The 57671-nt window shown below is 39.2% G+C and carries 52 protein-coding genes (2 of these 52 cut by a window edge); 23 read left to right on the top strand and 29 right to left on the bottom strand.

The annotated features are described in order from the left end of the window. Positions 1–1019, bottom strand: the 5' portion of a protein-coding gene (locus BT797_RS18945) for a lipoprotein-releasing ABC transporter permease subunit (RefSeq protein WP_075473161.1). It extends 208 nt beyond the left edge of the window; only the first 1019 of its 1227 coding nucleotides appear in the window; it begins with the start codon at positions 1017–1019; its stop codon lies beyond the left edge, outside the window. Between the two features lie 218 nt (positions 1020–1237). Here BT797_RS18945 and BT797_RS18940 point away from each other — a divergent pair, with 218 nt between their 5' ends. The 3 genes from BT797_RS18940 to BT797_RS18930 are packed head-to-tail and all read left to right on the top strand — an operon-like array spanning position 1238 to position 6650. Then, a complete protein-coding gene (locus tag BT797_RS18940) occupies positions 1238–1816 on the top strand; it encodes a hypothetical protein (protein WP_045110523.1) in 579 nt (192 codons plus the stop codon). A 50-nt stretch (positions 1817–1866) separates the two neighbouring features. Beyond that, complete coding sequence (gene mfd, locus BT797_RS18935; protein WP_075473160.1) at positions 1867–5343, top strand: transcription-repair coupling factor; 3477 nt, start codon at positions 1867–1869, stop codon at positions 5341–5343. Further along, positions 5340–6650, top strand: coding sequence for a CsiV family protein (locus BT797_RS18930; RefSeq protein ID WP_075473159.1), 1311 nt, complete (start codon positions 5340–5342; stop codon positions 6648–6650). The genes mfd and BT797_RS18930 overlap by 4 nt, the downstream gene beginning before the upstream one ends. Before the next feature lie 11 nt (positions 6651–6661). On the opposite strand, the gene BT797_RS18925 is transcribed toward BT797_RS18930, so the two are convergent. The 6 genes from BT797_RS18925 to BT797_RS24375 are packed head-to-tail and all read right to left on the bottom strand — an operon-like array spanning position 6662 to position 13427. After that, on the bottom strand, positions 6662–8518 hold the full coding sequence (locus tag BT797_RS18925) for a sugar transferase (protein WP_045110526.1): 1857 nt from the start codon (positions 8516–8518) through the stop codon (positions 6662–6664). Between the two features lie 2 nt (positions 8519–8520). Next, entirely contained in the window at positions 8521–9582 is a 1062-nt protein-coding gene (locus tag BT797_RS18920) for a glycosyltransferase (protein WP_045110527.1), read from the bottom strand. Further along, positions 9566–11035: a GumC family protein gene (locus BT797_RS18915; RefSeq protein ID WP_075473158.1), complete on the bottom strand. Its 1470-nt coding sequence runs from the start codon at positions 11033–11035 to the stop codon at positions 9566–9568. Before BT797_RS18915 ends, BT797_RS18920 begins: the two co-directional genes overlap by 17 nt. Positions 11036–11037: 2 nt before the next feature. After that, the gene (locus BT797_RS18910) at positions 11038–11511 is read right to left on the bottom strand and encodes a hypothetical protein (protein ID WP_045110529.1); all 474 of its coding nucleotides are present in this window, start codon (positions 11509–11511) and stop codon (positions 11038–11040) included. Between the two features lie 21 nt (positions 11512–11532). Continuing rightward, a complete protein-coding gene (locus BT797_RS18905; RefSeq protein WP_045110530.1) occupies positions 11533–12726 on the bottom strand; it encodes a glycosyltransferase family protein in 1194 nt (397 codons plus the stop codon). After that, positions 12723–13427: an acyltransferase gene (locus BT797_RS24375; RefSeq protein ID WP_075473157.1), complete on the bottom strand. Its 705-nt coding sequence runs from the start codon at positions 13425–13427 to the stop codon at positions 12723–12725. Before BT797_RS24375 ends, BT797_RS18905 begins: the two co-directional genes overlap by 4 nt. A gap of 195 nt (positions 13428–13622) precedes the next feature. Between BT797_RS24375 and BT797_RS18895 the strand changes: the two genes are divergently transcribed. After that, a complete protein-coding gene (locus tag BT797_RS18895) occupies positions 13623–14573 on the top strand; it encodes a glycosyltransferase family 2 protein (RefSeq protein ID WP_075473156.1) in 951 nt (316 codons plus the stop codon). 61 nt (positions 14574–14634) lie between these two features. Here the strand turns inward: BT797_RS18895 and BT797_RS18890 are convergent, their stop codons facing one another. Then, complete coding sequence (locus BT797_RS18890; RefSeq protein ID WP_075473155.1) at positions 14635–15396, bottom strand: Nif3-like dinuclear metal center hexameric protein; 762 nt, start codon at positions 15394–15396, stop codon at positions 14635–14637. Between the two features lie 76 nt (positions 15397–15472). Between BT797_RS18890 and BT797_RS18885 the strand changes: the two genes are divergently transcribed. Continuing rightward, complete coding sequence (locus tag BT797_RS18885; RefSeq protein WP_075473154.1) at positions 15473–15718, top strand: hypothetical protein; 246 nt, start codon at positions 15473–15475, stop codon at positions 15716–15718. Here the strand turns inward: BT797_RS18885 and fabV are convergent. Continuing rightward, complete coding sequence (gene fabV, locus BT797_RS18880) at positions 15705–16910, bottom strand: enoyl-ACP reductase FabV (protein WP_075473208.1); 1206 nt, start codon at positions 16908–16910, stop codon at positions 15705–15707. The two genes, BT797_RS18885 and fabV, sit on opposite strands and share 14 nt — an antisense overlap. Positions 16911–17176: 266 nt before the next feature. Between fabV and BT797_RS18875 the strand changes: the two genes are divergently transcribed. The 4 genes from BT797_RS18875 to BT797_RS18860 all read left to right on the top strand — a co-directional run bounded on the left by BT797_RS18875 (position 17177) and on the right by BT797_RS18860 (position 21490). Next, positions 17177–17833 (top strand): pyrimidine 5'-nucleotidase, encoded by a 657-nt coding sequence (locus BT797_RS18875; protein ID WP_075473153.1) that lies wholly within the window; start codon positions 17177–17179, stop codon positions 17831–17833. Positions 17834–17988: 155 nt separating this feature from the next. Next, positions 17989–20421, top strand: coding sequence for a YgiQ family radical SAM protein (locus BT797_RS18870; RefSeq protein ID WP_075473152.1), 2433 nt, complete (start codon positions 17989–17991; stop codon positions 20419–20421). Between the two features lie 223 nt (positions 20422–20644). Continuing rightward, positions 20645–21163 carry an aminoacyl-tRNA deacylase gene (locus tag BT797_RS18865; protein WP_244534244.1) on the top strand — a complete coding sequence of 173 codons (519 nt, stop codon included), beginning with the start codon at positions 20645–20647 and terminating at the stop codon, positions 21161–21163. A 45-nt stretch (positions 21164–21208) separates the two neighbouring features. Then, the gene (locus BT797_RS18860; protein ID WP_075473151.1) at positions 21209–21490 is read left to right on the top strand and encodes a hypothetical protein; all 282 of its coding nucleotides are present in this window, start codon (positions 21209–21211) and stop codon (positions 21488–21490) included. A 7-nt stretch (positions 21491–21497) separates the two neighbouring features. Here the strand turns inward: BT797_RS18860 and BT797_RS18855 are convergent, their stop codons facing one another. The 4 genes from BT797_RS18855 to BT797_RS18840 all read right to left on the bottom strand — a co-directional run bounded on the left by BT797_RS18855 (position 21498) and on the right by BT797_RS18840 (position 25627). Next, a complete protein-coding gene (locus tag BT797_RS18855; RefSeq protein ID WP_075473150.1) occupies positions 21498–21806 on the bottom strand; it encodes a carboxymuconolactone decarboxylase family protein in 309 nt (102 codons plus the stop codon). Between the two features lie 184 nt (positions 21807–21990). Continuing rightward, positions 21991–22524, bottom strand: coding sequence for a molybdopterin adenylyltransferase (mog, locus tag BT797_RS18850; RefSeq protein ID WP_075473149.1), 534 nt, complete (start codon positions 22522–22524; stop codon positions 21991–21993). A gap of 198 nt (positions 22525–22722) precedes the next feature. Beyond that, the gene (gene alr, locus BT797_RS18845) at positions 22723–23949 is read right to left on the bottom strand and encodes an alanine racemase (RefSeq protein ID WP_045110540.1); all 1227 of its coding nucleotides are present in this window, start codon (positions 23947–23949) and stop codon (positions 22723–22725) included. A 49-nt stretch (positions 23950–23998) separates the two neighbouring features. After that, the gene (locus BT797_RS18840) at positions 23999–25627 is read right to left on the bottom strand and encodes a methyl-accepting chemotaxis protein (protein ID WP_075473148.1); all 1629 of its coding nucleotides are present in this window, start codon (positions 25625–25627) and stop codon (positions 23999–24001) included. A gap of 496 nt (positions 25628–26123) precedes the next feature. On the opposite strand from BT797_RS18840, the gene dcuC reads away from it, so the two are divergent. Then, positions 26124–27491, top strand: coding sequence for an anaerobic C4-dicarboxylate transporter DcuC (gene dcuC / locus BT797_RS18835; protein ID WP_075473147.1), 1368 nt, complete (start codon positions 26124–26126; stop codon positions 27489–27491). Positions 27492–27559: 68 nt separating this feature from the next. On the opposite strand, the gene BT797_RS18830 is transcribed toward dcuC, so the two are convergent. Next, the gene (locus BT797_RS18830) at positions 27560–27979 is read right to left on the bottom strand and encodes a cupin domain-containing protein (RefSeq protein ID WP_045110543.1); all 420 of its coding nucleotides are present in this window, start codon (positions 27977–27979) and stop codon (positions 27560–27562) included. Between the two features lie 207 nt (positions 27980–28186). Between BT797_RS18830 and BT797_RS18825 the strand changes: the two genes are divergently transcribed. Beyond that, entirely contained in the window at positions 28187–28858 is a 672-nt protein-coding gene (locus tag BT797_RS18825) for an HAD family hydrolase (RefSeq protein ID WP_045110544.1), read from the top strand. A gap of 88 nt (positions 28859–28946) precedes the next feature. Then, a complete protein-coding gene (locus tag BT797_RS23900; RefSeq protein WP_170860791.1) occupies positions 28947–29111 on the top strand; it encodes a hypothetical protein in 165 nt (54 codons plus the stop codon). Positions 29112–29136: 25 nt separating this feature from the next. Here the strand turns inward: BT797_RS23900 and BT797_RS18820 are convergent, their stop codons facing one another. From BT797_RS18820 to BT797_RS18810, 3 genes are all read right to left on the bottom strand, one after another. Next, the gene (locus tag BT797_RS18820; RefSeq protein WP_045110545.1) at positions 29137–29430 is read right to left on the bottom strand and encodes a hypothetical protein; all 294 of its coding nucleotides are present in this window, start codon (positions 29428–29430) and stop codon (positions 29137–29139) included. Between the two features lie 223 nt (positions 29431–29653). Then, on the bottom strand, positions 29654–30811 hold the full coding sequence (locus BT797_RS18815; RefSeq protein ID WP_045110546.1) for an iron-containing alcohol dehydrogenase: 1158 nt from the start codon (positions 30809–30811) through the stop codon (positions 29654–29656). Positions 30812–30826: 15 nt separating this feature from the next. Beyond that, complete coding sequence (locus tag BT797_RS18810; protein WP_045110547.1) at positions 30827–31507, bottom strand: type 1 glutamine amidotransferase domain-containing protein; 681 nt, start codon at positions 31505–31507, stop codon at positions 30827–30829. A gap of 195 nt (positions 31508–31702) precedes the next feature. Here BT797_RS18810 and BT797_RS18805 point away from each other — a divergent pair, with 195 nt between their 5' ends. Together BT797_RS18805 and BT797_RS18800 are read left to right on the top strand one after the other, a co-directional pair. Then, a complete protein-coding gene (locus BT797_RS18805) occupies positions 31703–32632 on the top strand; it encodes a LysR family transcriptional regulator (protein WP_045110548.1) in 930 nt (309 codons plus the stop codon). 83 nt (positions 32633–32715) lie between these two features. Beyond that, the gene (locus tag BT797_RS18800; protein WP_045110549.1) at positions 32716–33099 is read left to right on the top strand and encodes a hypothetical protein; all 384 of its coding nucleotides are present in this window, start codon (positions 32716–32718) and stop codon (positions 33097–33099) included. 93 nt (positions 33100–33192) lie between these two features. Here BT797_RS18800 and BT797_RS18795 read toward each other — a convergent pair whose 3' ends face one another. The 5 genes from BT797_RS18795 to BT797_RS18775 all read right to left on the bottom strand — a co-directional run bounded on the left by BT797_RS18795 (position 33193) and on the right by BT797_RS18775 (position 39852). Further along, complete coding sequence (locus BT797_RS18795; protein ID WP_045110550.1) at positions 33193–34053, bottom strand: PA4780 family RIO1-like protein kinase; 861 nt, start codon at positions 34051–34053, stop codon at positions 33193–33195. 242 nt (positions 34054–34295) lie between these two features. Then, positions 34296–36398: a 3-hydroxyacyl-CoA dehydrogenase NAD-binding domain-containing protein gene (locus tag BT797_RS18790; protein WP_075473146.1), complete on the bottom strand. Its 2103-nt coding sequence runs from the start codon at positions 36396–36398 to the stop codon at positions 34296–34298. Positions 36399–36401: 3 nt separating this feature from the next. After that, positions 36402–37616 (bottom strand): acetyl-CoA C-acetyltransferase, encoded by a 1215-nt coding sequence (locus tag BT797_RS18785; protein WP_075473145.1) that lies wholly within the window; start codon positions 37614–37616, stop codon positions 36402–36404. A gap of 108 nt (positions 37617–37724) precedes the next feature. Next, the gene (locus BT797_RS18780; protein ID WP_244534243.1) at positions 37725–38270 is read right to left on the bottom strand and encodes an ankyrin repeat domain-containing protein; all 546 of its coding nucleotides are present in this window, start codon (positions 38268–38270) and stop codon (positions 37725–37727) included. A gap of 67 nt (positions 38271–38337) precedes the next feature. Further along, on the bottom strand, positions 38338–39852 hold the full coding sequence (locus BT797_RS18775; RefSeq protein ID WP_045110554.1) for a catalase: 1515 nt from the start codon (positions 39850–39852) through the stop codon (positions 38338–38340). 235 nt (positions 39853–40087) lie between these two features. On the opposite strand from BT797_RS18775, the gene radD reads away from it, so the two are divergent. From radD to mobB, 4 genes are all read left to right on the top strand, one after another. Further along, positions 40088–41803: a DNA repair helicase RadD gene (radD, locus tag BT797_RS18770; protein WP_075473143.1), complete on the top strand. Its 1716-nt coding sequence runs from the start codon at positions 40088–40090 to the stop codon at positions 41801–41803. A 297-nt stretch (positions 41804–42100) separates the two neighbouring features. Next, on the top strand, positions 42101–43210 hold the full coding sequence (locus BT797_RS18765) for an efflux RND transporter periplasmic adaptor subunit (protein WP_045110556.1): 1110 nt from the start codon (positions 42101–42103) through the stop codon (positions 43208–43210). Positions 43211–43221: 11 nt separating this feature from the next. Beyond that, complete coding sequence (locus BT797_RS18760; RefSeq protein WP_075473142.1) at positions 43222–46350, top strand: multidrug efflux RND transporter permease subunit; 3129 nt, start codon at positions 43222–43224, stop codon at positions 46348–46350. Positions 46351–46479: 129 nt separating this feature from the next. Then, positions 46480–47019: a molybdopterin-guanine dinucleotide biosynthesis protein B gene (gene mobB / locus BT797_RS18755; RefSeq protein ID WP_045110558.1), complete on the top strand. Its 540-nt coding sequence runs from the start codon at positions 46480–46482 to the stop codon at positions 47017–47019. A gap of 70 nt (positions 47020–47089) precedes the next feature. Here the strand turns inward: mobB and BT797_RS18750 are convergent, their stop codons facing one another. Then, positions 47090–47527 (bottom strand): MerR family transcriptional regulator, encoded by a 438-nt coding sequence (locus BT797_RS18750; protein WP_045110559.1) that lies wholly within the window; start codon positions 47525–47527, stop codon positions 47090–47092. Between the two features lie 125 nt (positions 47528–47652). Between BT797_RS18750 and BT797_RS18745 the strand changes: the two genes are divergently transcribed. Continuing rightward, positions 47653–48180: a carboxymuconolactone decarboxylase family protein gene (locus tag BT797_RS18745; protein WP_075473141.1), complete on the top strand. Its 528-nt coding sequence runs from the start codon at positions 47653–47655 to the stop codon at positions 48178–48180. A 126-nt stretch (positions 48181–48306) separates the two neighbouring features. Here the strand turns inward: BT797_RS18745 and BT797_RS18740 are convergent, their stop codons facing one another. From BT797_RS18740 to queE, 4 genes are all read right to left on the bottom strand, one after another. Beyond that, on the bottom strand, positions 48307–49683 hold the full coding sequence (locus BT797_RS18740) for a DUF1329 domain-containing protein (RefSeq protein WP_075473140.1): 1377 nt from the start codon (positions 49681–49683) through the stop codon (positions 48307–48309). A gap of 78 nt (positions 49684–49761) precedes the next feature. Further along, on the bottom strand, positions 49762–51615 hold the full coding sequence (locus BT797_RS18735; protein ID WP_075473206.1) for a DUF1302 domain-containing protein: 1854 nt from the start codon (positions 51613–51615) through the stop codon (positions 49762–49764). 281 nt (positions 51616–51896) lie between these two features. Beyond that, positions 51897–52280 carry a nuclear transport factor 2 family protein gene (locus BT797_RS18730; RefSeq protein WP_075473139.1) on the bottom strand — a complete coding sequence of 128 codons (384 nt, stop codon included), beginning with the start codon at positions 52278–52280 and terminating at the stop codon, positions 51897–51899. 155 nt (positions 52281–52435) lie between these two features. Then, positions 52436–53104 (bottom strand): 7-carboxy-7-deazaguanine synthase QueE, encoded by a 669-nt coding sequence (gene queE / locus BT797_RS18725; protein WP_045110563.1) that lies wholly within the window; start codon positions 53102–53104, stop codon positions 52436–52438. A gap of 132 nt (positions 53105–53236) precedes the next feature. Between queE and BT797_RS18720 the strand changes: the two genes are divergently transcribed. The 3 genes from BT797_RS18720 to BT797_RS18710 all read left to right on the top strand — a co-directional run bounded on the left by BT797_RS18720 (position 53237) and on the right by BT797_RS18710 (position 54679). Continuing rightward, positions 53237–53632 carry a CidA/LrgA family protein gene (locus tag BT797_RS18720; RefSeq protein ID WP_045110564.1) on the top strand — a complete coding sequence of 132 codons (396 nt, stop codon included), beginning with the start codon at positions 53237–53239 and terminating at the stop codon, positions 53630–53632. Next, positions 53629–54318, top strand: coding sequence for an LrgB family protein (locus tag BT797_RS18715; protein ID WP_045110565.1), 690 nt, complete (start codon positions 53629–53631; stop codon positions 54316–54318). Before BT797_RS18720 ends, BT797_RS18715 begins: the two co-directional genes overlap by 4 nt. 157 nt (positions 54319–54475) lie before the next feature. Continuing rightward, positions 54476–54679, top strand: coding sequence for a CPXCG motif-containing cysteine-rich protein (locus BT797_RS18710; RefSeq protein ID WP_045110566.1), 204 nt, complete (start codon positions 54476–54478; stop codon positions 54677–54679). A gap of 156 nt (positions 54680–54835) precedes the next feature. Here the strand turns inward: BT797_RS18710 and BT797_RS18705 are convergent, their stop codons facing one another. Then, entirely contained in the window at positions 54836–55441 is a 606-nt protein-coding gene (locus BT797_RS18705; RefSeq protein WP_045110567.1) for a riboflavin synthase, read from the bottom strand. A 271-nt stretch (positions 55442–55712) separates the two neighbouring features. Between BT797_RS18705 and BT797_RS18700 the strand changes: the two genes are divergently transcribed. Further along, positions 55713–57089 (top strand): MATE family efflux transporter, encoded by a 1377-nt coding sequence (locus tag BT797_RS18700; RefSeq protein WP_045110568.1) that lies wholly within the window; start codon positions 55713–55715, stop codon positions 57087–57089. A gap of 158 nt (positions 57090–57247) precedes the next feature. Here the strand turns inward: BT797_RS18700 and norR are convergent, their stop codons facing one another. After that, a protein-coding gene (gene norR, locus BT797_RS18695) for a nitric oxide reductase transcriptional regulator NorR (protein ID WP_075473138.1) crosses the window boundary here: on the bottom strand, positions 57248–57671 show its 3' end. It continues 1196 nt past the right edge of the window; only the last 424 of its 1620 coding nucleotides appear in the window; its start codon lies beyond the right edge, outside the window — the gene reads right to left on this strand; the stop codon is at positions 57248–57250.

Raw genomic sequence — 57671 nt, 5'->3', positions numbered from 1 at the left:
GCTAATGCGATACCCATTATGCCACCCGCAATTGCCCCCAGAACACCGGTCCAAGCACCTTGGGTAACAAATATTTGGACAATAGTGGGTCTATTCATACCCAAAGTTTTCATGATAGCAACGTCCGTTTCTTTCTCTGTGACCAACATAACTAAGGATGACAAGATGTTAAAGACGGCAACGGTAATGATTAAGAACAGCAATAAACCAATCATGTTCTTCTCCATTTTTACGGCTTGAAATAACTCGCCACGCGCAGTCTGCCAATCCAGTGAATCAAAATCGCTGAAGAAGTCACGACTAGCTAATTCATTTACAGAAAACGGATCATGAACAAACACACGGTGTTGCATCTGACTCGAGGGTTTTAAGCGCGCCAATTTACCCGCATCGGTAATATTAACCAATACCTGTGTGGCTTCGACATCCGAACCAACAGAATAAATCCCCACCACCGTAAATTTACGTTGGCTCGGCACACGCCCCATCGGCGTAAAGACACTGCCTTTAGTCGAAATAAGTCTAATTTTATCACCGAGATTAACATTTAAAGATCTTGCCATGCTGCGCCCAATAATAATGTTGTACTTACCCGGTTGCAGTAATGAAATATCACCAATGAGCATATTCTGGCGGATAACATCCCACTCAGGATACGTCGAGGGGTCGATGCCCTGTAACTGCGCACCTTGAATCTGGCTTTTACTTTGCACCATAGCATCGGCTTGTAAGAAAGGCGTGACAGCAGCAACTAACGGATCATCAGTCAATGCAGACAAACTTTTATCTACATCCTTAGTCTCTGCTTTAGGCGTGACAATTACATGAGGAACCGCACCAAGGATACGGACTTTCAAATCCTGCTCAAAACCATTCATTACCGATAAAACAGTGATTAATGCTAATACACCAATAGTGATACCAGCCGTCGAAAATAAGGTAATAAATGATACAAATCGATTGTTGCGCTTCGAGCGAGTATAACGCAAGCCGATGAATAAACTTAATGGGTAATACATAAATATGATTAAGAAGACCTTGCTAAAAACGACTGTTCATTCTAGAGACATGCCCACTAATGAGCAAGTAAAATCACGTCTCCATACCAACTTGTGAGCGATTAGTTATTCAGGTTTAAAACAGCGTCTTAAAAGCTCAATACAATAAACTAAACAAGATAAATACAAATAAATATGCCACAATGACAGGTTAGTAATCTCGAAAAGGATGACAGCAAGTGACTCAACAATATTTTTCTATAAAACACAGTTTATCTGTCAATATTGAACCTGTTTCTATTGATCAAGTCCCAACGTCCCGATTGGCACTCGAAAACGAAATGCCAATTCCATTTAAAATGGCTAATGACGTGGCAGAAATCGATAGTAATGCCTTACGCTCAATTCGAAACATCGGCGAACAAGCTGACGCACTTGCTGATTTTTTACAGATGCAAAATAATAAAATCAATTTGATCATGGGTTATGTTCTCGCACAACAAGATCATCCCGAATCACGTTTTAACTCAACTATATTTGGTGCCGGCGAAGTCAAATTCTTAGCTAATAGTGATTTTAAATTAGAAGAAGCCGTACGCATTAAAATATTCTTACCCAATGACTCTTCGGCTATCTATTGCTATGGCACTATCTCTGCTCGTGAAGAACAAGAAGCAGATGACACGCTCATTGAATACACGGCATCGTATACGCGGATCCGCGATATTGATCGCGAAATATTAATTCGTGCAACGTTGCGAATCCAACAGCAACAGCTTAAACAACGAGCCGAGCAACGCCAAGAGAATGGTCTATAAATAGACCAACGACACTATCCTCAACAATTACGATTAGATTACTGAAAACTATGAAATCAACAGCTATTCTTTCTCTACCGTTACCGAAAAAGCAAGGCGATAAGATCGCCTACGGTAACCTTGTTGGCAGTAGCCTCGCATTCACACTTGCAGAGCTGTGTTCACAAACAAATTCCCCTATCCTTGCGGTTGTTGCAGATACCCCAAGTGCCTTAAAACTTGAACAAGAAGTACGTCATTTTTTAGCGGATGATAAACCCTTAGTAACCTTCCCTGATTGGGAAACATTGCCCTATGATAACTTCTCGCCACACCAAGATATTATCTCGCAACGTATTCATGCCCTGCACCGTTTTCAGCAGACGACTAGCGGGCTGATTATTGTATCGGTCAATACTTTGATGCAACGTATCGCGCCGGTAAGTTTTCTAGCCCAGCATAGCTTGATCGTCAAAACAGGCGATAAAATTGATATGCATGCAATGCGCCAACGTTTAGAAACCAGTGGTTACAATGCTGTAGACCAAGTATTAGAGCACGGTGAATTTTCTGCTCGCGGTTCAATTCTAGATCTGTATCCAATGGGCAGTAATTCACCGTTTCGAATCGATTTCTTTGATGACGAAGTAGAAGAAATTCGCGGTTTTAACACCGAGACTCAGCGCTCTGAGGGTACCCTTAAAGCCATTAATTTATTACCTGCGCACGAATTTCCAACAGATGATAAAGCGATTGAATTATTCCGTCAGCAGTTTAGAGCATTGTTTACGCCATCGCGTGAAGCTGAATCCATTTATCAGCAAGTAAGCAAAGGTTTCTTACCAACAGGTATTGAGTATTATCACCCGTTATTCTTAACTGAAACTGCCACGTTATTTGATTATTTACCGAAGCAATTAATTATTGCTCAAGTGGGTGAATTACATCAGGCATCACAAGTGTTTTTTCAAGATATTGAAAAGCGCTACGAAGACCGACGTCATGATATTCAACGTCCATTGCTTACACCGAGTTCACTTTACTTACCTGTTGCAGAACTATTCCAAGCACTTGGCCAGTACACGAAAGTAAGCCTAAGCAATGAAAGATTGAATGAAAAATCAGGTAATACCAACTTAAGCTTTAGTTCTTTACCTGAAATATCAGTTAACCATCAGAAAAAAGCCCCGCTTGCACCCTTGCTTGAATTTATCGAAGGGTTTGACGGCAAGATTATTTTTAGTGTTGAATCTGAAGGTCGCCGCGAAACATTATTAGAGTTACTTGAGAAAACCAAGTTAAAACCAAAAGCAATAACCAGTATTGCTAAATTTCTAAAAGCTAAGCCTACTATTGGTATTTGGGTTAGTCAGTGTGAAAACAGTTTTATTATTGACGATCTTAATGTCGCTATCATTTGTGAAAATGAACTGCTTGGTCACAAGATCATCCAGCGCCGCCGTACCGATAAAAAAATACAAGCAAACAATGATGCGCTAGTACGAAACCTCACAGAGTTAAGTATCGGTCAACCGGTTGTACATATCGAGCATGGCGTCGGTCGTTTTCTCGGCCTACAGATTATTGCCAACGCAGGGATGGAAACCGAGTTTTTAACTCTTGAATATGCCAATGCAGCCAAGCTCTATGTACCCGTTTCAGCATTACACCTTATCAGTCGTTATAGCGGTGCAGGTGAAGCATCAGCTCCCCTACATAAACTAGGCAGTGATAGTTGGGTAAAATCCAAAACTAAAGCAATGGAACGTGTTCGAGATGTTGCTGCTGAATTATTAGATATCTATGCACAACGCGCAGCCAAAAGTGGTTTTCAATATAAATGCGACAAAGAATCGTATGTAGCTTTTGCTGATGGTTTCCCATTTGAAGAAACAGATGATCAGAAAACGGCAATTCAAGCCGTACTAGATGATATGCGCCAAGACAAAACCATGGATCGTCTCGTATGTGGTGACGTGGGCTTTGGCAAAACAGAAGTAGCAATGCGTGCAGCCTTCATGGCAATGATGAACGACAAACAAGTCGCCGTGCTGGTACCGACCACCTTACTTGCTCAGCAGCATTTCGAAAATTTCAAAGATCGTTTTGCTAACTGGCCTGTACGTGTCGAAGTGATCTCTCGCTTTAAAACAGCCAAAGAACAAAAACTTATTTTGGCTGATGTAAAAGCGGGTAAAGTTGATTTACTGATCGGAACACATAAATTACTCAGTAATAAAATTGAGTTTGCCGATCTTGGTTTACTTATTATTGACGAAGAACATCGTTTTGGTGTCCGTCAAAAAGAAAAAGTCAAAGCGCTACGTGCCGACATTGATATTTTAACACTAACAGCAACGCCAATTCCAAGAACGCTGAATATGGCCATGAATGGCATGCGTGATTTATCAATCATAGCAACCCCACCAGCAAAACGTTTAGCCGTTAAGACATTTATCCGTCAATACGAGGACAATGTAGTAAAAGAAGCAATCATGCGTGAGATCATGCGTGGTGGTCAGGTTTATTTCTTACATAACAATGTCGACTCGATAGATAAAACAGCAGAAGCACTGTCATTACTCCTACCTGAAGCACGTATTGTTACGGCCCACGGACAAATGGCAGAACGTGAATTAGAATCCGTTATGGCTGATTTCTATCATCAACGTTTCAATGTACTGGTATGTACAACCATTATCGAAACGGGTATCGACATCCCGACTGCCAATACAATTATTATGGATCGTGCAGATCATCTCGGTTTAGCACAACTTCATCAATTACGTGGTCGTGTTGGTCGTTCTCATCACCAAGCCTATGCCTACTTATTAACGCCACACCCTAAACGCATCACCAGCGACGCTAAAAAACGTCTTGAGGCTATTGCATCATTAGAAGATCTTGGCGCAGGTTTCACCTTAGCAACACACGATCTTGAGATCCGTGGTGCAGGTGAACTATTAGGTGATGAACAAAGCGGTCAAATAACCTCTGTTGGTTTCTCCTTGTATATGGAAATGCTCGACCAGGCAGTGAAAAGCATCAAAGAAGGTAAATCAGTTTCGCTTGAAGAAGCACTTAAAAATCAAACTGAAATTGAACTGCGTGTGCCCGCACTATTACCAGATGATTACATTCATGACGTTAATATACGTTTATCCCTGTATAAACGTATCGCAAGTTGTCAAAATGAAGAACAGTTACGTGAAGTTCAAGTTGAACTTATTGACCGTTTTGGATTATTACCTGACAATGCTAAAAACTTGATCCGTCAAACCGAGTTAAAATTACAAGCTGAGCCTTTAGGTATTAAACGACTTGAAATAGGTCCCGCTGGTGGCTATATTAGCTTTGGTGAAGATAACCAGGTTGATATAGGTTATCTTATCCGTCTAATCCAGCAACAACCTCGTGTGTATAGCATGGATGGACCATCAAAATTGAAGTTTGCAATCAAATCACCGGATGCAAAAGATCGTGTTAAATTAGTAGAAGCAATGCTAGTTGAATTTGCAAAAAATAAGATTGCAGGAGTTAAACGTTGAAAAAATCGTTAATCAGTTTATTAGTCGGTTTATCTGTTAGTAGTTCATTCGCAGTAAATGCCGCTGAAGAAGAGCGTTGGTTTGAAGTCGAAGTTATTTTATTCGAACGTAATATCAATCCAGCTAAAGTGATTGAACATTGGGATCAAGCCGTATATCCAACTTATTCAAAAAAAAATAAAGACCCGATGTCATTATTCATTAACAATGACAATCTGCTCACACCAAACGGTGATGATAATACCAATGCGCACGCTTTTGCTAACGATACGATAACAACAGGCTTACAACCTACGCTTATCGACGATAGCGATACGTTACCTATATACGGTGAAGATGACAGCCTACAGGCTGTCACTAAAACAGATATAAACAGCGATATAATTAAATCAACGCATGTTGTCATTGATGGTGCAAATTTAAAAGATAACGCCAAAGACCCTACCCTACAAATTGTGCCAGCAAATGAGTTACAACTGAATCAGCAATTTTCAGCACTAAACGATCATGCCAACTACAATGTTGTTTTACATTCTGCATGGCGCATGCAGCCTAAAACACGACATGACGCCATACCAATTCGTCTGTTCGCGGGTCAAAATTACCAACAGCAATATCAGTTGAATGGTGATGTAATAATCAAGAAAGCCGCACAGACTGAATCACCTCAAATAGCGACAGCCATGACTAGTAATGCTAGTTCGATGACAAATGAATCAAATGTAATCGATTTAGATAATGCAGCAACCATCGATGATGGTGTTATTGTTCAAGCAAGCGATGTTGCATCGATTTCAGAACCGACAGCTGCAGTTTGGAAAATTGATGGTGAATTAACGATATACCTAGAGCATTATCTTTACGCAAAGACAAATTTATTTGTACGTAAAGAAGGCACTAAAGTTATTCCTGCAACTCAAATTGATGGTGTAGTTACGGCTAAAGACGCTGTAACAACAAATGCTGAAAATATAGATTTGTTGAAACTGCTCGGTATTCATTTAGAACCTAAACAAGCAGAGCACAATGAAATAGCGTTGGCCGATAAACAAGTCAAACTCAATGCTAAAGCAAAATATCTTAAGGTTGGTGAAGCCACCGAAAATGATGCTCAACTTAACGAATCTGTTAATAATGCACAACTGAATGATAAAACCGTCCCCTTCTTAAATAGCTATCCAATGCAGCAATTACGCGTGATCCGCAGTGGCGAAATCCACTATCTTGATCACCCTATGTTTGGCATGCTAATTCAAATAAGAAAGTATGAGCCGCCTGTACCAAAAGAAATTGAGGCAACCCAATAAACGTAAAATTATTAATAGCCTTTGAACATAATCATCGTTAAAAAGGTTTTAAATATAATAATGACATCTGCTTTAAGCCATCGAGTAAAACTCGTTAGGTTTAAAGCATATGTATGATCCCAATAGAGTTTATTTTGAACATCTTCAATGCAAGTATCTGCACCTTGAGATATTTGTGCTAACCCCGTTATACCAGGCCTAACACCGTGAGTACGTTCTAAATAATACGGGATTTTCTCTTCTAATTTTCCACAAAAAAGAGGCCGTTCAGGTCTTGGCCCTACAATAGCCATGTCGCCAAGCAACACATTAACCAGTTGTGGTAACTCATCTATCCTCGACTTTCGCAAAAATCGACCTACAGACGTAGCTCTCCCATCTTGTTTTTCTGCCCAAACAGGACCTGATTTCGACTCTGATTCTAGCCCCATTGTTCTAAACTTAATGAGCATAAAAACTTCCACGTATTCATGACGGATTACACCGACACGTAATTGACGATAAAAAACAGGCCCTTTAGAATTCAATTTAATCGCGAGTGCGATAAATGGTACAAAAGGGGCAATAATACACAATGTCACTATCGATATGATAATGTCAGAAATTCGTTTAGGAATAACGACGCTTTTTTTCTGAAAATCGTTCGTATTTTCTCGCTCACTATTAATTTTAATCCAAGCCCCCCGCTCTAAACCAAAAAGATAACGAATTCCACCATAAAAACTAGCCATATAACCAACTGCTATATAATAAAGTGATGCCCAGGGTTGACGAACGGGCGCTAAATCAAACAATAACCCCACAGCCGAGCCACCATACAAACAGCATTGACTAATCCATAAGAACCAAGCTAGATTAGCAATAATTGTAGATTCACTGTTTGTTAGAAAAAATGTGAACACAAATAAAACCAATAAATTAAATGGCATTAATGTCCGTAAGAATTTACCACTAAAAAAATTAAACCCAGTCAGTCCATGCCGCGATGACAATAAATTCCTAAGCCGCAGCACCTGTTGAACATTACCAGCGCCAATGCGGGTACGTCGTGAAAAATCATCAGACTCACTAGTTGCCTCCATTTCAATAATCGAAATTCGTTCATCTAAAACAGCCCTATATCCACGGCTGACTAATAACATAGGAAATACAAAGTCATCATTAATGGTATCAAACGGGATTTCTTCAAATAATGCAGCTTTAATTGCATATAAAGCCCCCGGAGGTCCAATAATTGACCCCGTGACACTTTCTGCTTTACGAATATTTCGTTGGTACTTCCAATAATGAGCTTCACCTTTCGACCCATCTTCATATAGCTGATAGTCACCCGTTACAATACCTATATCATCCTCAGACATCCTATAAGCAAATATCTGCATAGCATCAATGGAAATCAACGCACTGACATCACTTAAAACTAAAATATCGGACTTTTCTTTATATCGTCTTAGTAGTTTATTAATGACATGAACCTTACCATGATTTTCTTTGTTCACATCTAATTCAATATGCATGCTATGCAATTCAAACTGCGCTAAGTATTGCTCTGCGACTTCAACTGAGTTATCTGAACAACCATCAAACCCGAGCACAACATTCAATTTATCAACCGGATAATCGAGCATTAGTAGATTTGTCAGCTTATCCCCTAAGTACTTGGCTTCGTTATAGACAGGCATGACAATTGTTATTATAGGGAGCCCATCATCAACATCATTTGATACATATTTTCGTGATTTAAATGTATCATTTTTTTTCTCTTTCACTTTACAATTTGCATATAATTGCAAAATTTTGGGGTAAGCCCAATGATGATAAATGAATAAGTTAATCGATAATATCGCCCCAAACAGAAGCCAATCCATAGCTACTCCTCAACAAGCTTGTTATAAGCTTTAATCATCTTTTTAATATCAAAATTCTGCTTAATGAAATCACGAGGATGATACTTACTACACAGTTTCATCTGTGCTTTAATTGCAATATGAAATTCATTCACAGTATGACGTTTAATTAATCGACCCGTTTGTTTACACACTCCCTCATGTACACCGCCAACATCACTACAAACGACAGGAACGTTACAAGACTGAGCTTCTAATATTGACAAAGGAAGTCCCTCATTTGATGAAGTCAGAACAAATAGGTCTAGTTGATGATAAAAACCAACCATATCATCTGTGTAACCAATGAATTTAACTTTAGTTGATAGGTCTAGTTCCTGCACTAAATTAACAAGGTTATGTTTTTCTGGGCCATCACCAGCAATATATAGTTCGGCATTAGGAATGTCTGCGATCGCTTGAATTAATACGTCCAACGATTTTTCAGTGACAAGTCTTGCTGCGCAACCGATTTTAAAAACACGGGCGTTATTTTTATAGGGTTTATGATTTAGACTCGGTAAAAACTTTTCCGTATCAATGCCGTTTAAGATTGTGATAGGGTCAATATTACAGCCAAGCATACCGGATAGTTGTGCACCAACCGTTGACGCGTCGGCGACTAACGTTATTCTACCCAACCGCAACATTAACTTTGTCATCTGTAACTGTTTATGATCCAATAAATGCCAAGCATCATGTTCAGTATGAATATGCTGTATGTTGGTTGACTTTAATATTGCCATACAACCATAAAGCAAAGGACCAATATGGTGAGTATGTATAACATCAGCCTCTAACTTTCTTAAGACTTTACGTAGCCGCCTTACTGTCGAAAGTTTAAATCCCGGTTTTTTTTCTAAAAAAACTAATCGTTCTTGATACCGTTTCAGCGCTGGCCAGTGAGCTAAACAAGCCGACTTTTCCCCCTCTAAAGCAACGATGTAAACCCTGATATCAGAATCTTGTAATCGCATGATATCAATGACTAACTTTTCAATGCCACCCGGTTTTAGATGCTGAATAATTTCAACCATGATTTTCATTTTCAACATCCTTTTCATAATCAATCGCAGGTAATCGTACGATAATATCAATGTCATCAAACAGGCTTATTTTTTTTATGTGCCATAGCGTATCGTCTAATAATTCGACTATCACCGCCAAACCAATACCACTACCTACGCCAGTAAATAAGCCAATAATGATGTATATGAAAATAGATAAATTGGAGGGATAACCTGGCGTAAAAGGCCTATCAATTACTTTGATTTTTTCAGGTTCTTCATGACGGCCTAACTCACCAGTCACTTTCGCCATCTCATGGCGGTTTAACAAATCATGATACAATTTCGTGTTAACCGTTAAATCACGCTTCAGAGCACTCAGCTCTTTCGCTACATCCGCTTCCATCGCGACGTTACTTGTTAAATGCTCCGATTGCTGTCGTAACATTGCAACTTCATTTTCTAGTTGTATAACGCGCGATTGAGCTGATTGTAGATTCTCTAACTGAGATAATAACAATGATGGGACTTTACTTTCACCATTCCCGTTATCAACAACAGAAGCCAAATTCCATAGCTGCTTTAACTGTTCATCTGTTAATGCCACATTTTTACTGAGTAATTTTTTTTGCTCATTTTTTAAATTATTTAACTGCAATTCGACAGATTGAACTTTAGAGTGGCTACGGGTATAACTTGCTTTTAATAGTGACAGTTTTGCTTCTGCAGCTACGATTTGCTCTTCAACTACACCGATCACGGGATTTGTTTGCGCCAATTTAAGCTTTAAGCTATTCAACTGACCATAAGCACCTGATAATTCGATATCTTTATCTCTTATCTCACTATAAATTGAAAATAAAGTCTGGTTATTTTGAATAAATAATTCAGGTAAAACCCCAAGATGTTTACGCCGAAAAGAGGCCATTTTTTCCTCCGCTACGACTAATTTATTACGTCTTAACTCTAGCTGTGCAAGTAGAAACTCCTCAGATGAAATAATCGACGCTCGACTTGGGGCCATTAAACTATCAATAAACAATTGACTAACAGAGCTCAAGATCGATTCCATTTTATTTGGATCATCCCAACTCAAAGAGATAATCACGAGATCTGCGCCAGATAGCGTTAATATGATCGCATCTGAAAGTTGTTCAACAATTAAGTCTCTTTCTCGATAACTGCTGTTTGTATCGATTAACTCATTTTGATTAGCAACGGTTAATAATATGTGCCGGCTATGTACCAGCACGCGTAAAGCCACGATCCTCTGTTCAAGATTAAATGATACTGATAAGTCTTCTAAAAATGGGTTCAGCAGTGCACTTTCCTGAACTAATATCGATGTGTGCGCATCGTATCGCTTATCCGTGAAAAGACTAATTAATGATGTACTCAACATCGCGATTACAACAGATATACCAAGGTAATAACGTCGGCGCCACATTATCTCGATAAATCGATAAATATTACCCCATATAATAATACCCATATTTACAGCCTAGATTTCTCAACTAAATTCGTTGTTTTATCAGTAGCTATAATAACCTTTTCTTCAATCACCACAGAATCTGCAGCCAATGTTGGGTCATAATTAACCTGAAGAACTTCTTGATTTTTAGCTAAAGCTTGGCTAACAGCTTGTACACGTTTATGCCCTATGGACAAACCTGTATAGTCATTTTCAGCTTTTGCTTTACCGTAGCTAATGATCGCACCATGCTGCCAGTCATAGAGGTAAAGCAAACGATTACGCTGCTCTCTGTTCAACTCTATTTGTTTGTATTCAAAAGTGAAATTTAGCTTTCTCGGTTCTATTCTCTTCGATTTATCAGGTTGTGATACCGATACTATCCCAGCCATTGCCATTGGAATAACTGTTGGTGAGTTCGCACACCCGTACTGCGATATTAACGTGGCTAACAGTAATGTTGTTCTGATATATTTATTCTGGATAAGTCCTTTCATTATCTACTCCCAAAACCATTGTTAATTACATACAATGCTGTCTTTATCTTTTAGTTTCTTAACTAATAACGTCGAAACATAATCACATCTCGCTTCCCAAGTTGAGCTTTCAACCATTTTCTGTGATTCGTCTTTAAGTTGCTTAAGCTCGATCTTCGATAAAGTTAATGCTGAATTTAACTGCTCAAGCATTTGCTGTTGATTGTCTGCAATATAAATGCATTCTGAAAATGCCATAACAGCTGGGTATTTAGTGCTTAAAATGGGCTGGCCAATGGCTAAATACTCTCTTAATTTTAGAGGGTTACATGCTTTAATCTGTTCATTATCAACAAATGGAATTAATGATACTTGCCAATTAGCTGCATACTGAATCAATTTTCCATGAGGCATATCTGCCAAATGGACGATATTGTCATACTCAAAAATGGAACAATCGTCGATATCAATTTTACCAATAAATAAAAATGTAATATCAGGCCTCGCACGCGCAAGAAAACTAATTAATTTAAAATCTAACCAACGGGTAATACTGCCATAATAGCCAACAACAAGATCTGAGTCAGGATAATGACTCGGACGTTCACATACTGATGAAAAGTGTTTTAAGTCTACGCCATGTGGTAACAAGTAAGTTTTATTTTGAGGAAATTGACGGGCAATATTGTCACTTGCAGCAAAGATAATATCAGCACGTTTTACAAGTTCACTTTCTTCGAAATTAACTTGTTTATGATCAACACCATGTAACGCACTAAAATCATCACCGGCATAATAAACAACGACATCTTCTTCTAATGCATCGATAACACAACGCCCCGTCGGTAATGATAACCATAGAATACGCGGTAAGCTCTTATCTGCTACATGCCTAGCCAACAGTGCACGAGTTTGGTACGTTAATAACAAACGATTAATCACATAAGCAACATAATTTCCAGGCCAAGGGAATGCGATTGGAGCAAGGATCTCAAGCGGTTTCACCTCTGCATCTGAAAGCGTGTGATTCTGGTTAAAATTGTTCGCAGTAGCATTCTTTAGTTGTTTAAATTTTTCAATGATACGTTTACCATCCGTCAACTTCGGACGTCTCAAACCTATGGAGTTAACCCAGTATACCTGATGCCTACTTATCATCGATTTCATCAAATGCTGCGTACTGCTTGGATGGCGTCCCCAGTCTTCACCAAATACAATCCATTGCCAGTTATTCATAATGATTTGATCACCTTAGCTGGTATACCACCAGCAAGTACACCCGGAGGTAAATCACTCGTGACGATACTCCCCGTGGCAACGATTGTACCTTCACCGATAGTAACGCCAGCCATCACTCTGACGCCAGTCGCTAGCCAAACATCACGCTTTAAAATAATATCGCCGACTTGATGTTCATGATCTGGAAGTCCCGCAGCGCGCTCTTTTGCATCAACAGGATGCCCAGGGTAACCAGCAAGAAATACCTGCCCAGCAAGCCGTACATTGTCTTCAATCACTATATTGCCTCCAACCGCAATATTGTTTTGCCAATTTATATCGACATTATCTCCAATTATTAGACGAGATGGCTGCCCGTTCATACTTCGACCACTTAGCGTAGTGATACCAGAAATACGACAATTATTACCGAGTTCAATAGTTAAATATCCTAATATCAATGGCATACCAGAGTATAGATATAAATTACTTGGTTTCGTGAGCAGTCGACTCTTGAATAAAGGAGTCCAATATAAAATGCGTAACATATTTTCGAATAAGTGGGTAATAAGGAGGTGTATTCGAAGCATACAAGGATGAATAAAAGGGATGACAGGTATAGTAAAATTCATAAGTTTACGAATACTACGATGGCACATTTTAGCTATCGCACTATCGTCATTTTTTAGCCATAGCTTTATTGATCCAAGCATATCCATTTAAGAGCTTCCTTGTAACCGCTAACTATGTATCAAGACTAGACTATATAAAAACAATAGATTAAATATGCTTAAAAAATAATTTATATTAAAAGTGAGTACAATTGAAATACAGGCCCGTCGAAATTAATAAAATCGACTAAGCTATCTATTAATGCAAAGGATTTGTAATTGATAGATAAATAGGGGGCGAATATGAAACCAACAGTGAGTGTCATTATTCCAAGTAAAAATTGTCTTCCCTCTCTGCCTCAAGCAATCGAGAGTATTTGGCGGCAAAATATAGACAATATAGAAGTCATCATTGTTGACGATGGTTCAACCGATGGTAGCTGGGAATGGATTTGCCAACTCTGCCGAAAACACAATAACATTATAGCTTTAAAGTTAAATAGTGAAGGTACTTCTACAGCGAGAAATCATGCGGTTCGGGTCGCGAGTGGAACATATGTAGCCTTTCTTGATGCCGATAAATTCTGGTATAAAGACAAACTACAACAGCAAATTAAGTTTATGAAAGCAAATCCACAACTTGGTATTTGCTTTACTAATTGTGAATTAATGAATGATAAAAATGAAGTAACTCATGATAGTTTTACACATAGTGATTATTTTAAACAACAAGTACTCCAACATAGTCCCGATGCATTTGTCATCCCGAAAGGTGCTGCAGCCATTTTCTCCGAAAACATAATTGGTACATCGACAGTACTTGTTCGACGGGATTTATATTTAGCACTAGACGGTTTTGATCATAATATAAATCTGGTATCGGATTGGGACTTGTGGCTAAAAATTGCATTACACACTGCGATCGGTTGTATTAAAAAGCCATTAGCAGCTTGCCTACGTAAGAAGACAATTATAACAAATCGAGTTAAACAATTAAAAGCGATTGAACAAGTCATCAGACGCTACGAAAACAAAATTAAAACAATAGATCCTTATGCTGTACGCTCTGCTCATGCTCATTTGTCTGAATCATACGCCGAATATTACCGCCAAGTAGCATGTCCAACTCAAGCACTGGCCTGTGATATCAAGGCATTGTGTGAACAACCTGCATCACGCCGTTTTTGGAATATCCTCACCGATTTAAAACTGACTATCCATATGACCACTTATAGCAAGAATCTTAATATATAGTTCATACATTGAACCAAAGGCTTACTCATCAACATTTTTATTAATGAGTTAGCCTTTTCAATTACACCGGATTATCAATATCAATAAAGGTTACGTCCAAGCCTTTTTCTTCTGCTAACCATTCACCTAACGCTTTAATCCCATAACGTTCAGTAGCGTGATGACCCGCTGCAAAAAAGCTCATACCTGCTTCACGTGCCAAATGAATGGTTTGTTCGGACGCTTCACCACTGATGAATGCATCAATTCCCTGTTCAATTGCCAATTCAATATAACTTTGACCACCACCAGTACACCAAGCCACCGATTTAATGGGCTTACCCGCATCAACAACCAACGGAGAACGGTTAAGTTGAGTTTCAATACGTTGAGTGAGTTCTTCAGTTGAGATCTCATCTTCGAATTTACCGACTAAAGCAACACTCGCTTTATCCCACGGTTCCAGACCACGACGAACCGTAATACCTAATAGCTTAGCTAATTCAACATTGTTACCCAATTCAGGGTGTATATCTAGCGGCAGGTGATAAGCATACAAGTTAATATCATGCTTGATCAGCGTTTTAATGCGATTATATTTAATCCCCGTAATCGCTGGTGATTCATTTTTCCAAAAATAGCCATGATGCACTAAAATTGCATCTGCTTGCTGCTCTACTGCAGCGTCAATTAATGCTTGAGATGCTGTGACACCCGTGACCACTTTCGTCACAATGTCTTTGCCCTGAACCTGCATACCGTTAACGGTAAAATCACGAACACGATGTGGCTGCATAAAGTCAGTTAAAATATTTTCAAGTTTTTTATTATTGAGTGAGGCCATGCCCGCTCCTCGTTAATTGTTAAATCCTAATCTAAGGTTATATGTATACGTTAAGTTGGAGCTTGAAGCAAATAACATGCCGATTGAAAGCACTTTAGACACACATAACTATAATTTCAGCCATGGAATAGTCCGTGACCTCGCATCGTCAAAGGCAGAAATTGATATTTATAAGCATCAAAAAATCGGCGAAAAAAAACCGCTACAGCTCCTTAGATATAATAATCAAAAAGAAGCAGAGCGGTTAATACTTGTTCCCGATGAATGGCTAGCTAAAATTAAGCTAGACAGTTCAAAACAGGCTAAGATTAGTCAAGTGTAATTGGAGCAAAATCAACAATCGGATTAACGTCAGCATCATAATCAACGCCTTCGATACCAAAGCCAAACAATGCTAAAAATTCATCTTTGTAATACTGATAATCAGTCGTTTCAAACAAGTTCTCATCGGTCACTTCGTCCCATAGCTTCACGCAAGTAGCTTGAATGTCTTCACGAAGTTCCCAATCATCCATGCGTAAACGATTTTCCTCGTCTAATTTAGCGTTGCTAAGACCTTGTGGGTAAAGTGAACCACGGAATAGACGTGAAATTTGCTCTAAACAACCTTCATGTAAACCGTGTTCTTTCATCACACGGAATGCCATCGCGATATAAAGCGGCATAACAGGAATTGCAGCGCTTGCTTGTGTGACAACACTCTTAAGTACAGCTACGTTTGCACTGCCACCTTTTACTTTTAGGCCAGCATCGATCGCATGAGCAGCACGATCAAGATCTTGCTTTGCCTTGCCTAAGGCACCATCCCAATAGATAGGCCATGTAATTTCTGTACCGATATAGCTATAAGCAACGGTTTTACATCCGTCAGCTAATACACCGGCATTAGATAATGCAGACATCCATAGTTCCCAATCTTCACCACCCATTACGGTAATGGTATCTTTGATCTCTTGCTCTGTTGCAGGTTCAACACTTGCTTCAAATATTTTATTTTTATTGGTATCAACCGCTTTCGCTGTATACGTTTCACCAATAGGTTTCAAGCAAGAACGTACAACTTCACCAGTGCTTGGTAACTTACGTACTGGTGATGCCAATGAATAAACAACGAGGTCAATTTGACCTAGATCTTCTTTAATTAGGTTAATTGCTGTTTGTTTTGCTTTGTCAGAGAATGCATCGCCATTAATGCTCTTTGCATATAGGCCTTCTTCTGCTGCATATTTTTCAAATGAAGCACTGTTATACCAACCTGCTGTACCCGGCTTTCTCTCTGTTGCCGGTTTCTCGAAAAACACACCAATAGTTGAAGCGCCACCACCGAATGCAGCAGTAATACGAGACGAAAGCCCGTAACCACTTGATGAGCCGACTACCAGAACACGTTTTGGTGCATTTTCAATAGCACCTTGCTCTTTATTATACTGTATCTGTTCTTTAACATTAAAATCACAACCAGTAGGATGAGTTGTGGTACAGATGAAACCGCGAGTTTTTGGTTTAATTATCATATTATCTTCACAATGTTGAGACACAGTAGATAGGATAAAAGTTTCTGAAAAATTAAGCACCTATTTTTTAACGTTTTTCATCTGGTTGGAGTTCTAACAACAAAAAGAAGACGCTATTTAAGCAAACAAAATAGGATACATTTGCATTATTGTACTTTTACACTAATATTGCAGCCTTATAACGCGTACTGCTCATTCAGATTTATCATCAACACACAAAATCCACGATTAATGCATTGAGCAGCGTAAAATTTGAGAAGAGTCATATGCAGAAAATTAACCAAGCCAATACTTACTTGTTCGATCTTGATGACACGCTTTATTGCCCTTCGTTAGGTATATTAAAGCAGGTCGAATCACGAATGCACCGGTTTATAGCTGACGCACTGTCTCTACCACTTCCTGAGGCCACACTTTTATCTAACCAATATTACAGACAATATGGCGGTACAGTAAAAGGGCTAATCAAACACCACCATGTGAATCGTGATGATTTCATCCATTATTGCCACGACATTAATATGGCGACGCTGAAAGCACAGCCCAATTTAGGATTACAGATCGACCAACTGGCTGGCCGTAAAATAATTTATACGAACTCACCAAAACATTACGCGACTAAAATTCTAAAAGAATTAGCGTTAATCGACTGCTTTGATGATATTTTTTCATTAGAAGATGCAAATTATGAGCTAAAACCACACAATTCAAGCTATCAAACACTTTGTGATAAACACGCGATTGATCGCTACAACACGGTATTCTTTGATGACCAACTTCGCAACCTCAAACCGGCCAAAACCCTTGGTATGACTACGGTTTGGCTGTCCGGTTCAGAACAAGTTGTGACAAATCTAAACTATAAAGCCGATTATGAAGCAAATAATTTAACTCAGTTTTTCAACCTGTTACAAGCAAGCTAAATATATATTGCCGCTTTTAATCGCAAAAGACGTTGTAAGTGGCTATAATCCGCCCTCAGTAACGGCTGGCTTTCTCTTTTTTGTATTTATTCCAGCCGTGAAAATAGCCTTCGCAATTAATTTTGCGCACTAAAATTAATACCCAAGAGTACTTTATGCAAACTGCCAAAGATCTTTTTTCATATCCAAAATTTCAGAATCGGGTGACAAAACCCGCTCCATTTTTGCCAATGACACGTGCAGAGATGGACAAGCTCGGTTGGGATAGCTGTGACGTTATTGTTGTTACAGGTGACGCATATATCGATCACCCAAGTTTTGGTATGGCTATTATCGGCAGAACCTTAGAAGCACAAGGCTTTCGTGTCGGCATTATCTCTCAACCCGACTGGGAAAGTGCAGAACCGTTTAAAGAGCTAGGTCGCCCGAATCTATTTTTCGGCGTAACTTCCGGTAACATGGATTCGATGATTAACCGTTATACCTCGGATCTCAAATTACGTCATGATGATGCTTATACACCAGGTGACATCGGCGGAAAACGTCCTGACCGTGCAGTATTAGTTTACACTCAACGCTGTAAGCAAGCATTTAAAGATGTACCTGTCGTTATTGGTGGTATTGAAGCCAGTTTACGCCGTATTGCGCACTATGATTATTGGTCAGATAAAGTACGTGGTTCAGTGCTACCTGACTCAAAAGCCGATATGCTGATTTACGGTAATGCAGAACGCCCATTAATCCAAGTAGCACATCGTCTTGCAAGTGGCGAATCAATTAAAGACATTCAAGATGTTCGTGGTACAGGCGTGATGCTAAAAGAACCACTACCAACTTGGAAAGGTATTGACTCACGAACACTCGATACTCCAGGCAAGATTGAACCAATTATCAGCCCTTACACTGAAATTGATGAAACCTGTTCTAAACAAGATAATGAACAAGTGATTGATAATTCTGATGCAGATGTGGCGAAACCTATAGTAATGCAGGCGCCTAAGCAGATGCCTTGGCACGAAACTTATATTCGCCTGCCTGACATGGAAACAGTGAAAAAAGACAAAATGTTATACGCACATACCTCACGTGTATTCCATCAAGAAACAAACCCTGTTTCATCTCGTGCCTTGATCCAAAAACACGGTGCGCGTGAAGTATGGTTAAATCCACCAGCAACTCCACTAGCAGAAGGTGAGATGGATGGTGTATTCGATTTAGAATACGCGCGTCTGCCACATCCAAGTTATGGTGATGAGAAGATCCCTGCATACGATATGATCAAAACATCGATCAATATTATGCGTGGCTGTTTTGGCGGTTGCTCTTTCTGCTCAATTACCGAACATGAAGGACGTGTAATTCAAAGTCGTTCGGAAGACTCTATTGTCAAAGAAATGGAAGCAATCCGCGATAAAGTGCCTGGTTTTACCGGTGTTATTTCCGATCTTGGTGGACCTACAGCAAACATGTATAAGCTGGGCTGTATGAGTGCAAAAGCGGAAGCAACTTGTCGCCGCCTTTCGTGTATCTTCCCAGCAATTTGTACGCACATGGACACAGACCATACACCTACAATCGATCTCTACCGTCGCGCACGTAAAGTTCCGGGTATTAAAAAGATCTTGATTGCATCAGGTGTACGTTATGATTTAGCGATTGAAGATCCTCGTTACGTGAAAGAATTAGTAGAACATCACGTCGGCGGTTACTTGAAAATTGCGCCTGAGCATACCGAAAAGTCACCACTTGATATCATGATGAAGCCAGGTATGGGCACGTACGATAAGTTTAAAGAAATGTTTGATCGTTTCTCTGCTGAAGCTGGCAAGAAACAATACCTCATTCCTTACTTTATCTCTGCACACCCAGGGACGAATGACAAAGACATGCTGACGTTAGCCTTATGGTTAAAACAGTATAAGTTTAAGCTTGATCAAGTACAAAACTTCTACCCTTCACCACTTGCTAATGCAACAGCCGTGTATCACACAGAGCTTAACTCATTACATAAAGTACGTGAAACAGATGAAAAAGTCGTTGTGCCTAAAGGTGCCCGTCAACGTCGTCTGCACAAAGCGCTTTTACGCTATCACGATCCAGCTAACTGGCCACAAATTCGCGAGTACCTGCTTAAAACAGGTAACCGTCATCTGATTGGTCGCGGTCCAAAACACTTGGTACCACCAGAAAGCTTAGCTGAAAAACAAGCAATACAAGCGAAGGCGAAACCACACTTAGGTAAAGGTGGTGCTAACAGTAAGAGCAAGCCGAGTACCAGTAATAAAGGTGTTAAGCAACAACGTGCAGAACCAGGTACTAAGCAGTTCACTAATGCGTTAACTAAACACACAGGTCTTGCTCCACAAGAAGGTGTTGGCATTAACGAGAACGGTAATAAAGGCGGTAACAAGCCTAACCGTAAAAAACCCACTGTAGGTGGCAATAACAGCACCAACGGTAGTAAAAATGCGAATGGTAGTGTTAAAGGCGGTGGATTCAAGAAGCCATCAGGCAGCCGTCCAAGCGCTAACAAGTCAGCAAATAAAGGTCGTCAAGGGCAGCAAGCTAAACGCAGTAACAAACGTTAAGCATTAACGCACTTATTGCCTAAGTTAAATATGTAAATACTAAAGGGTAAAATGTTTATACATTTTACCCTTTTTCTATTCACCACCCACCGGCCAAAACGTCATGATTTCTTTTACTGAGCTTATCTCGTAACCCGTCATTAAAATAATTAACAACTATAATTAAAGCTCCTAAACATTATTAATAAATGTATTAGCGCATTAACCGCTAGGGAGGTTGATTATGCTTATGCGAAAAATCACCCACTATTTAGATCAGGCTTATATAAACTACCAAAGCGATCATCACCCACCCGGTTATACTGCGCAGCATGTGGCTGAATTAAGTAAAACCAATGGTATGTCTTTTGCCAAAACTGTCATTATTACCGCAGATACAAGACTCGTTATGATTGTGATGCCCGCACCCTACACCATTGATTTTGATAATATTGCTTTATCTATTGGCGCCCGTTATGTCAATTTAGCTTATGAACATCAGTTCAGTAGCATGTTTCCAGATTGCGAAACAGGTGCAATGCCACCTTTTGGTCATTTGTTCAGTATGCCGGTTTATATTTCAGAGACATTAATAAAACAAGACGAGATCAGTTTTAACGCAGGTGATCATTCTGAAACCATTAAAATGAAAACAACAGATCTAATTGACTTAGTACAGCCAATAATCATTAGCTGTGGGTTTAGCAAAGCAGGTAGTGGTTATCATCATGAACATGCTAGGCAAGGTAAATTAAGGCATTAAAAACACGTTAAGTATTCCCATTAAACACCAGAGGAACTCTAAGTTATGAGAATTAGCGGCGCGTTATTAGCAAGTTCAGAAAGTACATTGGCTAAAATAAAAGGCCAATCCGATTGGCGACAAGAAGTGGATGCTCTTGAGTCAAACTCTGATGAGAAAGCAATTATAGATATTATCACCGCCAATATAGTGCTCACGATTCAATGCGGCGGTATCACAATGATTGGCGAGCTATACAAAAACATCAACGCCTATGCTCAAGACGCATCACAACACATTAGCATTGATGTGGACAATGTCATTTACCAGGTGATGCGCAATCTATAGGCTTAAACTATAGCTTTTCATCAGCCCAACTCAACGCAGCCATAACACAGGGAAAACCCAACGTGCAGGTTAGCAACAGTAATGCATGGCGAATCTCATCAATGCTCGCCCCGGCTTCTAGCGCTCTTTTGGCATGGCTATGAACAGCACCTTCTGAACGAATGGCTGCGGCGGCAGCTAATTGGATTAACTGTGCGGTTTTTTCATCTATTGGTCCTGACTGTTTAGCCTCTTTACCAAGTGATTCGACAGCATTAATCAACTGTGGGTGTCTTTTTTTTATTTTCACGTATTGAGCGGACGGATCTGTAGCCATAAATTAATCCTATATTTAGCCAGAGAATAATCATGTGTTTATTATGATTGGTATCACTACTAAATTAGTTCAAAATGCAAAAAAAGCTAAACCCTTTATACTTAAAAAGTATTACAGTAGATTAGCTTATAGCTTAGCGGCCGCTAATTATGGACTTTCATTGGGAGAATAAATAAATGGTCTATTATTTCGATTTTGGGCGAAACGGTTTAATCACCGATTCATCACACTCAAGAAAAGGACCTTCCATCAAATCAATACAATAAGGGATAGCTGGAAATACAGCATCTAAACATTCACGGATTGATTTTGGTTTGCCCGGCAAGTTAACGATTAATGAATCTGCACGCAAACCCGCAGTTTGACGAGAAAGAATTGCCGTTGGAACAAACTTGAGCGATTCTGCACGCATTAGCTCACCAAATCCTGGCATCATACGGTCGCAAACAGCTTCTGTCGCTTCTGGCGTTACGTCACGCTTAGCGGGGCCTGTGCCTCCCGTAGTCACAATCAAACTACAGTTTTTCTCATCGGCCATTTTGATCAATGTTGCTTCAATTATATCTTGCTCATCAGGAATAACTTCATAAACAGGCTCCCACTCGGAAGTCAGGTACTCATTCAATACAGAGATAATGGCTTTGCCGGAAAGATCTTCATAAATGCCAGCACTGGCTCTATCACTTACTGTCACAATACCTATTTTAGCTTTAGTCATGTTTCTTCCATATGCATATTTAACATCTAATTTAATAAACTAATATTAACCTAAACAAGCGATTGTGTAAAACCAAGCACTTGATCTACCGCAAGCTATAGTAGGCTCACAGGTAAGACTGTATTGTCGCCAGATTCACTTAGCCACAATACAGATTATCACGAGGTATTAGTCAACAAATTTGACTTGTTAGGATTTTTACTTAACGTAAAAACGCGGATTAGCTGAACCCCATAATGTATAAAGTTCTGGGAAGATTAGGTCCGCATTTTTTTCCATTTCAGAAATCGTAATTCGTTCTTTGTTGTCAGCACCAAAAAGCGTTACTTCTTGCCCAGGAAAAACACCTTGAATATCTGTAACATCGACCATAGTTGTATTCATTGATGTCATACCAACAACTTTCGCTCGTTGGCCATTAATAATCACTTCACTTTTATTACCCATCTTACGAGGATAACCATCAGAGTAGCCAACAGGTAAGTTTGCTAGGATACTTGCACGTTTAACGGTATAAGTACTGTCATAACCAACTGTTTGACCTTCAGGCAGGTGATGAATCGACGCTATACGTGTTTTAAACGACACAATTGAAGGGTATTCTAGATTAGTTGGTAAATCACCATAAAAAACGCCACCAGGTCTTACCATGTCAAGCTGTGCTTCTTTCACATTAAGCGCTGTATAAGAGTTTGCAGCATGCAAAAGAATATCATCTCGATTTAGCGATGCATTCTGTATTAACCAAGCACTATGCTGCTTAAATCCCACCAACTTATCACGGATATATTCCGCATCGTAATTAGGAAAATGAGTCATAATTCCAACTACTTCAATACCTTTTGATGTGGCGATAGCTACGGCCTCCTGCTTACCTGCTGCAGATGACATATCAATACCGTTTCTTCCCATACCACCATCATTTAATGCGATATGAATCTTAGTCGATTTACCTGTTTTTTCATAAAGTGCTGCCAATTGTGCCGCTTGATTTTCACTACCAATTAACTCTTCAATATTCAGTTCTAAACTCTGTTTAATTTCATCTATACTCGCAGAACGGACACGCATAAGCTGACCATCAAAACCACTTGATCGAACCAATCGAGCTTCAGCATTACTCGTAATAGCAATGCATGGTATCTCCTGAGCGATAACCGTTGGCATCAGACCACGGATCCCATTTCCATATGCATCTGCCTTCATAACAGCACAAATCTTAGTACCGGGTTTAATATGCTTTTTAAACTGTTGAATATTTTGTTCAAACTGGCCTAAATTTATCTCTAACCAAGAATTAGATTGCTGGATCTCTTGTCGAGACGGAATAGGATCATCTAATAATAATGGGGCTGAGGTGGTTAAAAACGACGGAAACAAAAGAGAAGCGATTGATAAAGATAGTAATGATTTTTTAAACGTCACAAGGAGTCCTATATAAATAAGGCCCTCAGGAACGAGGGCATAAAGTTAACTAAAGTTTGAAACGTCCCATTGCATCTTGTAATGTTAGAGATAACTGGCTGAGTTCTCGACATGACTCTGCCATTTTTTCTGCGCCATTAGCTGCATCCTGAGAAGTAACATGAATATTTTCTACGTTTCTACTTAGCTCATCAGCAACACAGTCTTGCTCACTACATGCACTCGCAATTTGCGCACCCATATCAGCTATATTTGCAATGGATTCTTCGATTGATAACATCAATTGTTGCGAATTCACACCTTGATCAACACATGTTTCGATACTAGCACGAGAACGAGCAGTCGCATCACTGGCATCTTTAGACATTAGCTGTAGTTTTTCAATAATGACCGTGATTTCTCCGGTTGAAGCTTGTGTACGTCCAGCAAGAGTTCGCACTTCATCAGCGACAACAGCAAAACCTCGACCTGATTCACCGGCTCGTGCAGCTTCAATCGCAGCATTCAACGCCAATAAATTAGTCTGTTCAGCTATATCTCGAATAACGTCTACTACAACATTAATTTGTCTAGACTGCTGCTCTAATTCAGAAACAGAATCACCGGCTAAACCAACAAGATTAGCCACTTCTTGAATGGAATTAACCATATCTTCATTATTACGCGCACCTGTTTTTGATTTATCATTCGCGCTAGATGCCTGAGAAGCTGATTGCTCAGTATTATTTGCCACCTCTGCCACAGCCGCTTTCATTTCTGTCATTGCTGTTGCGACTTGGGTGATTTGACATTGCTGATCTTTCATTCCATCCGAAGATGAATTGGAAACAAGGCTAATATCTCCAACCGCATTACTCAATTTAGTCACTGCAGAGATAATCTCATGAATCAGTTGACGTAGATTACTTTGCATTTTAAGTGATGCATCGGCCAAAGTACCTAATTCATCATTACCAATACATTCTCGATCTAGCTTTTGTGCTAAATTACCATTTGCAATTGCGTTGGCTTGCTCAACGACTAATTTAAGAGGGCCACAAATGAGTCGTGTCAACATCATCGTCATCACAACCATAAGCACCAAAATCGTGATATTACCGATAATAGATGTAGTGTTTAAACTCATCACCGAATTCAAAATTGAATCACGATTCAGATCCATTGCTTCTTTTAGGATCTCTAGAATTTTATTAATATCTGATTCAATACTTTCAAATTGAGCAAGAGATTGTGTCAATATTGGATATGCGGCAGTATTCTCCATCGCAAGCATTTTATTGTTAAACTGGTCCATACGTGAAACATACTGATTCCAATTATTCATCAACCGGTTGAATGTTCTAGCCTCTTCACCCGGCCACACTGTTTTACCATAAGCAGCCAAGCCTACTTCGATTGTTTTAAGAACCTGTTTATTACGTTGGATAGACTGTTCTATCTTGATTTTATCTTGAAGAGGAATCATAGCAAATTGACTACGACGCAGAAGAGACATTTTATCGCGTATTTCATCCACTTCAAATACAGCGGGTAAAGTATCATCGGTGTAGTTCAGCAGCTCACCCTTGATCTTTCCTAGCTCAGTAATAAGGAATAGGCCTAGCGCCAAATTGATCATTGCAATAATCGTAAAAGCAAGGGCGATTTTCTTGCCTATCGAAAGGTTTTTAGCAAACATAAGTGAATTACCTTAAATATACATTTCTATAACCAACAATATTTTATATGTATGAAGGATGAGAAATTGTATGTCGAAAACAGTGCAAGCTACCACCTAGATAAACGGTTAACAATAGCAACGCTTACATTTCTTTACACAATACAAAAACCGATCAGATAGCAGCCATCTTCAGTATCAATTTTCAGCACAAACATCTGGGAATACTCCAATTTATGATATCTATACGATAGTTTATATATTTATAAAACTAACTGATTGACAAAAACAAAATACTGAAAGAAACATGATGTTCACATCGCCCCCCCACGAAAACACCAATATAACAACACCTCGTTAACACGAAAATAAAACCCTGTTTTAGATCATTAATTATGTTGTTAGCAATCGTCTTAACCACCCTTTTTAGGTACCTTGTCGATTGTGATATCTAAAGATTATCTTAAATATCAAACAATTTATTACTCACTCTTAACACAATAAAAAGGGTATTTTCATGTTGGAATTATTTGTTGGCCTAGCTGTAACGATCGCAGTAGGCTATTTCATCGTCAAAGAATACAAAGCCGCAGGTGTGTTACTCACCGCAGGTATTACACTACTCATTATAACGGGCTTACTTGGCAAGCAAATTCTCCCCTCAAGCATAGCAAGCACAGGGAATACCATTACAGACTCATTAGAATTTGTTAAATACATGCTTCAATATCGAGGTGGCGGCTTAGGCATGCAAATTATGCTGTTATGTGGTTTTGCAGCTTACATGACTAAGATTGATGCGAACAATGTTGTTGTTAAACAATTTTCAAAACCATTATCATTTATCAAATCACCTTATACCCTACTTGTCGCGGCCTATATTGTTGCTTGCTTAATGTCACTAGCCGTAAGCTCTGCAACTGGTCTTGGCGTGTTACTCATGGCAACCTTATTCCCAATGATGACAGCAATGGGGATATCTCGACCAGCCGCCGTTGCTGTTTGTGCATCACCTGCTGCTATTATTTTGTCACCAACGTCTGGCGATGTTGTTGTCGCAGCCGAAAAATCTGGATTACCACTGCATGTATTTTCTGTGGAAACCGTATTACCCGTATCAATCTGTGCCATTATTGTGATGGCCGCTGCGGCATTTTTCTGGAATCGTTATTTAGACAAAAAAGAAAATACGCCAATGGAAAAAACAGACATATCAGAAATAACAGTAACTGCACCAAGTTATTATTCCATCCTGCCATTTCTGCCTATTGTCGGTGTCTTTGTATTTAACGGTTCAACAGTTAAAGGACTAGAGCTTGATATCTACACAATCGTAGTATTATCAATTTTCATTAGTGCAGTTATCGATTTTATTACTAAACGATTAGATGGGAAGGCTACTTTAGAGGACTTGGAGTCTTGCTATGAAGGTATGGCGGATGCTTTTAAAGGTGTCGTCATGCTATTAGTTGCTGCTGGAGTCTTTGCTCAGGGCTTGATGTCGATTGGTGCTATTGATAATTTAATCGGCCTTGCGGAGGCAGCAGGTGCAGGCGGATTTGCATTAATGCTAATTTTAACAGGTCTCACTGTAGCGGCAGCAATAGCAACAGGCTCAGGCAACGCTCCTTTTTATGCATTTGTTGAACTTGCTCCTACACTGGCCGGTAAAATGGGCTTAAATCCAGCGTTCTTAATTATCCCGATGTTACAAGCATCGAACCTTGGTCGTACTGTTTCACCGGTAGCGGGTGTCATTGTCGCGACAAGTGGCATGGGGAAAATCAGCCCATTTGAAGTTGTTAAACGAACATCAGAACCCGTATTAGCAGGTCTAATTACCGTTATTGCAGGGACTATGGTACTTGTTCCTATGTATGCTTAGCTTGAAATTTTCATAAAAAACAAGATTATCAAAAGGCTAGGATTAAAAAACCTAGCCTTTGACTTTAATTATTTATGCTTAATCGTTAAAGGCTCCCCTTCAATACCCGCATAAAAAACAACAATTTCAGCTGGTACATCACCTTTATTTATTCCGTAGTGCCATTTGTTAATAACTTCAACAAGAGTGTCCCCCGCTTTAAGTTCCAAAATCTCATCGTCTTGTGTTACAACAGTTAATTCACCACTCACTAAATAACCTGCATTAATAACTGGATGCTCATGCAAAGGCAGCTGAACCCCTGGTGCAATATCAATTTTTAAGATAGTGACTTCCGGCTTTCCCTTTGGATAACTTGGAAGTACAGAGCCATCCCAGCTCGTCGTGGACTTAGCTAATACATCCACGGTAATAGGTTTTGTCTCATTTGCCGTTACATTCCCTACGACTAAAAGCGTTAAACATAAGCCACTAATTAAGCTTTTCATAAATTCCCTGTATTATCTAATTGATACTGAAGTTCATCTCCATCTCTTATTTAATTACCTTATAATAAGTTCAAGCAATTATTAATCAGTATTACACTCCCTTACAACTGTATAATTATCACACACATATAATATAATCATGGATCAATTAAATTTGTTAGAATAGGCACATCCATTTAATTTCAGTAAACATTAGGATAAATAAAATTGAATTACAAAGCTGCTATTTTTGATATGGACGGACTACTTCTTGATACTGAGCGAGTTTGTAAAGGAATATTTGAAGAAGCCTGTACATCATTATCCATTCCATTTTTAGAAGATGTCTACCTCGATATCATCGGTCGTAATTCTCAAGGCATTGAAAAAGTGATCCGTGCAGGCTACGGCAGTGATTTAGATTATCCAGTACTACATGAAGCATGGCGGACACGTTACAACGCCGTCGTTAAGCACCAAGCCATTCCAGTTAAAGATGGTGTTATTGAGCTATTAACTTGGTTAAAAAACAATAATATTCCTACTGCTGTTGCGACGTCAACACAACAAGATGTTGCAACAATCAAATTAAAGCTTGCAGGCTTAGAACAGTTTTTTGATAATTTGACAACAGGATGTGAAGTTAAGAATGGCAAACCCGACCCAGAAATTTACTTGCTTGCAGCTGGTCGTTTAAATATTAAACCGGAGCAATGCTTAGCTTTTGAAGATTCGAATAACGGAGTATTATCTGCAGTAAGTGCCAATATGCAGACATTCCAGATCCCAGATCTAGTACAGCCCAGTGCTCAAATATTAACATTAGGCCACACTGTAAGCGCCTCTTTATTAGACGTTTTAGATATTCTAAAACAAAGTAAACAAATCTTTAATCAATAATTTTGAATGTTAAATCCCCGCCTCTAATAACGCTTTTTCCTAAAATAAACTAAAATTACTAGTATGCGGATTATTAGAGGTAATCGATATGTCAGTGTTTAACGAAACGATGCGCCAGAGAGGTCAAGCCGAAGAAGATATGTTCTATGCGAAGTTAGATCTCGAGTTAATCGCCGCACTACACAAAAAAATCGATAAAGAACAGCAACAAGTATTACGGCAAATACCAACGGATTCAGGTTACGACCGCTAGCACTTAAATAAGTAAGGCATGATACCTAATCAAGAAATAAACAGACCAACTCTTTTAACGCACCACAATCGACCAAAGTAGCACTACCAACAAAAAAAATAATCATGCCGACAATAAAATATTTGAATAATTGGTGTAGGCCATTATCTGATATAACTTCAGGTGTTATATTTTTTAATTCTACTTGGGCTTGTTCTCTATCTACGCTCGCCAATATTCTTTTGTGTTGTAAATACCAGTGTAAATTGAATCGTGCGATAGCAGCAAATAGAAAACCCGACAACATGATTACACCCAGAATCCACTCTAAATTAGCCATTACTCTTCCTTAAGCATGTATAACAACACGATATAATTATTTAATAATATCATTTAGTTATAACATCGTTGAATTAAAAAAGTATGACACAGGGACTAATAAATGACTAATCGTCATTTTATAATAAAAAAAAAGGTTGAAATGAATAATCATTCCAACCTTTACTATTAGTACGTTATTTACTGCTAGTTAACAATTTAAATAACGTTACTATACTAAGTATTTACAATGCCGTTTCTAAGATCTGACGGCTTACTTCCAAGGTGATATTTTTGCGTTCACCCAGTGCTACCATGCCATGTTTCTCTAATTTAGCAATTAAGTTGTCGATATCACCAAACGTAATATCTGCATCCGAAAGCCTTGTTGGAACTTCCATTGCTTTAAAAAATGCTTCTGTTTTTGCTATCGCTTGATCAATTTTTTCATCTTCATTAGCAACTGAAATATTCCAGACACGTTCAGCATATTGCAGTAATTTACTGCGCTTATCTTCACGTAGTACTTTCATAACTGCAGGTAACACTATTGATAAACTACGCGCATGATCAACACCGTGTGCGGCTGTTAACTCATGACCAATCATGTGTGTTGCCCAATCATGTGGTACGCCAGCACCAATAAGACCATTTAACGCCATCGTTGCCGACCACATAATATTACCGCGGATCTCTAAATCATCTTTAGTCTCAGGTTTTAATGCTTTTGGTCCTTCTTCGGTAAGCGTCAGCAATAAACCTTCAGAAAAACGATCTTGTACTTTCGCGTTGATACTATACGTCATGTACTGTTCCATAATATGAACAAATGCATCTACAACACCATTGCTGATTTGACGATCAGATAAACTCAAGCTCACTGCTGGATCTAAAATCGCAAACGTTGGACGAACGAATGGGCTACCAAATGATAACTTGCTGCCATCACGTGTAATAACAGCACCACCATTAGATTCAGAACCCGTTGCAGGTAACGTTAATACAGCACCCAATGGTAATGCTTTAGTTATTGGTGCGTATTTACTTAGGATATCCCAAGCATCATCGCCTTCAAATACAGCTGCTGCAGCAATAAACTTACTGCCATCAACAACAGAGCCACCACCAACTGCAAGAATGTAATCAACATTGTGCTCATTAATAACATCGACAGCTTTAATTAATTGGTCATATGTTGGGTTTGGTTCGATACCTGAAAACTCAACCCAGTCATGTTCAGACAATGCAGCTACAACTTGATCATATACGCCATTTGACTTAATTGAACCACCACCGTAAGTAACTAATACTTTAGCGCCTATTGGGATTTCTTTGCTGATCGCTTTAATCTGGTCATCACCAAAATGAATACGAGTTGGGTTTTGAAACGTGAAATTCAACATATTTGCTTCCTAGTATTAAGCGTGTGCGATTAGTTTTTCTGCGACTAATGCTGAAGACGCTGGATTTTGACCTGTGATGATTAAACCATCTTGTACAGCAAACGGCGTCCAATCAGCAACTTTCTGATAGTCACCACCACGCTTTACAAGCTCATCTTCTAATAAAAAAGGTACGATATCAGTTAATTGTACAGCATCCTCTTCTGTATTTGAAAACCCAGTTACCGCTTTACCTTTAATTACATACTCACCTTCAGGTGTTTTAACGTTGAGTAGTGCCGCACTTGCATGACAAACCGCTGATACAGGCTTGTTATTCGCTATAAACCCAGCTAATAAATCAATTGAAGTGGTGTTGTCAGTCAAATCCCATAATGGACCATGCCCACCAGGATAAAATACCGCATCAAAGTCTTGCTCTTTAACATCCGCTAATTTAACCGTTGTCGCGAGGGCTTTTTGTGCGGCATCATCAGCATCAAAGCGACGAGTCGCATCCGTTTGCATGCTCTCATCTGCACTTTTAGGGTCAATTGGTGGCTTACCTCCAGCAGGTGATGCTAGAGTAACTGTCATTCCTGCATCAACAAATACATAGTAAGGTGCAGCAAGTTCTTCAACCCAGAAACCTGTTTTTTCACCTGTATTACCTAAATCTGCATGTGATGTTAATACGACTAAAATATTCTTATTCATGATCGTTCCTCTCGCTTTAAATTTGCGTCATTGATTTGTGTCTGAACTGAGCTGCTATGCATGTTGTATACACGTTAACAGCGAATGGAAACAGTCTATACCTCAATGTAAAATCAAACAATGCAGAGTAAATTGATTACACTGTTCAAAATTTTGATACAATTGATTTATTATTATCATTATCAGGATTCATTTATGCATGTTTCTTTTGAGCAGTTAAAAAGTATGGTTGTATACGCACAAATTGTCGAACAAGGCACGCTCTCAGCGGCCGCTCGGCATTTAAACCTATCTCGCGCAGTAGTCAGTTACCATCTTAAAAAACTTGAAACTCAATTAGGACTCAAGCTGCTTAATCGAACAACTCGCAACTTTACACTCACTGAAGCAGGACAACAGTACTATCAACACTGTCAAGAAATAGCGCAACAAGCTGAAGCTGCAAATCAACAAATCGAGAATTTAAAGCACGAACCTGAAGGTTTGATAAAAATAACATGTCCGGTTAATGTCGGATTACAGATAATTGTCCCAGCTTTAAACATGTTCAAGGTCCAATTTCCGAAGATTGAATTGGACATCATGCTTACTGATGATATCGTTAACATTATGCAGGAAGGCATTGACTTGGCAATTAGAGGCGCACCGCTTACTGATTCAGGTTTACAAGCTCGTAAACTAATATCGATGAAAACCTGCCTATGTGCATCACCTGATTATTTAAACAAGTACGGTCGGCCAAAAAACCCTACCGAACTTGTCGAGCATAGCTGGGTGTTATACAAATTAAGTTCAAGTACGTTAACACTAACGAAAGGAAGTCGAGCTTACAGCGTAAAACCAAAAGGGAGTATTAGTACGAATAATGCAGCAGCAAGAACAGCGTTTGTAGAAGGCGGTCATGGCATTGCACGTATTCCTTTTTATGATGCAGCGCCAAAAATTGAAACCAATAAACTGGAGCTGTTATTATCTGATTATGAACTCTCGAACATTGATCTATATGGTGTTTTTCCGCCTGGAAGCGCGGGTTCGAAAAAGCATAGGGTGTTATTAGCGTTCTTAAGGGAACATTTTAATCATTTATCGAAAATATGTGACCGAGATCGAACTATTACTTTTTAGGCATTATTTGTAAGGTCTAAACCTCTCTAAAGCAAAGTTTGAGGCTAGACTTAAATTAGTTTTAAACAAGTGGAGATAAACCAATGCAAGCAGTAGCATTTATAAATGAGAAATCAGTGTTATTAACCGACAGTGTGAATAAATTTCTCATGCATAAAATCAGTTACAAAGTATTAAGTAACTTGGTGTGGGATGTTTTACAAGATTGGCAATCTCTAGATGTCATCGACGAAAAAGTATCAGGGGAAAAAGAGCATATATTTTGGTTTCTCATTTTTGAATTACACTATTGGGAAGAGAACACATTAATAAAGGATGCAGAACTGCGTAAAAACTTATACGCCTGTGCCTTGTATCTAGAACGTGAGCAAGATTTACCTAAATTCTGTGTTGGTTTACGCCCAAATCGACATGTGTCCGAGGAGAGCTTAACAAATACGGAGAAAGATATCGTTACATCAGATTAAATTGAAAACATAAGCAGCTAATAAATATGTCTAATAATAGAATGAATACATTAAAAAACCCCTTAGTTTAATTTAACGAAGGGGTTAATGATTTTATTCGACTTCTTCTTCCGCAAATTGAATACGCGCTAAGCGTTCCAATTCTTCTTCTCTTGCCGCATTAATTTCATCTAAAATACCAGCTACATCTGCAGATTCTGTATTTTCAATAAACAGACCAGTCAATTCAACATCAACAGTGAGCTCTGCAGCTTCGTATAAAGCCCACATTTCTTTAGCATATTTTGTCTCAAGTAATTCTGGTGCATATTGCCCGTAATATTGTCTCATATTATCAACATCACGTTCTAACATCCATTTCGCATTGTTGTTTGCTGACGCATCAACCGCTTGTGGCAGATCAATAATAACAGGACCATGTTCATCGACAAGCACATTAAATTCGGATAAATCCCCATGAATAAGACCTGCGCAAAGCATTAATCTTGCGTAGTGGATCATTTTTCCATGATCAATCACAGCCTGCTCTGGCGTTAATGCAACATCCGCTAAACGCGGCGCAGCAAAGCCATCAGCATCGGTGACTAACTCCATGAGTAATACACCGTCAAAGCAACCATAAGGTTCAGGAACGCGAACACCTGCATTATCTAAGCGATATAACGCATCAACTTCGGCACTTTGCCATATTTTTTCTTGTTCGTTACGGCCAAAGTTAGAGCCTTTTTCCATTGCACGAGCACGTCGACTATTACGAACTTTACGACCTTCTCGATATTGCACCGCTTGTTTAAAACTGCGGTTCTCTACGTCTTTGTAAACTTTCGCGCAACGGATCTCCTGACCACAACGCACGACGTATACAGTTGCTTCTTTACCACTCATTAACTGACGCAATACTTCGTCAACAAGCCCGTCATCAACAAGAGGTTGTATTCTTTGGGGCACTTTCACTAGTTATTATTCCCTAGTTAACCGTTACATGAATCTAGGATAATAACATTAAGTTAATTTGTTTTAAAAGACCACTGCCTAATTTATAAACGGTCATTATCGTCTTTATTCACTAACTCGCTCAAATTTATCTTAATAAACTTCGCCGGTCGGGGGTTTAGGCGCACTTTGGACTTGTACTTTATTAAGTTTTTCTTTTGATCTTTTTATTAGAAAAGATTTGATAGTTAGCCCACAAAACTTCATTCTTTCCAGTGAGACAGCACGGCTGAGGGTGTGAATTGCGGACCAAACTGCTCACACAATTGCTCAGCGCGCAGCTTAAAGTTATCCGAACCATAATGGTCAACGAATTGTAAAACACCACCCGTCCATGCAGGAAAACCTAATCCCATAATAGAGCCGATATTAGCATCACGACTACTGGTAACGACTCCTTCTTCATATGCTCTAATCGCTTCGAGAGATTGCACGAATAATAATCGGTCTTTAACAGTATCGATATCCCAGTCATCCGTTGTCGGAAATAAATCGGCTAAACCAGGCCACAACCGCTTTACCCCTCCCCCGCTATAATCGTAGAATCCAGCGCCTGTCGACTTACCAAGCCGTTTTAGGAGGAGTAATTGATCTAACACCCTATCTGCAGAGTTATCAGGTCGTGTTTTCCCCTCAGCTTTTAAATCAATTCGAGCTTGATTACGTACATTATCAATCAGTGACAAGCTAACTTCATCAAGAATAGCCAAAGGCCCTACGGGTAACCCAGCTTGAATTGCTGCATTTTCAATGACTTCTCCTGGAATACCTTCACTTAGCATACGCATAGCTTCCGATACATAAGTAAAGAATACACGTGATGTGAAAAAACCACGAGAATCATTAACAATAATGGGGACTTTACCAATCTGCAGCACTAAATCATAAGCAGCAGCCAAAGTCTTTGACGATGTTTTATCGCCTTTAATAATTTCAACAAGTGGCATTTTGTCCACAGGAGAGAAAAAGTGCAGACCAATAAAATTTTCAGGCTTCGTAGACGAATTAGCTAAACTGGTAATCGGTAATGTTGATGTATTGGACGCCATAATAATATCATCACCAACAGCTTGTAATATTTCAGTTGTTGCTTGTGACTTTACTTTTCGATCTTCAAATACCGCTTCAATCACCATTTCACAACCGATTAGGTCAATGGGATCTTTTGTCAGAATAATACGTTGTAATATTCTACTTTTCTCTGCATCAGACAATTTACAATTCGCTAAAATAGAAGCTGAATATGACTTGGCAAATACTGTTTTTTCAAGACTTATATCTTTTAATACGACAGTAATACCATGGCTTGCTAAAGCATAAGCAATACCAGCCCCCATCATACCCGCACCTAATACACCAATTTTACTAAATGTCGTTAACGCAGGTTCCTTAGGGCGCGACGCACCGGCCTTAATCTCGTTATGCTGATACCAAAACGTATTCATCATATTTTTAGCGACTTGACTACGGATGACATGAATAAAATAGCGTGTCTCTATCCGTAATGCAGTATCAATATCCACCTCAGCGGATTCAAGCATCACAGATAAAATGGCTTCCGGGGCTGGTAAGTTACCCTGTGTTTTTTTCTTTAGTATTGCAGGCGCAGTTACTATTATCCCAACCATATGTGGGTCTTTCACATTCCCCGCTGGTAATTGGTAATCCTTAGTATCAAAGCATTGCCTTACCGGTAATGACTGTGACAGGATCCAATTTATTGCTTGCGCCATCATTTGAACATTTGATGTCGCGATTTGATCGACTAATCCAAGTGCAAGACCCTCTTGGCAATCAAATAGTTTGCCCTTAAGTAAGTAAGGAGAAGCAGCCTCCACACCAAGTATCCGAGTCATTTTGACAACGCCACCAACACCAGGCATTAAACCTAATGTTACCTCAGGTAAACCTAGCACTACTTTTTTCGATAATGCGATACGATAATGACACGCTAGCGCCAATTCCCAGCCACTGCCTAGAGCTGCACCATTGATACATGCAACAACTGGCTTGCCACATACCTCCAGCAACCGTATCGCTGCTTTCAACGATGACAATAACGAATAGCTTTCATCTACACCTTGCTCTGCACATTGACTAAGCTCAGCTATATCACCACCAGCAAAAAAACTGGATTTTTCAGAACGTAATATAACCCCTGTAAACTGCATATCTTTTAGTTTATTAATCGTCGCTATGTAGTCATCAATAAACACTCGATCGAGTAGATTAACACTTGCATTGGGCTTATCTAAAATTAAATGCACTATTCCAGCACCGTCTTGCTCTATACGGATTGATGACATACGTTACCCCTTTACACGTTCAATAATTGTTGCGATCCCCATACCGCCACCGACACACAAGGTTACAAGGCCACGTTTCAAGTCACGTGCTTCTAACTCATCTAGTAATGTCCCTAAGATAATTGCCCCCGTAGCCCCAAGTGGATGACCCATGGCAATAGAACCACCATTCACATTGACGATGTCTGGTGAGACATTAAGTTCACTCATAAATCGCATAACGACGGCGGCAAAGGCTTCATTGACCTCAAATAAATCAATATCATCTATGGTTAATCCCGCCACTGCTAATGCTTTTTGGGTCGCGGGTACGGGCCCAGTTAACATGATTGTGGGATCAGCGCCGACCACAGCAGTAGCGACAACTCTTGCTCTTGGTTTTAATCCCCATTTAACGCCCGCTTCAGCGCTACCGAGTAAAACCAGCGCTGCCCCATCAACAATTCCAGAGGCATTGCCTGGTGTATGGACATGTTGAATTTGTCCGACTTGTGGATACTTACGTTGAGCAACACTATCAAAAACAGTTTGACCAAGGCGACTAAAAGAAGGGTTTAGCTTTGCTAATGTAGCGAGAGAACAATCTGGACGAACAAGCTGATCTTTATCAAGTAATAATATGCCATTACGATCACATACAGGAATAACTGATTTATCGAATGCGTTACGTTGCCAAGCCGCAGTGGCGCGTTGATGGGAACGAACAGCAAAAGCATCAACATCTTCACGACGATAACCATCCAGTGTCGCAATTAAGTCAGCACCGATACCCTGTGGCATATAGTCAGTGGCTAGGCTTGTTTCTGGATCCATCGACCAAGCGCCACCATCGCTGCCCATTTTTACGCGCGACATCGATTCAACACCGCCTGCAATGACGAGGTGCTCCCAACCAGAGCGTATTTTCATTGCAGCTATATTGACTGACTCTAGGCCTGATGCACAAAATCTATTTAAGCTAACCCCTGCAACGTTATCTTTCCAACCTGCAACTAATGCAGCTGTTTTAGCAATGTCAGCACCTTGATCCCCAATAGGCGTAACGCACCCTAACACGATGTCATCCACAGCATCAGTATCAAAACCATGCAGGACCTGTAAATGATTAAGTAAATCAGCTAATAGGTTAACGGGCTTAACTTCATACAAAGCACCACTTGGTTTACCTAAACCTCGCGGCGTTCGAATAGCGTCATAAATGAATGCTTGGGGGATCATCAGAACCTCCTAGATAGATAGAAATAAAAAGCAGACCTTACCACAACAGTAGCACAACATAACCGCAACAATAGTGCGGCAGATCATAGGGTTTATACTGATATTCTATTAATACGCTTGAATAGTTTTTGCCGAGTTTCCACTCTTATCTTGTAACTCAACATCAGCCCCACGGGCGATAAGTAAATTTTTTAACTCATCACGACCAAACAGTGTTGCATACATAACGGCAGTCTGCCCTGCGTTATTTTGTTGATTTGTATCACAATCACTTTTCATCAGCGTATTTGCAATTTTAAATTCGGCTCTAAAAATAGCAGCCATTAATGCAGTATTCCCCCTGTGATCCTTAGCGCACACATTTGCGCCTCGTTTAATTAATGTATTAACAATAGATGTTTTACCGTTATATGTTGCGATCATTAAAGCCGTATAACCTTTATTATTTTTGACATCAATTGGTAACCCTGCATTTAAGAATTCATTAACAACCTCATCATCACCAGTTCTCGCCGCAGCATAAAAATACGGTAGCAGCGTGTTATATTCAGCGTTATCAGATAATTCATTAGCACTTAAACTCATGATGGAAAATAAAAATACAACAGGAATAAGAAGGTACTTTATTCGGAATTTTTTTTTTAAATTAAACATGTGATGATACTCAATATGTGGATGCAAATGCGAAAGGAAGTCCTTTCGCATTACTATTCAAATTAACTTATAAGCTCATCGCCATTTTTATAACTTTAGCAAGATCACCGTTTACCGCTTTTGTTAATTGTGTGCCGTATTCAGTATCTGCTTTATAGAAAAAGCTGAGCATCGTATACTTCACACTCTCATTTTTAACCGCACCAAGATCTCCTGATAGGTTTCGAATTAAGTTATGCTGCTCCTGTACAGTAAAACTACGGTAAAGTTCGCCAGCTTGGGCAAAATTCGATTGCTTATCTATAGCAAGTTGCTGCACATGACCCGTTAACGAAGGCGTTGAATGACGTGCTTTTTTATCTTCGACAACACCTTCGCTACTTGGCTGATAATTAACATCCGACATTGTTACGCCCATATTATGTGCGCCATCTTGGTTATAGTTCACCACATTCACAGTAGGTCTGTTAATCGGTAATTGCTGATGATTTGCACCCAAGCGATACATTTGCGTATCAGAATAAGAAAATATGCGTCCTTGTAATAATCTATCTTCTGACGGTTCAATACCTTGGATTAGGTTTGCAGGTGACATTGCTACTTGTTCCGTTTCTTGGAAAAAGTTTGTTGGCATTCTATTTAATGTCATCGTTCCAACTTTCGTTTCAGGAATATTCGTCCACATTTTAGTTACGTCTAACGGATTATATTGAAAATTATTCAGATCAGATGGGTTCATCACCTTAATGTAAAGATCCCACTGTGGATATTGTTCCTCCGCAATGCTGTCATATAAGTCTCGTGTTAAATGCTGAAAGTCCTTCGATTGAACATTAGCAACTTCATCTAGATCTAAATTATCAATACCTTGGAGACTCTTCCAATGAAACTTAACATAATTAACTTCACCTGATTCGTTAATCATCTTATATGCATGAACACCAAATCCATCCATTTTACGGTAACTTGCTGGTGTACCATTATCACTGTAAAGCCAAGTTAACATGTGAGTAGAGCCGGGTTCGTTTGAAAAGAAATCAAAAACGCGATTTGGGTCTTGAATATTAGTAACAGGTGATGGTTTTAACGAGTGGACCATATCAGGAAATTTAATTGCATCCCTGATAAAGAATACAGGCATGTTAAGACCAACAAGATCCCAGTTTCCCTCATCCGTGTAAAATTTAGTTGCAAAACCTCTAGGGTCACGCAATGTCTCAGGACTGCCTTTGCTGTGCATAACAGAAGAAAAACGCACAAACACAGGCGTTTCTTTACCTTTATCTGCAAACGGTGCTGCTGCTGTAATACCACTGAAGTCCTGAGTCGCAACAAATACACCATGAGCACCAGTACCGCGGGCGTGTACAACTCGTTCAGGGATACGCTCACGCGCAAAACGTTGGAGCTTTTGTATCAGTTGTACATCTTCTAATAAAACACTGCCATTTTTCCCAGCCGTCATTGAATTCTGGTTGTCACCTACAGGAGCCCCATTATCTCGAGTAAGCGTTACCGCTGCTGCATTAAAGGCAAGGCTCATACTTAAGGCAATCACTAAATACTTTTTATTAAAATTCATTTTCTATCTCACTCACGCTATTAAATATATTATTGAGTTCGCAGTCTAGAACGATTATTTACGCATGTTAAAACGTTATAACCTAAGTGATTAAATGGTAAAAGCTATCCAATGAGCCTATAAATAGTCAGTACCTATCAATTGATTAGGTAATTATTATCAATATCTAGCTGGACTTTTATCGCTTATATATAAGATAATCCATCCAATAATAAATTCTTAAATAAAACTAACTATGCCTCTTCGCGATTACCAACAAGCAGCAGTAGATGCAGCTTTGGCTCACTTTAGAAAATCAGACCAACCCGCAGTTATCACCTTACCGACAGGCGCAGGAAAAAGTCACGTATTGGCCGAATTAGCACGTCTAGCGAGACATCCAGTACTGATCCTTGCCCATGTAAAAGAACTGGTAGAACAAAATCACAGTAAATTTGAACATGATAGTTTTGAAGCCGGTATCTTCGCGGCAGGTCTAGGTAAGAAACAAGACAGCTTCAAAACCACCTTTGCAAGTGTGCAGTCTTTAAGCCGTAATCTAGATAAGTTTGATGGCTTTTTCTCACTATTGATTATTGATGAGTGTCATCGTGTGAGTTTAAGTGAAGATAGCCAATACCAAAAAGTCATCAACCATTTAAAAAAGACTAATCCCAAGCTGAAAGTACTGGGCCTCACAGCGACACCTTATCGTTTAGATAAAGGCTGGATATACAGAAAACACTATCAAGGCTATGTAAGGACAGAAGACGAGACACCCTTTGAAAGTTGCATATTCGAACTGCCTTTACGCTATCTTGTGCAAAAAGGATTCTTAACCACACCCGCAGTGATTGATGCGCCAGTTGCGCGTTATCAGTTTGACGACTTACCACAGGAATATAACGAAGTTCAATTAGATCAATTTTTAGCTAAAAGCCCGCGCGTAACACAAGCTATCTGTAAGCAATTGATCGAACTTGCCGCCAATCGTGAAGGCATCATGATCTTTGCCGCTAGTATTAAACATGCTCAAGAAATATTTAAGCTATTACCAGACGAACAAGCCGCTATTATCACAGGTAAAACCACCATTAAAGAACGTGATGAACTGATCCGCCAATTCAAAGCCAAAGAAGTAAAATATCTCGTCAATGTATCCGTATTAACCACAGGCTTTGATGCCCCACATGTCGATGTTATTGCCATTTTACGCCGTACGGACTCGGTAAGCTTATATCAACAAATCGCAGGTCGAGGGCTACGCCTTGCGGAAGGAAAAACAGACTGTTTAATCATTGACTACGCCGGTAATGGATTTGATTTATATCAGCCAGAGATAGGGTCAACCAAACCAAACAGTAATAGCGACCTGGTACAAGTACCTTGCCCTAGCTGTGATTTTGCCAACTTGTTTTGGGGAATAACGGATGCGGACGGTGATATCATTGAGCATTATGGTCGACGTTGCCAAGGGTTAGTTGAGCTCAGTAATGGCAGTGAAACACAATGCAATTACCGTTTTAAATACAAGCAATGCCCACAATGTAATGCTGAAAATGATATTGCTGCTCGCGAGTGCCAACAATGTCATGTCGATTTGATCGACCCTGATAATCAATTGAAAAAAGCGCTGCAACTTAAAGACCGTAAAGTGTTACGCTGTTCAGGTATTTCAGCGCTAGCTGATGGCGAAAAAATTAAAATAAATTACCATGATGAAGATGGTGATGTTGTCAAAGAGACCTTCTATTTCAGTAATAACAAACAACGTCAACGATTTTTCAGTATTTTTTCTAGAACCGTCACAGGGCCACCGATTAGCGCGACCACTGCCGAGCAAATAACAGCCCAAATTCAAAGCTTTGTCGCGCCAGACTTTGTCATTGCAAAAAAAGAAAAATACTTCTGGAAAATTGAACATCGTATATTTGACTATAAAGGGAATTACCGAAAAGCCAATCAGCAATAAAACATTCCTAAGTCACAAAAGCTTGAAAAACAATCATAAAAGTTTAAAAAAAAAGCAGTTGGCTGTCACTCTTTCAGAGGTATTGTCAACAGAAAAAACCACTAAAACTACCTATTTGGTAAATATACGTAAATAAGTACTTTTTATCTATAAAAGACTTGATTGGGACCCGTTAACATCTAGAATGAGTAGAACAAATACATCATCTGAACGAGCCATGGCAGACGTTTATAGACTGGCTCAGTCTCACCTCAGAACTTATATAACGTTTATATAAAACCCGGAGTTTATCAATTCATGAAAAAGTGGACCTTAGTCATGTTACTAATCGCACTAGCCTTATTTGGTAGTGTCATTAGTATGAATCTTTATAAACAAAAAATGATTGCAGAATTTATGGCCAACAGGCCTGAACCTGAATTCCCAGTTACTGTTGTCGATACTAAAACAGCTGATTGGATCCCAACAATTCAAGCTATTGGTTTCATTGAGCCTAACCAAGGTGTCGATATTGCGAATGAAGTAGCAGGTAAAATTGATAGCATCACTTTTGATTCTGGTACTAAAGTAACCAAAGGCCAACCATTAGTAAGCCTAGATTCTGAAGTCGAAAAAGCAAATCTGAAAAGCTCGCAAGCAAGACTGAATGCAGCGAAATCAAAATTTTTACGATATGAGGCGCTTTATAAAAAGAACGCCGTATCAAAAGAAGCATTAGATGAATCAGAAGCATCTTACTCTTCGTTACTTGCTGATATCGAAAGTCAAAAAGCAACAATTGCACGTCGTCAAATCACGGCACCATTCGATGGTGAAGTTGGTTTACGTAATGTGTTCTTAGGTGAGTTTTTATCTGCTGGTACATCAATTGTTCGCTTAGAAGATACGAGTGTAATGCGCTTACGCTTCACAGTGCCACAAACACAAATATCTCAAGTCTATTTAGGTCAAGAAGTTGAAATTTTTGTTGATGCTTATCCTGAAACAGCTTTCAGCGGTAAAATTAGTGCAATTGAGCCTGCTGTAAACTTCCAAAGTGGTTTAATTCAAATCCAAGCGGATATTCCAAATAACGAATCACAATTACGTTCAGGTATGTTTGCTCGCGCGAATGTGATCCTACCAACAATCAAAGATCAAATTACTGTTCCACAAACAGCAATTACATTTACGCTTTACGGTGACAATATCTACCTTGTTCGTGAAGATGAAAATGGTGATCTACGTGTAACACAATCTGTTGTTAAAGTGGGCGAACGTATTGATGCAATCGCTCATATCTTAGAAGGTGTTAAAGCTGGCGATAAAGTTGTTACATCAGGCCAAGTTCGTTTAAGTAATAATGCTAAAGTACGCATTATTGAAAACGAGACCCTGCAAGTACCTGCTGAAACACCAATGCTTTAATCGGAGGATAAATGCGCTTTACTGATATTTTTATTAAGCGTCCTGTTCTAGCGGTATCTATCAGCTTTTTGATTGCATTACTTGGTATACAAGCAATTTTCAAAATGCAGGTTCGAGAATACCCTGACATGACCAATACGGTTGTTACCGTATCTACTGGCTACTATGGTGCCAGTGCCGATTTGATCCAAGGCTTTATTACTCAGCCCTTAGAACAAGCGGTAGCCCAAGCCGATAATATCGATTTTATGACTTCATCGAGTGTATTAGGTAAATCAACAATTACCATCACGATGAAACTTAATACCGACCCCAACGCGGCATTATCCGATATTTTGGCTAAAACGAACTCAGTTCGTTCACTACTACCAAAAGAATCTGAAGACCCAACCGTAACTATGTCTACGGGTTCAACGACTGCTGTAATGTATATTGCCTTCAGCAGTGATGAATTATCTTCCAGTCAAGTAACTGATTATCTTGACCGTGTGATCAATCCGCAGCTATTTACGATTAATGGTGTATCTAAAGTAGACATGTATGGTGGTATTAAATACGCACTACGTGTTTGGCTAGACCCGTTAAAAATGGCTGCATATGACCTGACAGCAACCGAAATTATGGGAGTACTGAATAGCAATAACTATCAGTCTGCAACAGGCCAAGCGATTGGTGAATTCGTTCTTTATAATGGTAATGCCAATACGCAAGTATCAAATACTGAAGATCTGGAACGTCTTGTTGTTTCTACTGACAAAGGCCAAGTTATCCGTTTGGGTGATATTGCTAAAGTTACGCTAGAAAAGAGCCACGACGTATATCGTGCATCCGCAAATGGTAAAGAAGCCGTTGTTGCTGCAGTTAATGCCGCACCAACAGCAAATCCAATCACCATTGCTGCCGATGTATTAGCCATATTACCTGAACTTGAACGTAACTTGCCGACTAATATCCACATGAACGTGATGTATGACTCGACAGTTGCAATTAATGAATCAATTAAAGAAGTAATTAAAACGATTATAGAAGCTGCGCTTATCGTGATCGTGGTCATTACTTTATTCCTTGGTTCATTCCGCGCCGTAATCATTCCTATCGTCACTATCCCACTATCACTGATTGGTGTAGCTATGATTATGCAGTCATTTGGGTTCTCGTGGAACTTAATGACGTTACTGGCAATGGTACTTGCAATTGGCTTGGTGGTAGATGACGCCATTGTTGTATTAGAAAATATTGATCGGCACATTAAACTTGGTGAATCCCCTTTCCGTGCGGCCGTTATTGGTACTCGAGAAATTGCAATTCCTGTTATTGCAATGACAATAACACTGGGTGCTGTATATGCGCCAATCGCGTTAATGGGTGGAATCACTGGTGCGTTATTTAAAGAATTCGCCCTTACCTTAGCGGGGGCTGTATTTATTTCTGGTATTTTAGCACTCACATTGTCACCAATGATGTGCTCTAAAATATTATTAGCAAACGCAAAACCAAGCAAGTTTGAACAAACAGTTCATGCCTTCCTTGATCGTATGACTAATACTTATGAAAAAATGATCACCGCAGTAATGCAAAAGCGCCCTGTCATGATCGCATTTGCACTTATCGTATTTGCTGTTTTACCTATGTTGTTTAAATTTATTCCAAGTGAGCTCGCACCGTCTGAAGATAAAGGTGTAATGATGATGCTGGGTACTGCACCATCAAATGCGAACTTAGATTATATTCAAAACACAATGAATGAAGTTAACTCAAAGCTAAACGAACAGCCTGAGATTGCCTACGCACAGATTTTCTCAGGTATACCGAACTCAAACCAAGCACTTGGTATTGCATCTATGGTGCCTTGGAGTGAACGTGAAGCGAGTCAAGCTGAAATAGTTGAACGTGTAACGGGCTTAGTTAAAGATGTTCCGGGAATGTCAGTTATTGCTTTCCAAATGCCTGAGTTACCTGGTGCGGGTTCTGGTCTGCCTATTCAGTTTGTTATTACTACCCCAAATAGCTTTGAAAGCCTATTCCAAGTAGCGACTGACGTATTGACAGAAGTACAATCTAATCCTCTCTTCGTTTATTCTGATTTAGATCTTAACTTCGATTCAGCCACAATGAAGATTAACATTGATAAAGACAAAGCAGGTGCTTACGGTATTACCATGCAAGACATTGGTATTACGCTAAGTACTATGATGTCTGATGGTTATGTTAACCGTATCGATTTAAATGGTCGTTCATATGAAGTTATTCCTCAAGTTGAACGTAAATACCGCTTAAATCCAGAATCAATGAACAGTTACTATGTACGTGCTGCAGATGGCCGCGCCGTTCCACTAGGCAGCTTAATCAGTATTGATGTTGTTGCTGAACCACGCTCACTTCCTCATTTCAATCAGCTGAATTCAGCAACAGTTGGTGCTGTGCCGAGTCCAGGTGTTGCGATGGGCGATGCAATTTCATGGTTCGAAAACACAGCTTCATCTAAGCTACCAAAAGGTTATCGTCATGACTTTATGGGTGAATCACGTCAGTTTGTAACGGAAGGTAGTGCCTTGTATATGACCTTTGCACTAGCACTGGCAATCATTTACCTCGTACTTGCGATTCAGTTTGAATCAGCACGAGATCCTTTAGTTATCATGGTTTCAGTACCCTTAGCAATATCAGGCGCATTGGTTTCTCTTGCTTGGGGATTATCAAGCATGAATATCTATTCTCAGGTTGGTTTGATTACCCTTGTTGGTTTGATTACTAAACACGGTATCTTGATCTGTGAAGTAGCAAAAGAGGAACAACTACATCATGGTAAGAACCGAGCAGATGCTGTTATTGAAGCGGCTAAAGTACGCTTACGTCCAATCCTAATGACAACAGCAGCAATGATTGCGGGTCTTATCCCGTTAATGTATGCAACTGGTGCAGGTGCTGAACAGCGCTTTAGTATTGGTATTGTGATCGTATCTGGTCTTGCAATAGGTACGCTGTTTACCCTATTCATCTTACCTGTAATTTATTCATTCCTTGCGACGGAGCATAAACCATTACCGATTTTCGTTGAAGATGAAGAATTAGAAGAAAGTGATAAACAACATGCAATTGCATGTGCTAAGGCAACTTGTGAAGAAAAACCTACAAGTTAGCTTGATCATTATCATGCAGTAATCAATTCTAACTAGATATTGATTTAAAGAGGTCGCTTCTGCGACCTCTTTTTTTTATAATAAATTTAATACAATTTATATTATTCAAATCGTGATCGAGTATTCAACATGGCTTCTTTAAAAAACTTCCCTATTCCCTTACTTGGTTTCGCCGCATTTAGTGGCACAGGAAAAACAACGCTAATCACACAGTTATTACCACAATTAACCGAACTAGGCCTACGTATAGGCATGGTTAAACACAGTCACCATGATATTGAAATGGATAATCCTAACAAGGACAGTTATAAATTAAGAAAGGCTGGTGCTTGCCAAATGGTACTCGCATCACCACATCGCACAATTGTATTTTCAGAACAAGATGAACCCACAGAACCAAAATTAATCACCCAATTGAATTGGCTTAACACCAATGAATTGGATTTGGTGTTAGTCGAAGGATTTCGTCATGAGGCCTTTACAAAAATAGAACTCCATCGCCCTAGCTTAGGCAAACCGATATTAGCAAATGAAGATGCACACATTATTGCCATCGCGTCTGATACAGAAATTGACAAGGAAGCTTTATTAGAAAGAAGTATCAGCTATTTAGACTTAAATGATATAAATGAAATCACTAATTTTATCATGCAATATAGCCGAGAATGATAGATATAATTTCTTCTTGACTGGTTATATCTATCGAGTCCCATAATTCACCAAATTGTCATTCGATAGGTTAAGTTTTACTTAGATGAGTTAGTTCACCTAAGTAATCTTGATAACTTGACTCTATATCCAAATCGCATGCGGATAAATCTGTCATCGCTATCTTTTCTAGCGTTTCAAGTTCAGCTATATTCTCTTGTAATGCAAGTTGCTGCTCACGCAATTCATTCAACCGTGTACGGCTTTGATGTAGCATATACAGCATACGCGGCGCGCTGTCAGGCTTGTCATCGTATAAAGCCAGATAATGCTTTGCTGACTCCAAGCTAATCCCTAAACGTTTACTACGTAAGATAATAATTAAGCGTGCACGTTGACGATAATCATAATACATAAACCGCCCTCGACGTTCGGATTGTAGTAACCCTTTCGTCTCATAAAAACGGATAGCTCGTCGTGTGACTGAAAACTCTTCAGCAAGATCCGCCGCGGTATAATACGTCGTCATTTAATTAAATCCTTATCTAAAAATTGCCTATGTTTTACAAGGAATAATCTACCACAAATTCACCCTATTGCTTAATTTAAACCATAATTAGTGTTGCAAAGCTTATGTATGCATCGAGGTGAGTTATGCGTATTCCAAAATTACAATCAAGCCAATACTCGTGGTTTATACGTCCGATCTTGTGGTTACTTACGAGAAAACAAAATAAGACTTTAAAACCGGCACAAATACTAGGTCGAAAACCTAGGCTATTCGCAGCCATCTTCCTATTATATAAAACTATTAATAGAAAAAGTTCCCCTATTCAACCCTATATTCACGCACTCATGAGTGTGCGCGTGGCACAGTTAAACCAATGTGAGTTCACCATAGAACATGATTCTAAAGTATTACGCAGTCTTAAAGAAAGGTTGAATAAAGATAAGTTATTAGATTGGCAAAATTGCAGTGATTTCAAACCTCAAGAATGTGCGGTACTCGCCTATACCGACGCAATTACAAATACCTCATTACACGTAACCGACAGACATATAGATCAATTACGTTGTTACTACAATGATGATGAAATTGTTGAATTAACAACTATTATTGTATTTCAAAACATGACCACAAAATTCAACACTGCATTTGATGTATGCAGAAAAACAGTGTAGGCATTGAATCCTAGCTTACCCACACCTTAATCGATAAATAAGGGCCTAAAACAAAAAGCGAGAGCGTTAGTACTTTTATTAAGTGCTAAGCTCTCGCTATAATAAAAATTAAGAAATGGATTGCTATTAACGGCCCATACGTTTCAATGCTGACGTAGAGAAATCTTTACGTTTCGCCTTAACGTCAAACTGAATACCTTTACGCTCTTCATTATTTAGACCTGTTACCAAGTAACGACCAGCAATAATATCATAGAGCGTTTCCGCAGCGAACCAGTTCACATCAGCGTTATAATATTGAACTGAATGTGCTTCTGCAACACGCCACAAGTTACCACGTGCATCATAATGGTCAATCACACCTGCTTGCCAACTATCTTCATCAATAAAGAAGTTACGCTGCGCATACACATGACGTTGCCCCTCTTTTACTTTGGCTTGCACTTCCCACACGCGATGCTTTTCATAACGCGTGTATTCCTGGTTAATATGACCTGGCTTCACAATATCTTTATATTCAAGATTGGTAGAAGAAAGATTGTAAGAATTATATGGGATATACAGCTCTTTTTTGCCAATCAGTGTCCAGTTATAGCGATCTGGCGCGCCATTGTACATATCGTAGTTATCTGACGTACGAGAACCTTCTACGCCTATCCCTTCGCCATCATACGACACGTTTGGAGCACGACGAACACGGCGTTGGCCAGAATTATAGATCCATGCTTTACGCGGTTCCTTCACTTGGTCGATAGTTTCATGCACGAGAGCAATCGTACCAGTTAGACGTGCAGGTGCAATAATACGCTGCATGTAATAGAACAAAATATTGTCATCTTTCTTCGCATCACGACCGCCTTTCAGTGCTTCAGGAATGTAAAATTTATCCTGTACTTTTACCGCAGTATAAGCACCGTTACGCTGTACTGGGATAGTTGTAATGACACGTTCGGCGTGACCACCACGATAACGAGTAATATGATTCCAAATGACTTCTAAACCATTTTCCGGAATTGGAAACGGAATAGATATTTTAAAATTGTTTAAACCATTACCACCCGCCGAAAGACTCGTATTTATCGCATTATCTTTAATTGTCGCATAGATATCGTCTGGCTGAGCAAAACTACGACGCGTTTCATAAACAGGCATAGTATAAGTACCAGGATATTTCTTAAACATAGCCAACTGGCCAGGCGTTAAGTTGTCTTTGTATTTATCAACATTGGCAGCTGTAATAACAAACTGCGGCTTATCCGCTGCGAATGGATTCGTCACCCTATCATTTTTGCCAATGTCTGTCCCTAGGATTGCGTTAGTAATGCCGCCTGTCCACGCAGGAATGGAACCGTCAGCATTACCCGCTTTAACCGCACCAACTGGTGTTAATTCTTTCCCTAATTTAGCCGCATCTGCTTCACTCACTTTTGCAAGTGCTGATGCCGAGAATGCCATAGCTACTGAAATCGCCGCCACGCTATATGCTTTATTTAAAATTTTCATATTAAAATCCTTTTCTATAACTTCTATTCGTTCTATCCGTATTAACGCTCTAAAATTTATATACTTATCAATGTCGAATTAGAACGATATACCGACTGCAACAGAAACATAATCACGATCAGAAAGCGGGTTAAAATCACCACCAAACTGTGTATAACTTACTGACATAGAATACATATTTAAGTAGTTCGCTTTAAGTGCGAGATTCACACCAGTACGGCCTTCTTGGAAAGTACCTTGTGGTTCAGGGCTATAACCATACACATCATGAGACCAAGCAACAGATGGTGCTAAATCAACACCAGCGAAAACGTTACGGTAATCCGCTTTTACAGCTAAACGATAGCCAGCACTGTCAGACGTTGTGAAGCCATCATCATCGTCACCTATACCGTCAAAACTTTTACCATAAACAGTTGCACGGCCATATTTAATATCATCATCACCTTCTGGTAAGTCCCATACATGACCATACCCTAATTCAGCAACTGCTGTAATACGGTCTGTACCCAATGCTTTATCAAAGAATTTAATAAATGTTAACTGTGATTGCGTATAATCAAAACGATCGAAACCATCAACAGTTGAACCAGCGGCAGCTTCTTTATATTGCGGTGTTAACGGTGAATCAGGGTCACCAGTTAATGCCGACGCCAATAAATCCGCACCATTAATCTGTAGTGGTAGATCTAATCGATGACTAACCTCACCTGATACAGCCCACTCAGACACGGTTGTATTAAAACTTAAACCAAATAGTTGAATATCTTCTGGATAAACAGTGTGATAGTTGGAATTATATTGCTCTGCCGTCGTACCTAATCCACTCAAATCAGTTCCAACGGGCACAAATGGACTGCTAATTGCTTGCCCATAAGTGTACCCTTGGCCAGGTACAAGTGTATTTGCTAAGCCAGCTTCCGCACTCGCATACGGTAAGCGCGAATGATAGTTCATATAATACAAACCAAACTCAGTCGCATTCAGGCTTTCTGCATAATATTTAAATGCGACACCGAATTGACCATCATTAGATGCCATCTCATCCGTACCCCGAGTCGCATAAATACCTGCATCATATAGACCTTTATCTGTTAAACCAGTGTTAGGATCAACAACGAGCGTATTACAACCTTCAGCTAAATAATCAGCCGTAGAAAAGTAAGTACCACAGCTATCAATCACTGTTGGTTCAAATTCTAATTGATAAAATGCTTCAATACTTAAATTATCAGTTAAACCAACGTTAGCAAAAATCATATTTACGGGTAATAAACCCTCTTTCACTTCTGCGCCGGGACGACGGAAAGCGGCCGCATCGACAGGGTTAACCGCATTAATACCGCCTTGAATGAATGAACTTTCACCCCAGTTAACCACCTGTTTACCAATACGTAAATCAACAGCAGTCTCGCCTAGATAGAAGCCAGTGAAGATATAAGCATCAAGTAATGCGACACCTTTCGACTTAGTTAAGTTATTAAAATCATCATCATTAATAGGTTGATTAGCAACGTAATTATTTGTACCACTACCGTGTATCACATCATTTTTATCTAATGCGTAGTCATACCAATACTTACCACGAACAAAGGCACCAAAAGTTATACCCTCTTCAGTTTCGTACGTTAAACCAAGATCATGAAGTCCCTTAATCGTTTGAGTAAAAGCATCACCTTTAGCGTAATTTAAGTTACCGTCATCACCCGTTGGCGTATTACCAGGTAAACCACCGTTACCTACACCTGCGTTTTTAGCATCTGAGTCTTCAACACGCCAGCTTGAACCCGCAGTAATTTGCGAATTAAATGAACCTTCAACATCACCCCAATTAAATTCAATTGCATGTGGCGCGGCTGTATAGCCTGAGACGATTAGCGCAAGAGCAATTGGTGTTGTTTTAAAGAATTTCTTCTGAACTTTACTTTTCATAATAGTATCCATGCTGCACCTTTAATTTGTTTTCATTCCATTAACAATTAGGTTGTAAGTATTATATTCACATAATACTTTTACCACACAGTGTCAGGTATAGGCTAAACGTGCCAAATTATTGTCAATCCAAGCCAAGAAGATATTTTATGCGAGCCATGTCAAATAATTAAAATAGATATAGAAACTTTATATCGGAGAGAGCCCCCCCTAAAGGGGGGGACAGAGAAATAGTATTAGATAAGTAGGTTAAACATGAATGAACTAACTATACAGATTTGTTAGTTTTTTGTTGCTTGATGGAATCGAAGTCGCCATTTCTCGTTATTAAAGTGCCAAATTGAACTACGTAAGCTACCAGTTTCTTTTACCTTACCATCGTTAATCGAATTCGCTTGATAACAAACCAACATTGTATCAGTTGCCAGTTCAACGACTTTAAAGTGAGTTAAACACCAACGCTGCATCGGTGATTTGGCTAATAACCACGCCACTATCTCGCTACGTGAAGTATAGGTTCCTATTGGTGATATCTCAAATAAATCTGGATGTAAGAAGTCATCGAGCAGTATCGGTGATTGAGAAAAATCAGTATGTAATACAATTTCTTCACGTAGCTTAAAGCTATCGATTAGTCCGGCTTCTGATTTGTCTAAATGATTCATATCTGTCCTACTTTGTATTAATACTTATTGATACTTGGTGGCGATAATCTCTTTATGCCAACTTGGTTGCTCTATTTAACGATGCGTATGTCGCCAATCCCCGCGACTGATCATATAGAGCAGAAAGTAGACGCATATAAACAATTTAAAACCGCTTAATCGATAAAGATATATTTATGCATTTGAACAGACAGTTTCCAGTTACGCTCAATGCATAGTTTGATCGCTAAGTCTGTTGCACGTTTTTGCTGTGAGATAGGCTGTAAACACATAATTTTGTCCTCGGTGTCTATATTCGCGATTAGCTCGTCCAGCTCTTCAATGTGTTTTTCCATTGCGATCACATGTTTAATTTCATTTGCACGACGCAGTGCACTCTGTAGAACCGGTAACTGACCTTTCATCTGGATCTTTGGTGATACTGTCACCCAAGTCGTATCTGTTGCGCGAACTTCGGATGTTCCCGAAGTCTCGATTTGACAGAAATACCCTGCTTGTTCTAATTCACCCGTTAATTCAACAAGATCATATTGGCAAGGTTCACCACCAGAAATAACAATATGCTTTGCAACAAAACCATTTTTTTGTATCATGGCAATGAATTCTTGTGCAGTAAAGTTCGCCCAATGTGGTTTATCATCGCAAGCTTTGTTTACCGCTTGTTGTGACACTTGCATCTCGGGATCAACCGTCCAAGTTTGTTTCGTATCACACCAAGAACAACCTACATCGCACCCTTGTAGGCGAATAAAGATGACGGGATAACCAGTAAAATGGCCTTCACCTTGTACTGTTTCAAAAATTTCATTAACCGGATACTGCATTTTTATAACCTAATAAACTTCAAGTAACGTTTATTATATCATCTGACCTGTATATTTTTAACATTTTATATAGGACGCTTTCGATCGCACAGTAATTGCTTAGCAATCGCATAATTAGTAGGTAGGTAATCAATGAAAATATGGCTGTATAATATTTTCACTATTTTTTGTTTTGTTATTTTAGGTCGAGGGGTTAGTCTATTATTACCTGTCGAATTTCCTTCAAGTATCATTGGCTTATTACTTTTATTTATCGCATTAAGCAGTGGTATATTAAAGCAAAAATATGTAGAGAAAGTGTGCCTTCAACTTAATCGTCACATAGGTATCTTATTTGTACCCGCAGGTGTAGCTCTCATGGGTTATTTTGATTTAGTGCAACAAAACTTACTGCCTCTCATCATGGCGAGTTTCATTGGTACTGTCGTTATCTTTCTTACCGTTGGACATACCTACTGCTATTTAAATCGAGCAAGTGCCGCTAAATCAAATAAAGCACTAAATGAAAAACAAGGTGATGATAAATGATCGTGTATTTAGCTATCCCAATAACCCTTGTTATCTATTTTCTGGCGCAATGGGTCTATAAGAAAACTACACTTGCGCTCTTTAACCCAATCCTACTTTGTATTGGTATGTTAATTACTATCATGATTGTATTTGGATTTAACCTTGAAGAATACGAACAAGGTACAACGATATTAACGCGTTTGCTCGAACCTGCCGTTATTGCCCTCGCCTTTCCTTTATATCAACAGTTTATCCATGTTAAAGCAAAAATAGTACCTGTATTAATTGCCTGTAGTGTTGGCGTGATTGTCGGGTTAGTTGTAACCACATTCGTCGCAATCAGCTTTTCTGCATCACCAGAGATTGTCGCCTCACTTGCGCCTAAAGCGGTTACATCACCAATTGCAATGGCAATTAGTGAAACTATTGGCGGGATCCCTGCGATTTCTGCAATCATGGTTATTATGGTCGGCATATTTGGTAATGTCTGCGCACCTTTCTTATTGAAACATTTACGAATTCGTACACCCGAAGCGCAAGGACTTGCAATTGGTGCTGGTTCACATGTTATTGGTACTTCAAAGGCGATGGAATTGAGTCGTACTCACGGTGCGTTTAGTACCACGGCATTACTCATTAGCGGTGTATTAACATCTATTATTGCACCAGTGCTCTACCCTTACCTACTCATATGGATGCTCTAGCACAACCGCATTAAAGATCCATTATTTATGGTACTGATATCGAGAGGTGTCAGTACCTTTTCATCGTAATTCATACCTAACACTCTAAACATGCAAAAGTACAATCTTCAGCTAAAATAAGCTTAGAAGATGCGATATATAACCTGCGGAGGTTATCATGAAACAATTTTCCCATAGAACAGTTGTATGTCCACATTGTGGTCAATTTATCACGGCTGACATTGATGCCAGTAATGGCTCTCAAGATTTTTATGATGAGTGCAGTGCCTGCTGCAATAGTATTCACTTTAAGTTATTGCATGATCAAGCTCATGAGAAGTTTGAATTATTCATTGATGCAGATGATGAGCAAATATTTTAAATAATAAGCTTTAAATAAAATACTTTTGATATAGATGAGATCGTATTAGAAATGTTCGTTAATTTAGAGCGATACGGTACGCTTGAATAAAGATTGCTAAACCTGAATATCGCTCTTTTGATGCCATGTTCTATCAACAATACAAGATAACGCTCATTATTTATTTACCATCATACGTTCGACAGTATCAACTATCGCTTGTGTCTGGCTGTCAATTTCGATGTTTACAAACTGACCGACACGACGACTTCCTAGGTTCGTTACAGATAACGTTTCAGGTATTAAATGCACCCAGAAATGACCATCAGCTACATCACCTAGTGTTAGGCTAATACCATCAATCGAAATAAAGCCTTTTGGTAATACGTATTTTTGCCATTCAGGGGCTATTTGAAAACAAATATCACAATTCGTTTCAGTTCGGCTAATGGTGACAATTTTAGCTTGTGTATGTACATGACCCGACAATAAATGTCCGCCAATCTCATCGCCAAACTTAGCAGCACGTTCTAGATTAACTTCATCGCCGATTTCAAGGTCAACAAGGTTAGTTACTTTCAGTGTTTCTTCAATAACGTCAAAGCAAACACTGTTGTCATTCATCTTTACTACCGTCAAGCATGTACCGTTATTCGCGATACTTGCGCCGATAACTAAACCGTCTTGATGTACTTTATCTAGCGCAACTTCTAACGTATGTAATTGCTCTTTTTTGTCGATACTAATAATCTTTGCTTTTCTTTGTACAATGCCAGTAAACATAAATAACCTTTATCACTACTTGAACGAATAGACCTAACTATATCGTGTTAGTTTAGATAATTCATCTAGTTAATGACCAGATATTAATATCAATAAAATAAATTTAAATACATCTTTAAATACTAGCCATAAAGGATTATTATGCTCCTAGCTGGATCAGGTATACCCTCACGAACGCGAATATCACAACATTCATAACCAATTCTTTCGTTTTCAGCAACATCAATTCTTAAAGTACACAATATCACAACCCTAAATATTCGGAGTATCAGTGCAGAAGTATCGATCTGAGGTTTCTAAATTATTCAAACTAATGGTTCCAATTTTGATCGCACAACTTGCGTTCACTGTAATGGGCTTTGTTGATACCGTAATGGCTGGCGCAGTCAGTGCAACAGATATGGCGGCGGTCGCGATTGCCAACAGTATTTGGTTCCCAGTACTCATGTTTTTGATCGGCATTTTAATGGCTATCACCCCTATCGTTGCGCAACTCTATGGTGCTAAGAAGAAAAATCAAATTGCACAAGTTGTTCAACAAGGCATCTGGTTTGTATTAATCACCTTTCTACCTATGATGGCGCTACTGTATTACAGCCCTATGATCCTTGAGTTCATGCACGTTGAAGATAGATTGGCCGAACTAACAACAGGTTATTTACGTGTTATTTCATTAGCATTACCTTTTGCATGTGGTTATCAAGTATTTCGTAGCTACCATGAAGGCTTAGGTATTACCAAACCAACTATGGTGATTGGTTTAATTGGTATCATGGTAAACGTACCTGCAAACTACATCTTCATTAATGGCCATTTTGGTATGCCTGCACTCGGTGGTGTTGGTTGTGCTGTTGCATCTGCATTAGTATTTGTTGCTATGTGTTTTTCGATGATTGCTTATAGCTACTTCCATAAAGACTTTAAAGAGATTGAATTATTCGATCAAGTTTATGGTATCGATAAAAAAGAAATGTCACACATCATTAGTGTTGGTTTCCCAATTGCCGCATCTATGTTCTGTGAAGTAACCTTATTTGCAGTTGTGTCTATTCTGTTAGCACCGCTTGGCGCGATTACGGTTGCAGCACATCAAGTTGCGTTAAATTTCTCATCAATGGTCTTCATGCTACCACTTAGTATTGGTATTGCAGCGACAATTACCGTTGGCCAATATGTGGGGGAGAAAAAACCACTACAGGCTAAGTTTGCCAGTATCACTGCGATGTGGATGGGTGTTGGTTTTTCTGTTATCACAGCGATCTTCACCATTATATTGCGTAACGAGATTGCAGAAATTTATACCGAAGATATAACCACTATTAATATTGCAACAGGTTTAATGTTGATCGCCGCTGTATATCAAATTTCGGATGCAGTTCAGGTTATTGCAGCTGGCGCATTACGCGGTTATAAAGAAACAAGTGTAATCTTTTATATCACCCTATTCTCTTATTGGGCTGTAGGCATGACAATTGGTTATACGCTGGCATTAACAGATTTAATTGTACCAGCAATGGGCGCAGCTGGTTTTTGGATTGGCTTTATTTCGGGTCTAACAATGGCGGCGATATTATTATCGATTAGACTTGCGAGTGTTTATAAGAAAACAACGCAAGGTCATACACTTGGACTCGCGGCAACCGCTTAATCGCGATTACTTTACTATTTGGTTAGCAAAATACCGTTAATTAATAAGACTTTTTTAGAGCACTAAATAAGAGAAGAGTTAACAAGGCGGCAGAGATTCACATCTCTACCGCCTTTTTATACGATTTTTATTAAAGTTGAATTAAACGTACACATTATTTACTGAATATCTAGTCGCTTCATCAAGCGGTGTAAATTACTTCTATCAACCCCTATCGCACGCGCTGTTGCCGCCGAGTTACCGTTATTTTCAACTAACATATTTTTGATAAATTGAGTTTGAAAATCGTCGGTTATTTGCTTTAAGTTATTATCATTAGCACTAGGGTTGATCACAATTTCGTCTTGTCCGACATTGCTATCATCCGACATAGCAGCCGATCTATCCATCGATATAGAAAATCCTAATTTACTGCCATCATTGGCTGTTTCTATATCTAAATCACTGCTTTCTAGTATCACAACGCGATCATCTTTGCGGTTACGAGCAGCAGCACGCAATGATGCTCTACTCAATAGATGTTCTAGTTCTCGCACGTTACCAGGCCATTCATACCTCAATAATGCACGTTCTGCGTCTTTG

Source organism: Moritella viscosa (genome assembly GCF_900120065.1).
GTDB classification, from domain to species: Bacteria; Pseudomonadota; Gammaproteobacteria; order Enterobacterales; family Moritellaceae; genus Moritella; species Moritella viscosa.
The sequence above is the reverse complement of the archived record's forward strand: the minus strand, read 5'-3'. Positions and strand labels throughout refer to the sequence as shown.

Excerpts from the sequence above, each read along its gene's own strand:
- BT797_RS18815 (WP_045110546.1), bottom strand. The coding sequence starts at position 30,811 with ATGTTGAATTTCACGTTTCAAAACCCAACTCGTATTCATTTTGGTGAT.
- BT797_RS18800 (WP_045110549.1), top strand. The coding sequence starts at position 32,716 with ATGCAAGCAGTAGCATTTATAAATGAGAAATCAGTGTTATTAACCGAC.
- BT797_RS18925 (WP_045110526.1), bottom strand. The coding sequence starts at position 8,518 with ATGGATTGGCTTCTGTTTGGGGCGATATTATCGATTAACTTATTCATT.
- BT797_RS18810 (WP_045110547.1), bottom strand. The coding sequence starts at position 31,507 with ATGAATAAGAATATTTTAGTCGTATTAACATCACATGCAGATTTAGGT.
- BT797_RS18775 (WP_045110554.1), bottom strand. The coding sequence starts at position 39,852 with ATGAATTTTAATAAAAAGTATTTAGTGATTGCCTTAAGTATGAGCCTT.
- BT797_RS18765 (WP_045110556.1), top strand. The coding sequence starts at position 42,101 with ATGAAAAAGTGGACCTTAGTCATGTTACTAATCGCACTAGCCTTATTT.
- BT797_RS18875 (WP_075473153.1), top strand. The coding sequence starts at position 17,177 with ATGCAGAAAATTAACCAAGCCAATACTTACTTGTTCGATCTTGATGAC.
- BT797_RS18840 (WP_075473148.1), bottom strand. The coding sequence starts at position 25,627 with ATGTTTGCTAAAAACCTTTCGATAGGCAAGAAAATCGCCCTTGCTTTT.
- BT797_RS18865 (WP_244534244.1), top strand. The coding sequence starts at position 20,645 with ATGCTTATGCGAAAAATCACCCACTATTTAGATCAGGCTTATATAAAC.
- BT797_RS18870 (WP_075473152.1), top strand. The coding sequence starts at position 17,989 with ATGCAAACTGCCAAAGATCTTTTTTCATATCCAAAATTTCAGAATCGG.
- dcuC (WP_075473147.1), top strand. The coding sequence starts at position 26,124 with ATGTTGGAATTATTTGTTGGCCTAGCTGTAACGATCGCAGTAGGCTAT.
- queE (WP_045110563.1), bottom strand. The coding sequence starts at position 53,104 with ATGCAGTATCCGGTTAATGAAATTTTTGAAACAGTACAAGGTGAAGGC.
- BT797_RS18705 (WP_045110567.1), bottom strand. The coding sequence starts at position 55,441 with ATGTTTACTGGCATTGTACAAAGAAAAGCAAAGATTATTAGTATCGAC.
- mog (WP_075473149.1), bottom strand. The coding sequence starts at position 22,524 with ATGACTAAAGCTAAAATAGGTATTGTGACAGTAAGTGATAGAGCCAGT.
- BT797_RS18780 (WP_244534243.1), bottom strand. The coding sequence starts at position 38,270 with ATGTTTAATTTAAAAAAAAAATTCCGAATAAAGTACCTTCTTATTCCT.
- BT797_RS23900 (WP_170860791.1), top strand. The coding sequence starts at position 28,947 with ATGTCAGTGTTTAACGAAACGATGCGCCAGAGAGGTCAAGCCGAAGAA.
- mfd (WP_075473160.1), top strand. The coding sequence starts at position 1,867 with ATGAAATCAACAGCTATTCTTTCTCTACCGTTACCGAAAAAGCAAGGC.
- BT797_RS18760 (WP_075473142.1), top strand. The coding sequence starts at position 43,222 with ATGCGCTTTACTGATATTTTTATTAAGCGTCCTGTTCTAGCGGTATCT.
- BT797_RS18895 (WP_075473156.1), top strand. The coding sequence starts at position 13,623 with ATGAAACCAACAGTGAGTGTCATTATTCCAAGTAAAAATTGTCTTCCC.
- BT797_RS18740 (WP_075473140.1), bottom strand. The coding sequence starts at position 49,683 with ATGAAAATTTTAAATAAAGCATATAGCGTGGCGGCGATTTCAGTAGCT.
- BT797_RS18915 (WP_075473158.1), bottom strand. The coding sequence starts at position 11,035 with ATGGGTATTATTATATGGGGTAATATTTATCGATTTATCGAGATAATG.
- BT797_RS18785 (WP_075473145.1), bottom strand. The coding sequence starts at position 37,616 with ATGATCCCCCAAGCATTCATTTATGACGCTATTCGAACGCCGCGAGGT.
- BT797_RS18730 (WP_075473139.1), bottom strand. The coding sequence starts at position 52,280 with ATGAATCATTTAGACAAATCAGAAGCCGGACTAATCGATAGCTTTAAG.
- BT797_RS24375 (WP_075473157.1), bottom strand. The coding sequence starts at position 13,427 with ATGGATATGCTTGGATCAATAAAGCTATGGCTAAAAAATGACGATAGT.
- BT797_RS18710 (WP_045110566.1), top strand. The coding sequence starts at position 54,476 with ATGAAACAATTTTCCCATAGAACAGTTGTATGTCCACATTGTGGTCAA.
- BT797_RS18920 (WP_045110527.1), bottom strand. The coding sequence starts at position 9,582 with ATGAAAATCATGGTTGAAATTATTCAGCATCTAAAACCGGGTGGCATT.
- BT797_RS18860 (WP_075473151.1), top strand. The coding sequence starts at position 21,209 with ATGAGAATTAGCGGCGCGTTATTAGCAAGTTCAGAAAGTACATTGGCT.
- BT797_RS18885 (WP_075473154.1), top strand. The coding sequence starts at position 15,473 with ATGCCGATTGAAAGCACTTTAGACACACATAACTATAATTTCAGCCAT.
- BT797_RS18715 (WP_045110565.1), top strand. The coding sequence starts at position 53,629 with ATGATCGTGTATTTAGCTATCCCAATAACCCTTGTTATCTATTTTCTG.
- BT797_RS18745 (WP_075473141.1), top strand. The coding sequence starts at position 47,653 with ATGCGTATTCCAAAATTACAATCAAGCCAATACTCGTGGTTTATACGT.
- BT797_RS18720 (WP_045110564.1), top strand. The coding sequence starts at position 53,237 with ATGAAAATATGGCTGTATAATATTTTCACTATTTTTTGTTTTGTTATT.
- mobB (WP_045110558.1), top strand. The coding sequence starts at position 46,480 with ATGGCTTCTTTAAAAAACTTCCCTATTCCCTTACTTGGTTTCGCCGCA.
- BT797_RS18790 (WP_075473146.1), bottom strand. The coding sequence starts at position 36,398 with ATGTCATCAATCCGTATAGAGCAAGACGGTGCTGGAATAGTGCATTTA.
- BT797_RS18735 (WP_075473206.1), bottom strand. The coding sequence starts at position 51,615 with ATGAAAAGTAAAGTTCAGAAGAAATTCTTTAAAACAACACCAATTGCT.
- BT797_RS18855 (WP_075473150.1), bottom strand. The coding sequence starts at position 21,806 with ATGGCTACAGATCCGTCCGCTCAATACGTGAAAATAAAAAAAAGACAC.
- radD (WP_075473143.1), top strand. The coding sequence starts at position 40,088 with ATGCCTCTTCGCGATTACCAACAAGCAGCAGTAGATGCAGCTTTGGCT.
- BT797_RS18805 (WP_045110548.1), top strand. The coding sequence starts at position 31,703 with ATGCATGTTTCTTTTGAGCAGTTAAAAAGTATGGTTGTATACGCACAA.
- fabV (WP_075473208.1), bottom strand. The coding sequence starts at position 16,910 with ATGATAATTAAACCAAAAACTCGCGGTTTCATCTGTACCACAACTCAT.
- BT797_RS18910 (WP_045110529.1), bottom strand. The coding sequence starts at position 11,511 with ATGAAAGGACTTATCCAGAATAAATATATCAGAACAACATTACTGTTA.
- BT797_RS18905 (WP_045110530.1), bottom strand. The coding sequence starts at position 12,726 with ATGAATAACTGGCAATGGATTGTATTTGGTGAAGACTGGGGACGCCAT.
- BT797_RS18830 (WP_045110543.1), bottom strand. The coding sequence starts at position 27,979 with ATGAAAAGCTTAATTAGTGGCTTATGTTTAACGCTTTTAGTCGTAGGG.
- BT797_RS18820 (WP_045110545.1), bottom strand. The coding sequence starts at position 29,430 with ATGGCTAATTTAGAGTGGATTCTGGGTGTAATCATGTTGTCGGGTTTT.
- BT797_RS18750 (WP_045110559.1), bottom strand. The coding sequence starts at position 47,527 with ATGACGACGTATTATACCGCGGCGGATCTTGCTGAAGAGTTTTCAGTC.
- BT797_RS18890 (WP_075473155.1), bottom strand. The coding sequence starts at position 15,396 with ATGGCCTCACTCAATAATAAAAAACTTGAAAATATTTTAACTGACTTT.